Below are 56,082 nucleotides of genomic sequence, written 5' to 3'. Positions count from 1 at the left end.
CAGAAGCGATGAGCGTTGTCGCGTCTAGCGGATGATCGATGAAGGTGAAGCTGTGCATCAGGTCCGCGACGCGCTGCATCTGGGTGCCGTCGGGCACCGCGCGGTAGGTGACCAGCTCCGTCTCGGCGGCGACCTCCGGGGAGATCCGCGCGACGTCGGGCAGCAGCGGCTCCACCGTCCGGCGGTCCCTGGCCTCCAGCGTGGCGCGGGTGAGGCCGCGCTGGAACGCGGCGACCGTGCGCGGGTTGTCCTGCACGAAGCGCGCGGTGGCGCCGTACCCGGACAGCGGCAGTCCTTCGGCGGGCCCGACGGCCGTGTCGAACGCGGTGCGCGCGCTGCCTTCGCGGGTGGCGATGGTGATGAAGGGTTCCGTGACCAGCGCCGCGTCGAGGCGCCGCTGCGCGAGGGCCGCGGGCATGTTCGGGAACGAGATCGGCGCCAGCTCCACGCGGTCGGTGGGCACGCCCGCGTCGTGCAGCGCGGATTTGACCAGCAGGTCGGAGACGGTGCCGATGGCGCTGACGCCGACGACCCGGCCCACCAGGTCGGCGGGCCCGCGGACGGGTGAGTCGGGCGGGACCATCACGACGGCGGTGCCGGGCGCGGCGGCTCCGGCGTCGGCGACGATGCGCAGGTCGGCCGCGCCTCGGGACTGCGCGGTCAGCAGCGGCACGTAGCTGCTCAGGGCCACGTCGTACTCGCCGCTGATCAGCGAGGTGAGCGCGGCGCTGCCGTCGGTGGCCTTGGTGATCTCGACCTGGAGGCCTTCGTGCTGGAAGTAGCCGCGCCGCACGGCCAGCGCCAGCGGCGCGTACTCCGTGGTCGGCAGCGTGCCCACGGTGATCGTGGCCTGTTCGACGCGGTCGTTCCCGCCGTCGTCCCGCGCGCCGCCGAGCAGCCCGCAGCCGCTGGTGGTGAGCAGCGCGGCGGAGCCCGCCGCGGCGAGCAGGCCGCGCCGGGACAGCGGCCTGGCCGGTAACCGTCGAGGTGAAGCGGACATGGCCGGGGCCTCCTCGTCGGGCGGAGCACGGGGACCGACAGCAGTTCGCCGGCGACCCGCCCCGGTCGCCGGCGATCCGGCTTCAGCTGCCTAGTGGTGCGTGATCACGCGCCACCGGTCGAATTCTGCTCCAACGGAGGCGGTTGGACCAGCATCGTGGAGACATCGACCTTCTTGTCGATCTGCCCGAAGCGCTGCATCAGGTCCGCGACCCGCTGCAGCCGGGAGGCGTCCATCGAGGTCGGGATCTTGCCGAGCTCCACGATCGGCGCCAGCTCCGGGGTGATCTTGGCGAACTGCGGGAGCAGCGGAGTGACCTCGGCGCGGTTCTGCCCGGCCACCTGCGCCCGCTGCACGGCCCGCTGGAAGGCCTTCAGCGTCTCCGGGTTCTCCTCGGCGAACTTCGCCGTGGTCATGGCGCCGGCCACCGGGAAGTCCGCGGTGCCGCCGGAGAACGCGTCCATGATCGAGACGGCGCCGGCGTTCTTGGCGGCCTGGGTGATGAAGGGTTCGGTCATCACCGCGGCGTCGATCTGGCCGTTCTGCAGCGCGGGCAGCATGTCGGGGAAGCCGAAGCGCACGAACTGGTCGTCGGAGACGTTGATGCCCCGGTCCTGCAGCGCGGCCTTGGTGCCGATGTCGGTGATGGCGCCGGGCGCGCTGTAGGCGATCTTGGCGCCGGCCAGGTCCTCCGGCTTCTTGATCTTGGACCCGGGCAGCACCATGATGTTCATGGTGTTCGGCACCGAGATCATCATCTCGCTGATGATCTTGAGGTCGGCCGCGCCGGTGGCCTGCGCCTTGATCGGCGCGGTGTAGCTGCCGAGGCTCACGTCGTTCTGACCGGAGATCAGCGAGGTCAGCGCCGCCGGGCCGTCGGAGACCGGCTGCACCTTGACGGTGAGGCCCTCGTCGGCGAAGTAGCCCTTGGCCTGCGCCACCGCGATCGGAGCCTGGGACAGCGCGGGCAGCGAACCCACCACGACCGTGTCCTTCTCCAGCTTGCCACCACTGCTGTCGCCGCTCGCCCCGTCGGAGCCGCTGAGCAGACCGCAGCCGCTCAGCGTGAAGGTCGTGATGCCGATGGCGGCAATGGACAGCAGCGCGCGGGTCGCGCGGCGCCTTCCGCGAGATGCGGATCCGGTCGGTCTGCTCGGCATGCGGGGGTGCCTCCTCGGGCGAGCGTGCGTAAAGGGGGACGGAGGTGCCCGAGCGGGGTGGCGCGCCGGAAGCCCACGTCTGGCCTGCTAAACAGGCTGCAATAGGATTGGAATCGCACTTACCCGAGCGTGTCAAGGTGATCTAGTTCCCCGTGACCAACTGTAATTACATTGGGGCTCGGTGTAGCACGATGTCGGTCGGCGACGCTTTTTTCTCGCATTGAGGGAAATATGTGAATGTGCGGCCGCTGCTGAGGAGAATGCTGATGGAGGCTTCAGGTGGGCCGACCGTGCGCGACGTCACGCGCGGCCTTATGCGCGATCTCGGGTTGACGACCGTCTTCGGCAACCCCGGCACGACCGAGGTGCCGTTCCTGGACCAGTGGCCGGACGACTTCCGCTACGTGCTCGGGCTGCAGGAGTCCGTCGTGACCTCGATGGCCGACGGGTACGCCCAGCAGACGGGCAACGCGGTGCTGGTCAACCTGCACTCCGCCGGCGGGGTCGGGCACGCGCTCGGAGCGGTGTTCGGCGCCTACCGCAACCGCACTCCGATGATCGTGCTGGCCGGCCAGCAGGACCGCAGGTTGCTGCCGCACGACCCCTTCCTCGGCGCGACCGAAGCCGCGCAGTTCCCCAAGCCGTACGTGAAGTGGTCGCTGGAGCCCGCCCGCGCCGCCGACGTTCCGCTGGCGCTGATCAGGGCGTACCAACTGGCGATGCAAGGTCCGCGCGGCCCGGTCTTCCTGTCCGTGCCTGCCGACGACTGGGACCAGCCGGGTGAGCCCGTCACGGCCCCGCACCCCGTCGCCGCGCCCGCGGCGGACCCGGCGGTGATCACCGAGCTCGCCACCGCGCTGCGCGACTGCGAGCGCCCCGCCTTCGTCGTGGGGCCCGCCGTCATCGAGGCGGGCGCCGTCGCCGACCTGGTGGAGCTGGCCGAGCGCACCGGCGCCGCGGTGTGGATCTCGCCGATGGTCTCGCGCTCCTCGTTCCCGGAGACGCACCCGCAGTTCGCCGGGTTCCTGCAGCCCGCGGAACCGGCGGTGGCCGCCGCGCTGCGCGACCACGACCTGGTCGCGGTGTTCGGGGCGCCCGCGTTCACCTACCACGTCTACCGCGGCGAACCGGAGCACCGCAGGCCGCAGGGCTACGTGATCAGCGACGACCCGGAGATCCTGGCCCGCACCCAGCACCTGCGGGGCGTGCACGCGGGGCTCGCCCCGGCGCTGCGGCAGCTGCTGGGCGAGGTCGCGCCGTCCGATCGGCCCGCCGCCACGGCCTGGGAGCGCCCGGAACTGCCGGAGCTGACCAACCCGCCGCAGGCCGATCACGTGATCAGCCTGGTGCACGAGCTGCTGCCCGCGGACGCCGTGGTGGTCACCGAGGCGCCGACGCACAAGCAGACGATCCAGCGGCACCTGCCGTTCCACTCGCCCGACCAGGACTTCCACGCCGGGGCCAGCGGTTCGCTGGGCTACGGGATCTCCGCGCTGGTCGGGTCGGCGCTGGCCGCCCCGTCCCGTCCGGTGCTGGGCATCATCGGTGACGGCGCCAGCATGTACGGCATCCAGGCGCTGTGGACGGCCGCCAAGGAGCACGCGTCGCTGACGATGCTGGTGCTGGACAACGAGGAGTACGCGGCGGTGCGGGTGCTCGGCGAGGTCGGCTCCGACGGCAAGATGCCCGGTGTCGCGCTCGGCGGCATCGACTTCGTCGCGGTCGCGCGCGGGCTGGGCTGCTCGGCGCGCCGGGTGGAGGACCTGGCGGAGCTGGACCGTGAGCTGCGCGCGGCGCTGGCCGAACCGGGGCCGACGGTGCTGCACGTCCCGGTCGCGCCGAGCGGCCGGAAACTGTACTGATCGAATTCCCGAATTCGGGGGGAATCCCTCGCGAACAATCCGAGCTCCGGGTGCGGACGGCAATTCTGGGATTTTCCCCAGTCTTTTCATGATTCACCCGGAGCCCGTATTCGGAGAGTGATCACTACTTCCGAGTAAGTACTCGGATTCGGGGCCGTGAATGGCGTCCGGGACCAGAATTCACCGGACTCGGCGATCACGTTCCGAAGCGATGTGCCCGCCGCGCGCCGAGGGGCGGGCGGCGGGTGTCGCGTCGTCAGGTGGCCGGGATCACTCCGCGGTGGCGCCGCCGGAGACCGCCGCGCGCGGATCGGCGGTCGCCGCGGGCGAGTGCAGCAGCCGCGCCACGTGGCTGCGCAGCCGCACGAACTCCGCCGAGGCGCGGGTGCCGATCTGGTCCCGCTGCGAGCCCAGCGGCACGTCCAGCTCCGCCACCACCGTCGCGGGCGACTTGGACAGCACCAGCACCCGGTCGCCCAGGTAGATGCTCTCGTCGATGTCGTGGGTGACCAGCAGGATCGTGCTGCCGTACTCCCGGCGCACCGACAGCAGCAGGTCCTCCAGCTCGAACCGGGTCTGCGCGTCGACGGACGCGAACGGCTCGTCCATCAGCAGCAGCGCCGGCCGGGTGGCCAGCGCGCGGGCGATGGCGACGCGCTGCTGCATGCCGCCGGAGAGCTGCCACGGGTACTTCTTCGCCGCGTCCGAGAGCCCGACCCAGGCCAGCGCCTCCTCGGCGCGTTCCCGGCGGTTCACCGAGCGCGTGCGCAGCGGGAACTCCACGTTGCCGCGCACCGTCATCCAGGGGAACAGCGAGCGGCTGTAGTCCTGGAACACCACGGCGAGGTCCTCGGGCACGCCGTCGATCTCGGTGCCGCGCAGCGCGATGCTGCCCGAAGTCGGGCGCTGCAGTCCGCCGATGATGCGCAGCAGCGTCGACTTGCCGCAGCCGGACGGGCCGACGATGCAGGTGAGCTCGCCGGTGCGCACCGCGAAGCCCAGCTCCTCGATGGCGACGTGCCGCTGCTTCCCGGGGTAGGTGTGCCCGAGCCCGGTCACTTCCAGCATGGTGCTCACGGTCATCCTTTCGCTTGAGCGGGCTGGTCGGAGACTTGCTGCCAGCTCAGCGCGCGCCGCTGCACCGCGAGCAGGCCGGTGTTGAGCAGGTAGCCCAGCAGCGCCAGCAGCACGATCCCGGCCCACAGGTCGGGGAACTCGAACTGCTGCTGCGCGTAGATCAGCTGGAAGCCGAGGCCGGAGCTGGCGCCGACCATCTCGGACACCACCATCAGGATCAGCGCCTGCGAGAGGCTGACCCGCAGCCCAGCGAAGATCTTGGGTGCGGCGGCGGGCAGCACGATCCGCGTCCACCACTGCCAGCGCCCGATGCGGAACGCCGCGGCGGTGTGCTGCTTGACGGCGTCCACCGAGGCCGCGCCGTCGGCGGTGTTGAGCACGACGGTGAACACGGTGCCGAAGATGATCGTCGCCAGCTGCATCGGCGTGCCCAGGCTGAACAGCACGAGGAACAGCGGCACCAGCGCCGGGGTCGGCAGCGAGCGGCAGAAGTCCAGCAGCGGCCCGACGTACTCGGTGGCCGTGCGGGAGCGGCCGAGCGCGATGCCGACGACCACGCCGATCACGCCGGAGATCAGCCAGCCGCCGAACAGCCTGCCCAGGCTGGGCAGCACGTCGCGGAAGACGGCGTCGGTCAGCCACAGCTGCGAGGCGGGCCCGGTCAGCCAGATCTCCCAGGCGTGCGCCACGATCTCCGTCGGCGGCAGGAAGTAGACGTTGCCCGCGGCGCGGGTGGCGAGCTCCCAGAGCGCCACCGCGATCAGCAGCAGACCCCACTTGCCCAGGAAGTTCCGGAGTAGCGTCACAGTTCCTCCCGGCTCTCGGTCCAGCCGAACAGCCGGCGTTGCGCCTGCTGCAGCCCGGAGTTGATCAGGTATCCGATGGCGCCGACGATGACCGTGCCCGCGAGCACCAGGTCCATCTGCCCGCCGCCGCTGCTCGCTTCGAGGATGAAGGTGCCCACGCCGCGGGCCCCGCCCGCGATGAGCTCCACGACGACCACGACGACCAGCGCGATCGAGGCCGAGATGCGGATGCCGGTGGCGATGAACGGCGCCGCGTGCGGCAGCGCCACGGTGAACATGGTGCGCACCTTGCCGAAGCCGAAGGACCGCGCGATGTCGGTGTAGAGCGGGTCCATCTCGTCCAGCGCGTACATGGTGTTGAACAGGATCGGCCACAGCGCGGCGTAGGTGGCGAGCACGATCTTGGTCTCGGGGCCGGAGCCGAGCAGCAGCATGAACAGCGGCAGCAGCGCCACCGCGGGCAGCGGGCGCAGGAACTCGACGACGGTGAGGCCCGCGACCCGGGCGGGGCGGACGCTGCCCAGCAGCAGGCCCAGCGGGATCGCGATCAGCGCGGCGAGCCCGAGCGCGATGAGGAAGGTCAGGATGGTCGCGATGGTGTCCAGCGCGAACTCCGCGTCGGTGCCGAGCAGTTCGACGATGCGCGGTCCCACCGTGGAGGGCGGCGGGATGAAGCGGGCGTCGAGCACGCCGAGCGCGCAGCAGAGCTCCCAGAGCACCAGCAGGCCGGCCAGTCCGGCCAGGCCGCGAGCGAGTCGGGCCACCGGTCAGCTCCTTTCCGGCGGTGCGCAGGGATCGCGGCGGGGGCGGGTGTCGCTGCCGGAGGCGGTGCGCATCCTGACTGTCTCTCCTCGCTGAACGGCGTGGATGTCCCGGTGTCGCGGGCTCGGGCCGAGCGGGTCCGGGCGCCGGTCGGCAGGTGGGCGTACCACGTGCTGCGAACGGCCCACGGCGGCACTGTCGTCGCTGGTCGAACGGATGATGATCACCCAGGCGACGGTGTCGATGAGCTCGGCTCTAAGGTGCTCTCAGTGCTTGTAGTACGGCGGTCGTCGATCGACCGGGACTCGCGGAGCCGCAGAGCCGGTCGTGAGCCTAGGTGATAGCCCGAACGGGTGGTAGGTCGGGCGTTTCGGATATCCGGAACGCGCGACGGACACGGTGAGTGATGGGCTAGGTCAAGACTGCCGATGCTCCTCTTTGGAGTGAAGGCAGCGCCCGGGTACGTTACCTTCCGTGTCCTTACCCACTTCCCCGTCGACGGTCGTCGCAAGTACCCTGTGCTGCGCTGGAACGCTGGGCGTCCCGGTACCGTCACAACGGGTGCCGGTCCGCCTTCCGTGGCGAGATTCGGCCTGCTGAGCTGCAGGTTCGATCCTGAGCGCGGTGCAAGTGTAGATTTTTCGTGAGCGGTGCGAGCCTCCGCTGCTGTCGGAAGAGGAAGCCTGGAGTGGCCCGAGGAGACACAGGTCGCGAGCGCCTGAGCCGCACGGAGCAGGCGGACGCCGGTATCCACCACATGGGCGAGGCGCTCGGCACCGAAGGTCAGTTGCTCGGCACCGATAGTCAAAGTGCTTCGCTGGACCTGGGTTCCGCGCATCCGCGGTCCGGTCAGGACAGTGGTCCCGGCGACTGGCGACTGAGTAACTGGCGACTGCGCACCAAGCTGTTAGCGGTCCTGCTCATCCCACTGATCAGTGCGGTCGTCTTCGGCGGCCTGCACATCTACGACGGGTTCAGGGAAGCCCGTCTGCTCGAACGGACGCACCAGCAGGTGCACCTGGAGAAGGCCGCCGACGACCTGACGCACGCCTTGCAGCGCGAACGCGACCTCGCGGTCGCCCACGTCGCCGCCGGCCGGTCCGGTGACCGGGTCCCGATGGAGGAGGCCCGCGGCGCCGTCGACACCGAACTCGGCGAGTTCCAAGGCCTGATCGGGCAGAACGACTCCGACGTCGCCGCCCCGTACCGCATCGCGGCGGGCAACCTGGACGGTCGGCTCAAGAGCCTGCGCGACTCGGTCGACACGACCCAGTACCCGCCGGAAGGCGTGCTGCGCACCTACAGCCAGAGCATCAGCGCGCTGCTCGACCTCGGTCAGCAGAGCGTCAGCAACATCGGCGACTCCAACCTGCTGCGGCTGACGCTGGCGACCAACGCCGTCGCGGACGCGCAGGAAGCGGCCTCGGTCCGGGCCGCGCTGCTCAACGACGCGATCCGGGCGGGCCAGTTCCGCACCGACCAGAACCGCCAGCTGCTCGCCGCCGAGGCACAGCTGCAGACGGCGATCAGCGACTTCAACGCCGTTGCCACGGAACCGCAGCAGCAGCTGTACCGGGACACCGTCACCGGTGCCGACGTCGACCGCGCGAACAGCATGTCGCAGACCGCGCTGGCCTTCGACAGCGCCGAGCAGTCGCTCAGCGGCCTGAACCCGCAGGAGTGGGACGCGGTCGCGAACAACAGCGTGGACCTGATCGACAAGGTCGGCGGCACGCTGCACGAGCGCCTGGAGGAAGCGGCCAACGACGCGGCCTCCGGAGCCCAGCAGCGCACCATCGCGATCAGCGTCGCCACGCTGCTGGCCCTGGTCGTGGCGCTCGCCGTCGCCCTGGTCATCGCGCGGTCCCTGCTGGGTTCGCTGCGCACGCTGCGCCGCTCGGCGCTGGACGTGGCCGACCGCGGGCTGCCGGAGGCGGTGCGTTCGATCCTGACGGACTCCGGTCCGGGCTCGGGTTCGCTCACGCACATCGAGCCGATCCCGGTCTACAGCCGGGAGGAGATCGGCAAGGTCGCCCGCTCGTTCGACGCGGTGCACTCGCAGGCGCTGCGCCTGGCCTCCGAGCAGGCACTGCTGCGGAACAACGTCAACGACCTGTTCGTGAACCTGGCCCGCCGCAGTCAGACCCTGGTGCAGCGGCAGCTGTCCCTGATCGACCGGCTGGAGCAGGACGAGCAGGACCCGGACCAGCTCTCCAGCCTGTTCGAGCTGGACCACCTGGCGACCCGCATGCGCCGGAACAACGAGAACCTCCTGATTCTCGGTGGCACCGACCTGACGCGGCGGATGATGCAGCCGGTCCCGCTGACCGAGGTCGTCGGCGCGGCCGTGTCCGAGGTGGAGCAGTACACCCGCGTCTCGGTCGCCGACTCGCCGGAACTGGGCATCCAGGGCCGCGTGGTCAACGACTTCGTGCACCTGGTGGCGGAGCTGCTGGAGAACGCCACGGTGTTCTCCAACCCGGACACCGACGTCACCGTCCGCACCGCCTACCGCAGGCAGGAACTGGTGCTGGAGATCCGGGACCGCGGCGTGGGCATCGACGCCGCCGAGCTCGGCGAGATCAACGAGCGCCTCACCCGGCCCCCGGAGATCGACGTCGCGGTGTCCCGCCGGATGGGCCTGTACGTGGTCGGGCAGCTGGCCCGCCGCCACGACATCCGGGTGGACCTGCGCAACAACGGCGACCTCGAAGGCGGTGTGACCGCCAGCGTGCGGCTCTCCGGCGAGTTCGTCGTGCAGCTGACCCCGGACGGTCCGCGGCCGATGCCCGACGTGCAGCGGGTCTCCGCGGACGACCGGGACGCGACCGACACCGGCACCCACCTGGGTCTGGCCGCCGCGTTCGGCGGGGCCGCCTCCAACGGCCGCCCGGCGGACTCGGCGTCGCAGCTGCCGCCGGTGGAGCCGTCCGGCACCGACCCGGAGCCCTCCCGCACCACGCAGGTGCCGGTGAGCAGCAACGGGCACGGCGGCATCGAGAAGACGCACGTCTCCCCGGTGTGGATCACCGAGGAGGACGAGCCGGAGCCCGCGCTCGAACCGCAGGACGAGCCGCAGAGCCCTGAACCGGCGGCGGCGCGTCAACCGGAGGTCGAGCAGCAGGACGTCCAGTGGCAGGACGGGGCCGAGGACGAGCCGGCGGGCGACGAGCCCGGCGACTACTCGTTCCGCGTCGCGTCGGGCGATGCGTTCGGCGTGAGCGACGTGCCGCGTTGGCACACCGCCGAGCAGGCCGCCGTCCGGCCGGACGGCGAGCCGCCCACCGCCGTGAACCGCCCGGCCGCGGAGCAGAGCTCCGAGGTGTGGCCGGACGAGGAGTCCCGCGCCGACGCGGACTTCGACGGCCAGTGCGGAGCCCCCCCAGGATTGGACGCGCCGCAGTTGGGTGAGGACGTGACGACCACGCTGGGCCGTGTCCAGGGTGAACCGCAGGACTTGTTCCACAGCCCGTACGAGGCCGAGAAGACGCAGCAGATCACGCGTCCGCCGAACGGTTTCGACTGGGACGCCGGCCTGCCCGCGGAGGAGCCGCGCGATGCGGCGCCGTCGGCGGGGGCGGCTTCGAGCCCGCCGCCGCTGGGCTACGCGCACCAGGCCCGCCGCGAGGGCGACGACGCTCCGACGGAGCGGCTGCCGATCTACGAGGCGGTGCTCTCGCAGTGGTTCCGCGAGGGCAGCGACGAGCCGACGCCGGAAGCGACCGCGCCCAGCGCGGGGTCGCTCAGCCTGGACTCGTCCGGTTCGGGAACTCGGTCCGCCGAGTCCTCCACCGACGCCCAGGCGGACTCCGGCGCGACGGCGGACACCGGTGCGAGCACCGGCCGCCGGGCTCGTCGGGAGGCGATGGAGCAGCACGATCCCGAGCCGATCAGCGGCTCGGATGCGCTCGACGCGACCAGCGGGTTCAGCGCCGTCGGCGGGGAGAACCCCGCGGCCGGTGGTGCGGACACGTCGACGCCGGGCCGTTCGGACAGCGGCGGGCACATCCTTGCCACGCCGCCCGATCCGGGCTGGGGTTCGGCGGATGTGGGCTGGCAGGCCGCCGAAGCATTGGTGGCGCAAACCCGCCAAACCCAGGAGACCACCGCGGCGGGGCTGCCCAAGCGGGTTCCGAAGTCGAACCTGGTACCGGGCTCCGCAGCACCGCGAACGCAGTCTCCGATGCCGACGAAACCTGCCGCACCGCGTTCGGCCGATGCCGTTCGTGGACGGATGTCCAACTTCCAGAGCGGCGTCCGGCGTGGTAGGCACGCAAAGGCAGAACCAGTCTCGACCGAACCGCCCCGCTCGACCCCGAGCCGTCCCGAGGAGCAGGAGTGACCGGGTCCGTCCAGCAACCCATGAGCCAGAACAGCTTCAGTTGGCTGATCACCGATTTCGTGCGCCGGGTTCCCGGCGTCGCGCACTCCGTCGTGGTCTCCGCGGACGGCCTCCTGCTGGCAGGTTCGCAGGGCCTGCCGCGGGATCGCGCCGAGCAGCTGTCCGCGGTCGCCTCCGGGCTCGTCAGCCTCACGCAGGGCGCAGCGCGCTGCTTCGAGGCGGGCGACGTCACGCAGACCGTCGTGGAGATGGAGCAGGGCTACCTGTTCCTCATGTCCATCAGCGACGGGTCCTGCCTGGCGGTGTTGGCGGCTCCGAACGCCGACATCGGCCTGGTGGCCTACGAGATGACCCTGCTCGTGGAGCGGGTCGGCAAGCAGCTCACGCCCGAACTGCGCGCGCAGTTGCAGGGCATGGTCCGGCGATGATTCTCGCCGTGCCGTTCGAATCGGCGACGTGTGAGGGGGATTCGTCATGAACTCCGGTCCCGATCCGAACTGGGACGGCGACCTGTTCCGGATGTACAACCGCGGCGGCGGAGCCGACTCCTGGCAGGACGACTTCGTCGACGATCCGCGCGGCGGGCAACCGGAATCGTGGCCCGGTTCGTCGGGCGGTTCCGACTACAGCCGTGCGCTGTTCGGCGGACCCGGAGCCGACCTGTTCGGTTCCGGGATGTCGTCGTCCTCGATGCCGTCGGTGTCGTCGGGTTCCGTGCCGGGACCGTCGAACCCTGCTCCGCAGGACCAGGGTTCACCGCTGGACCTGCCCTACGGCCACAGCTCGCCCGGTGCGGGCGCGCACGGCCGGCAGTCGTCCGGTTGGGATTCTCGGGGCTGGGATTCGCAGGCCGGGAGCGGTTCCCGCGGGCAAGGGCGCCACGACAGCGGCCCGCCGTCGGGTTCGATGCCGTCCCTGTCGCAGTCCTTGCCGCCCGTGTCGCAGTCGCTGCCGTCGATCTCCGGATCGATGCCCGCGATCCCCGGTGGTCCGTCGGATCACGGGGAAATGCAGGACACGGGCTCGTTGGTGCGACCCTATGCCCGAACGAGGGGCCGCACGCGGACCGATTATGATCTTGCTATCGAGACGCTGGTCTCCACCAGCGAGCGTGGCCGGGGGCAAAGCAACCCGGCGACGCCGGAGCACCGCTCCATTTGCGGGCTCTGCGTGGAGGCCCGGTCGGTCGCCGAGGTCGCGGCCCACTTGCGGCTGCCTCTGGGTGTGGTGCGGGTGTTGATCGGTGACATGGCCGGACTCGGCTTGGTCCTCATCCACGAGAACGGAATGGTCGTGGGAGACGGACCGTCGATGGAATTCTTGGAGAGGGTGCTCAGTGGCCTCCGGAAGCTCTGATCCCCGGGCGATCATGCAAAATCAAAGCAGCGGCAAGACCTCGACCAAGATCGTCGTCGCCGGCGGTTTCGGGGTCGGCAAGACGACCTTCGTCGGCTCGGTCTCCGAGATCATGCCGCTGACCACCGAGGCGGTGATGACCGAGGCGAGCGTGGGTGTCGACGACCTCACCGCGACGCCCGGCAAGGTCACCACCACGGTCGCGATGGACTTCGGCCGGGTTTCGCTCGATTCCGACCTGATCCTGTACCTGTTCGGCACGCCCGGACAGCACCGGTTCTGGTTCATGTGGGACGACCTGGTGAAGGGCGCGATCGGCGCCATCGTGCTGGTCGACACCCGCCGCCTCGCGGACGCGTTCGCGTCGATCGACTTCTTCGACGACCGGCAGCTGCCGTACGTCGTCGCGGTGAACACGTTCGACGGCATGTTGCACCACAACATGGAGGACGTGCGGGAGGCGCTGACGATCGACAAGTCGGTCCCGATGATCTCCTGCGACGCCCGCAACCGGGAGTCCACCAAGACGGCGCTGATCACGCTGGTCGAGCACGCGATGCGCCAGCGCCTGTCGATGCCTGCTTCGTCGTCGAAGTCCCAGGCCAAGAGCTGACAGCCGGAACGCGGTCCACGGGGAGACCGCGTTCCTCGGCTCGGCGGTGCCCTGGCCTCCGCTCGGGGTGACCCTGCCCGGTTCCGCGGAACCCCGAGGCCGTAACGCTTGGCGTTATTACCGCATTGCGTCAACGCCGCTCGGCGGAAGTCGGCCACCTTCCACGCAGCCGAACACGTCGAGGACCTCCGAGTGCCGCCGGGCGATCGCTTGGAGAAGCCGACGGGAAACAAGGCCGGCAGTACAGCACTCGCCAACGGCGCCGCTGCTTCTGGTGGGACGACGGTGACGCGCGCCAGGGAGGCCCGCGATGAGCGACGAACGCGTCATGGACCCGGTGCACCCGGGCGAAATCCTCAACGAGGAGTACCTGCAGCCGCTGGGCATCAGTCAGTACCGGCTGGCCAAGGAGATCGGGGTTCCGGCACGGAGGATCAATGAGATCGTGCACGGCGCCCGGCGCATCAGCGCTGACACCGCGCTGCGCATGGCGCGCCACTTCGGTACCACGGAGCGCTTCTTCCTCAACTTGCAGGAACACTACGATCTTGAGGTCGAGAAGGATCGGATCGGAGACGAGCTCGACCGGATCGTTCCGCTCGCCCACGCCGTCTGAGCGCGCGAACCGGTGACCCGCGTACGTCGCGGGCGCGTGTCCGCCACCTCACGGCGCGCCGGGGATCAGTCCTCGACGACCGCTACGGATGTGATGCGGTGCAAGGGGAATCGGCCCGGTTCGCCGCTGCCCCTGTCGACGCCTTGGAGGACTCCGCCGCCGACGCTGACGGGTTGCACGACGACCTGGCTGGACACGCCGTTGGAGTTGACGAAGCCGAGCCACACGCTGCGCTGCTGGGCGGCGGCGTCGCGCAGCAACCGCAACGTCGCCTCGGCGCTGGGCCTGCCGCGCTCGGGGCTCATGGCGCTGCCCCTGCGCACCGAGCCCGCGCGGTCACCGGAGCGCAGCTGCGCGATGAGCTCCGCGAGCTGCTCCTCGCCGGGCGGGGTGGGCAGCGCCGCCTGCTGAGTCGTCCTGGCGCGACCGCGCACCCGGTGGCCGTCGGAACGCAGGTCCAGGATCTGGCCGTCGGGGCCTTCGGCGGCGGGGGCGAACCCGGCCGCTCGCAGGCCGTCCAGCACCTCCACCAGCGGTAGCGGGCTCACCAGCACGGTGGGCGCGATGCGGCGCAGTTCCAGCTCGCCGATGCCGGGACTGGCCAGCACTTCCGCCAGCAGCACCGAATCGTCGCAGCGCAGGAAGGCCGACGCGGTGCCCGCGCGGAGCCTGCCGTGCCTGCGCGCCACGTCGTCGATCAGGTACGTCAAGCCCTGCGGGATGGGGGTGCGGGACCGGTCGCGGAACAGCGCGTGCAGCTCGTCGGCGCTGCGGCCCGCGTCGAGCGCGCGGCGTACGCTGCTCTCGCCGACCCGGTAGACGGTGGCGCTGCCCGCGGACTCCACATCGGCCACGAGGTTCATGTCCGCGGCCAGGTCCGGTTCGAGCCTGCCGGGCGCGACGACCGTCAGGTCCGCCTGCACCAGCACGTGGTCCAGCGGTTCCGGCAGCGCCGAGGTCAGCACCTGCGCCGCCGTGCTCGCGTCGTCGAACAGCACCGCGCGCCCGGCGCTCGACAGCGCGCCCAGCGCGACGACGCCCAGCGCCGTCGCCTCCCGCAGCGTCCAGCGCACCAGGTCGTCGCGCAGCCGGCCACCGCGGCGCGGAGCGCGCCAGGCCAGCACGGCCGCCGCGTCGTCGGCGGCGCGCACCCCGTGCCCGCCGGGGAGTTCGTCGAGCAGGCCGAGGATCCGGTGCCGGTCGCGGGGCGCCAGCGGGCGGCGCAACTCCTCGGACAACGGGCCCAGCAAGCGGTCCTTCTCGTCGCGCGCCCCGATCAGGCCCGGCAGCCGGGGCAGCTCCACCCAGCTCTTCGCCAGCGGTGCCCACCGCTGCTCCGGTCCGGAAGCGAGCCAGGTGTCGGCGCCGTAGGTGAGCGTCCACCGCGGTTCGCCGCCGTCGGTGGCGGCGAGGAGGTTCGCGGCCACCGCCAGCTCCACCAGCAGCGACACCCGGGCTTCGTCGACGTCGAGCTCCTTCGCGGCGCGGCGGATGTCGCGCACCCCGATGCCGCCGGAGCGCAGCACGTCCGGCGGGTCCTCGCTCCACAGGTGCAGCATCGACTCCAGGTGCCGCAGCAGTTCCAGCACTTCGCCCGCGGCGGTGGAATCCACCGTGGCCTGGTCGTGGGCGACGAGGTCGAGCAGCGGTTCCTCCGGCTCCACCGGTCCCATCGGGTCGGCGCCGCGGACCGCGAACGCGAGCTGGCGGGGCAGCTCCACGGTCTCGGTGTCGCGGCGCAGCAGCAGGCCCTTCGCGAGCAGCCGCTGCACCGGCGTCGCCGCCTCGTCGGCGGTGATCCCGCGCCCGGCGTCCTTGGTGCGCCCGATCGGCCGCGAGCCGGCGAGCTTGCTGACGAGGTCCCGCTCCTGCTCGTCGAGTTCGGCGAGCGCGGCGTCCGCGGCGTCGGGGGTGAGGTCGTCGGCGGGTCGGCCCAGCCCGGCGGGGAACGCGGGCAGCGCCTCCCGCGCGGTGGGCACCACGGCGAGCTCGGCGTCCTCGCCCCAGACCAGCGCGCGGCGCCGCAGCTCCTCCACGGCCCGCCGGGTCCGCTGCGGGGTCACGCCCGAGCCGAGCATCTCGGCGACCGCGTCCAGCGGGACCGGCGCCGAATCCGCGTCCAGCAGCACCAGGGCTTCCAAGGTGGACAGCGCGAACGAGTCCAGGTCCTCGCAGGCGCGCGCCACCGACGAGCGCACCCCCGCGCGGGTGGCCAGCACGGACGTGTCCGCCGGCGGGGGCGTGGCCAGGTCGGGCCGCATGCGCAGCAAGGCCGTGAGGTCCTCGTCGCCGCGTGCCCGCAGGGAGTCCGCGAGTGAAGCCATCCCCGCCACGATACCGAGTCCCCCCTGCGCAGCCCTCGGATCGTGAGTGATCAGGCACGGCGAGCGCCGGGTGCCGCGAGCGGGCGCTCCGACGGCGGGTGATTCGCGTCGTATCGGGCAGGGCGGGGTTCGATCGCGCCGCCGGATCGGGCAAACTGGGGGTCGTACGCCCACGACGACTTTCCGGAGGATCACCGTGGCCGGTGGCAACGCGAAGAAGGACCGCATCGACCCGACGTGGCCGCACGTGGGCGACGGGGAGCACCCGGTCAGCGAGCTGGTCGCCGACAAGCAGGGCGCGCTGTCGCCGTTCGGTGACGTCACGTTCCCCTTCGACGAGGGCACGTTCCCGTACGAGCACCCCGTCACCAAGATCAACAAGTGACTTCGGGCGGCTTCGGCCGCTCGCGCACCGGCCCCGGATCCCGCGCGGATCCGGGGCTTTCGTGCGTTCGGGGAGCTCCCTGTCAAGACCGACCCGTCGGTAACCGTGCCGGACGTCGATCACACTTGAGAAAGTTCTAGGCTTTTTCTCCGCCGGGTGAAGTTCAATGGCTTTGGTGGGCGCTGGATCTTGCCCCAGCCCCGAGTGGTGTGCTTCGGGCCCGGCGTTCAAGTTGAAACTTCGCGCGCGACAGGGGTGTGGCCATGCCGGTTCCAGGTCCGGGTTACTCGATCACGGTCCGAGTGGAGGCGCCGCCGTCGGCCAGCGCGGCGGGCGACCTCGCCAGCGCCATCGGCCGGGCGGGCGGTGTCATCACCGCGTTCGACGTCGTCGAATCGCACGCCGACCGCATCGTCGTGGACATCACCTGCAACGCGCTGTCGGCCGACCACGCCAGCGACATCACCGACCGGCTCGGCGAACTGCCCGGCGTCAAGGTCCGCAAGATCTCCGACCGGACCTTCCTCGTCCACCTCGGCGGGAAGATCGAGGTGAGCTCGCGGGTCGCGCTCGCCAACCGCGACGACCTCTCCCGCGCCTACACGCCCGGCGTGGCGCGGGTGTGCACGGCCATCGCGGAGAACCCCGAGGACGCCCGGCGGCTGACGATCAAGCGGAACTCGGTCGCCGTGGTCACCGACGGCTCCGCCGTGCTCGGCCTCGGCAACATCGGCCCGGAGGCCGCGCTGCCCGTGATGGAGGGCAAGGCGGCGCTGTTCAAGAAGTTCGCCGGCGTCAACGCCTGGCCGGTGTGCCTCGACACCCAGGACACCGAGGAGATCATCCGCGCGGTCGAGCTCATCGCGCCGGTCTACGGCGGCATCAACCTGGAGGACATCGCCGCGCCGCGTTGCTTCGAGATCGAGGCGCGGCTGCGGGACAAGCTGAACATCCCCGTGTTCCACGACGACCAGCACGGCACCGCCATCGTGGTGCTGGGCGCGCTGCGCAACGCGCTGCGGGTCGTCGGCAAGAACATCGAGGACTGCCGCATCGTGGTCTGCGGCGTCGGTGCCGCGGGCTCGGCGATCATCCGGCTGCTCCAGCACAAGAAGCCCGCCGACATCATCGCCGTGGACATCGACGGCATCGTCCACAGCGGGCGCGGCGACGAGGACGAGAACCTCCGCTCCATCGCGGCGGGCACCAACGTCGACGGGCGCACCGGCACCCTGTCCGACGCGGTCAACGGAGCCGACGTGTTCATCGGGGTGTCGGCGCCGAACCTGCTCAGCGGCGACGACGTGGCCACCATGCACGACGACGCGATCGTGTTCGCGCTGGCCAACCCGGACCCGGAGATCGACCCGCTGGAGGCGCAGCAGCACGCCAAGGTCGTCGCCACCGGCCGCAGCGACTACCCGAACCAGATCAACAACGTGCTCGCGTTCCCCGGCTTCTTCCGCGGCCTGCTCGACGCGCACGCCCACGAGATCACCGACGACATGATGATCGCGGCGTCGAACGCGATCGCCGACGTCGTCGACGGCGAGGAGCGGGTCAACCCGTCGTTCATCGTGCCGAGCGTCTTCGACACCACGGTCGCCCCGGCCGTCGCCGAAGCCGTCCGCAAGGCCGCCATCGCGGGCCGCACCGAGCAGCCCTCGCACGGCGGTTCCTCGATGCCCTGGTCAATGGCAGAAGACCTCGACTACTGAGCCCGGAGTGCCCGCCCGGTCGGTTTGGGCGTGTGGTCGGGTGGCGGAACCTCAGCTGCTTCCTCGCTGCGGGATCTTTTTCCCTAGTGGCTCCGCCACGAGGAAAAAAGCTGTCCTCGCGAGGAAGCAGCTGAGAACCCGCGGGTGGTCCGGTTGCGTGCTGGGTCGCTGCTCAGCGGCTTCGCCGCTGACAGGACGAGGACCAACGGTGCCGCTCACCTGGGAAGGCAAGATCAAGGGCGGGCCGTAAGGTTCTGCGGTATGGCGCAGGACGAGCTCACGCACGTGGACGAGTCGGGGGCGGCTCGCATGGTCGACGTCTCCGCGAAGGAGGCGACCGCCCGGACCGCCGTGGCCACCGGGGTCGTGCGCACCACCGCGGAAGTCCTCGCGCTGGTGCGGCGGGACGGGTTGCCCAAGGGCGATGCGCTGGCGACCGCGCGGATCGCGGGGATCATGGCGGCGAAGCGGACGCCGGACCTGGTCCCGTTGTGCCATCCGATCGCGCTGTCCGGCGTGAAGGTGCAGCTGGACCTCGGTGACGCGGAGGTCCGGATCACGGCCACGGTGCGCACCACCGACCGGACCGGTGTCGAGATGGAGGCGTTGACCGCCGTCACCGGCGCCGGCCTCGCGCTGCACGACATGATCAAAGCGGTCGATCCGGCCGCGGTGCTCGACGCCGTCCGCGTCGAGCGCAAGGAAGGCGGCAAAACGGGCACCTGGGTTCGCGAGGACTGATCGTCCCGCTGCCGGTGGCGGCTCGTAGTCTGGAGTTCGGCGCGGCGACGTGACGTCCCCGTCGTGCCTGCCCGCGATCGCAAGGAGTTCCGCCAATGCCAGCCCGCTCCGCTCGTGTCGTGGCCGCGTCGAACCGCGCCGCGGCAGGCGTGTACACCGACCGCACCGGCCCCGTCATCGTGGAGTGGTTGCGCGAGCGCGGTTTCGAGGTCGGCGATCCGGTGGTCGTGCCGGACGGGGAGCCCGTGGGCCGGGCGCTGCGGGACGCCGTGGCCGCCGAGATCACGGTGGTGATCACGACCGGCGGTACGGGGATCAACCCGACCGACCGCACGCCCGAGGTCACAGCCGAGGTGCTGGACCACCAGATCCCCGGTTTGGCCGACGCGGTGCGCGCGGCGGGGCTGCCGCAGGTGCCGACGGCCGTGCTGTCCCGCGGCGTGGCCGGTGTGAGCGGGCGGACGCTGATCGTCAACCTGCCGGGTTCGCGCGGCGGGGTCGCCGACGGGCTCGGCGTGCTCGACGGCGTGCTCGACCACGCGGTGGACCAGCTCCACGGCGGTGATCACGTGCCCGGCGGCGAGGTCGATCCGGCCGCCGAGGCCACCTCGGAGCCGGTCCGCGAGCACGCGGCGGTGCTGCTCGCCGAGGTCGCCGACCGCCCGCTGCTGGTCGAGGACGTGGCGCGCCTGGTGGAGGACCGGGCCGCGGGCGCGGTCGTCACCTTCGGCGGTGTGGTGCGCGATCACGACGGGGGCCGGGGCGTCACCGAGCTGGAGTACGTCGGGCATCCCAGCGCCGAAGAGGTGATCCGCGAGGTCGCCGCCGAGCTGGCCGGTCGCCACGAGGGGGTCCGGGCGTTGGCAGTGGCCCACCGGGTGGGCCTGCTGGCCATCGGCGACGTGGCGCTGGCCTGCGCGGTAGCCGCCGAACACCGCAAGGAAGCGTTCGCGGTCTGCGCCGAACTGGTCGACGAGGTGAAGCGCCGCCTCCCCATCTGGAAGCGCCAGGTCTTCACCGACACCACCGAGGAATGGGTCAACTGCCCCTGAGACGGTCTCTGCGCCCCGCGCGACGACCTCCAGCCCAAGGACCCTCGCGTCCCGGTCGATCTCGCTGACGCCCGTCCTTGAGCGTTCCAGGCACATCCAGATCTCAGCGAAGCAACGATCCCAGATCACTCAGCCTGCCCTCCGGCCCAAAGCGGGCGAAGTCCCACCCGCCCTACGGCCAAAGGCAGGCCAAGCGGCGCAGCCGTGCAGTGGGCGGCGAAGCGCACCTGCCTCGCGGCCGAAGGCCGTACCTAGCGGCGAAGCCGTGCAGTGGGCGGCGAAGCCCCGCCTGTCTTGCGGCCGAAGGCCGTGCGTTGCGGCGAAAGCCGTGCAGTGGGCGGGCGAAGCCACGCTTGCCTGGCGGCCGAAGGCCGTGCCTCGCGGCGCAGCCGTGCCTTGGACGAGCGAAGCGAAGTCTGCCTTGCGGCGAAGCCGTGCCTGTATGTGCGAAGCACATAGCCCACGTCGAGAAGCCGACCACCGGCGGGTTCTCAGGTGTCTTCTCGCGAGGACAGCTTTTTCCCTCGTGGCGGAGCCACTTGGGAAAAAGATCCCGCAGCGAGAAGACACCTGAGGTTCCGCAGAGCGACCACCAAAGCAAAAAGAGCCGTGAAACCCCCAAAAAGTGAAACGGGACCCTGCCGCTGGGGGTGGCGGCAGGGTCCCGGGTCTGGGAGTCGGGCCGGCCCGCACGGGGGAACGGGCCGGACGTCCGACTCCACGCCAGGTCAGGGACCTGGCCGGGTGATCACTTGATGTCGAGCTGCTGGCCCGGGAAGATCATGTTCGGGTCGTCCAGCACGTGGCTGTTGCGCTCGAAGATGTCCTGGTAGTTCACGCCGTACTGGCTGGCGATCTTGCCCAGGGTGTCACCGGTCTGCACCGTGTAGTCGGCACCGCCGGACTTCACGGTCGACTTCTTGGTGGACTTCTTGGAGCTGGTCTCGCTCTTCTTCGAGGAGGAGCTCTTCTCCGAGGAGCTGCTGGACTTGCTGCTGGTGCTGCCGCTGGTCCAGCTGGTCTTCGAGGTGCAGCCGGGCCAGGCGCCGGAGCCCTGCGAGGCGAGGACCTTCTCGGCGACCGCGATCTGCTCTTCGCGGCTGGCGTCCTTGGCGTTCGACGCGTACTGCGTGCCGCCGTAGGCGGCCCAGGTGGACGGGGTGAACTGGAGTCCGCCGGAGAAGCCGTTGCCGGTGTTGGCGCTCCAGTTCCCGCTGCTCTCGCACTGCGCGAGCTTGTCCCAGTCGGCGGCGTTGGCGGGTGCTGCGATCGCGATCGGGGCGGCGACCACGGCACCGGCGATGGCCAGCCGGGCGGCGTTGCGGGCGATGCCGGCGGTGGAAGGTTTGCGGTGCTTGCCTTCGTAGCGAGTCATTTCCCTCTCCTGCCGCGCTTGCGAGGTGAGCTGTCGGGTTCGGACTGAGAGGCAGCCCGGCCGGCTCGGGAGCCGGCTTCACCCCTAGGGCGTTCGGGGCGCCCAGTGGTGGTTCCCCCGCCCCTGTCCGGTTGGTTTCTTTCGGGGGTGGGAAGCCCGCCGGACAGGGTTCGGCGCTGCGGGCTTCCGTGGTCCTTGCTGATCGGTTCGGGGCCGACCGGAGAGCGACACTACGTAACCGATCGCCGAAGCGGAAATCTGAGCATATGTGACGGTCGTCACAGTAACGATGACTCGGGGGTGTCCGATCTCGATCGTTCTTGCTGATCAGAGCGTCGTTATCAAGTCGTTTCCGGGCTGAGATCGATCACCGTCAGTGAGGCGTGGCTCACCTCTTCGGCGCCCTGGAAACCTGCTCGTTGAGTGCTCGTAACTCCCGGGGTGCTCTGAATCGAGTCCGGATCAGGCGTGGATCGAGCAGATTTCGCGATCACTGACTGATCAAGCGGCGTGACTCTGAGTCAATGTCGACCTCGGTCGAGTGATCGACTCGGCGAGATCGCGGACGGAGTCGCGGGACCGGTTCGAAGATCAAGAGACGGTCGCCGGGGGCGCCGTCGGGCAGCGGTGCGGAGTCACTCGAACGCACACCGGAAAGTCACCCGGGGGAGTGTGTCAGACACGCCGGGGAGTGTTGTATTCGCGCACGCGCGCCTGCGCGGGCGGATCAATAAGGAAAGAACTCGATCGCCGCAGTCGTTCAGCCACCCGCGAACGGCGGCAGCACGTCCAGCTCATCGCCGTCATCGACCGAGGTCGAGCGGTCGCGCACCGCGACCCCGTTGAGCAGGAAGCTGCAGGCGGGCACGACGCTCGCCAGCCGCTCGTCGTGCGCGCCGAGCACCGCGTCGATCACGTCGGAGGCCCGCACCGGGCCCGGCGAGCCCGCGGAGACGCGCAGGGTCTCCTCGGCCACGCCGGCCGCGGCCCTGGCGCCGGCGAAGTAGCGCACCCGCACCGCCAGCGCGGTCGGGGTGTCGTCGAACTGCACCGTCATGGCTGGTCAGCCTCCGATCGCGCTCATCGGGCGGGACGGCTGGGCGAACCCGTCGTCGTCCATTCCGTGTCCGGCCTTCTTGGCCCACATCGTTTCCTGCCACAGCCGCGCCAGTTCGTCGTCCCCGGCGCCGTCGCGCAGCGGGCCGCGCAGATCGGTCTCGGTGGTGGAGAACAGGCAGGACCGCAGCTGCCCGTCGGCGGTGAGCCGGGTGCGGTCGCAGGCCGCGCAGAACGGCCGCGTCACCGACCCGATCACGCCGACCGTGCCCGGTCCGCCGTCCACCAGCCAGCGCTCGGCGGGGGCGGAACCGCGTTCGGCGACGTGCGGGGTGAGGGTGAACTCCTCGCCCAGCCGTTCCAGGATCTCGTCCGCGGTGATCATCTGGTCGCGGTCCCAGCCGTGCTGCGGGTCCAGCGGCATCTGCTCGATGAACCGCAGCTGGTAGCCCTCGGTCAGGCAGAACCGCAGCAGGTCGCCCGCTTCGTCGTCGTTCACGCCGCGCAGCAGCACCGCGTTCACCTTGACCGGTTCCAGTCCCGTCGCCTTCGCCGCGGCGAGCCCGTCGAGCACGTCGTCGAAGCGGTCGCGGCGGGTCAGCTGGTGGAAGGTGTCGGCGCGCAGGGTGTCCAGCGAGACGTTGACCCGGTCCAGCCCTGCCTCGACCAGCGCGTCGGCGTGGCGGTGCAGGTTGATCCCGTTGGTGGTCAAGGAGGTCTTCGGGTTCCCGGTCAGCGCGCTGGTGGCGCCGATGACGTCCACCAGGTCCTGGCGCAGCAGCGGTTCACCGCCGGTGAACCGCACGTTGGTGACCCCGAGGGTCTCCACGGCGATCCGGATGAGCCGGTTCATCTCCTCGGTGTCGAGCATCTCCTGGCGCTTCAGCCACGGCAGCCCCTCGGCGGGCATGCAGTAGGTGCAGCGCAGGTTGCACTTGTCGATCAAGGAAACGCGGAGGTCGGTGGCCACGCGGCCGAACCGGTCGATCAAAGCCGGGGTGTCCGGACGGGTCGACGTGTCGGTCGCGGGGCGCACGGCCGGGATGCCCAGGTCCACTGCGGTCACCGTTCGAGCCTAACCCTGCCCGGAGGGGTATTTCGATCGTCGTGCCCGGCTTTCTCCTGCCAGTACGGCGGATTCCTCACCTGCGGAAATCCACACCGGACGGTGCCCGGGGTGCAACTGCGTGTTCGATGACACTGTCTCAGCCGCAGCTGCGGCAGTAATCTGCACGACTGTGCCGCACTACCGGATTTCCGAAGCCGCCGGGCTGCTGGGCGTCAGCGACGACACCGTGCGCCGCTGGGCCGACGGCGGTCAACTGCCCACCGCGCGCGACGGCTCCGGCCGCCTCGTCGTGGACGGCGCCGACCTCGCCGAGTTCGCCCGCGACCAGGCGCGTGCCGTGCCCGACCCCTCCGGGGTGGGCAGGTCGGCCCGCAACCGCTGGGTCGGGCTGGTCACCGAGGTCGTCTCGGACCGGGTGATGTCCCAGGTCGAGTTGCAGTGCGGCCCGCACCGGGTGGTGTCGCTGATGAGCACCGAGGCCGTGCGGGAACTGGGGCTCGAACCGGGAGTGCTGGCGGTGGCGGTGGTCAAATCGACCGCCGTCGTGGTGGAGACACCGGGAGGCTGACGTGGTCAAACCCAGAGTTGTCGCGGTATTCGCCGGGTTCGTGCTGTTACTGGCCGGGTGTTCGACGGGCGGCACCGAGCAGGCGCAGGGCGAGCGGACGGTCACGGTGCTCGCCGCGGCCTCGCTCACCGAGTCCTTCGACGAGCTGGCCGGGCGGTTCGAGGCCGAGAACCCGGGGGTGAAGGTGCAGCTGGACTACGCGGGTTCGTCCACGCTGGTCGAGCAGCTCACCCAGGGGCGCCGCGCCGACGTGTTCGCGTCGGCGGACACCAAGAACATGGACAAGGCGACCGGGGCGGGCGTGACCGGCGCCGAGCCGCAGGTGTTCGCGACGAACAAGCTGACGATCGCGGTGCCGAAGGGCAACCCGGACCACATCGCCTCGCTGGCCGACCTCAACGCGCCGGGCAGGCTCGTCGTGCAGTGCGCGCCGCAGGTCCCGTGCGGTTCGGCGGCGCGGACCGTGGAGCAGGCGGCCGGGCTGCGGATCAACGCGGCCAGCGAGGAGAACGACGTCAAGTCGGTGCTGCGCAAGGTCACCGCGGGCGAGGCCGACGCCGGGCTGGTCTACGTCACGGACGCGAAGGCCGCCGCCGACCAGGTGCAGGGCGTGGACTTCCCGGAGGCGCAGCGCGCGATCAACGACTACCCGATCGTCTCGCTCAAGGACGCCCCGGAACCCGAGCTCGGAGCGAAGTTCCTGGACTACGTGCGCGGCCCGGTCGGTGCGGAAGTGCTGACGGCGCACGGTTTCGGCACCGAATGAGCCGGAGCCGGACGCGGCGGGCGCCCTCGGCGGGGTTCCCCGCCGTGCTGTGGGTGCCCGCCGCCTTCGCGCTGGCGCTGATCGTGCTGCCGGTGCTCGGCCTGCTCACCCGCGTAGACCCGGCGCGGCTGCCCGCGCTGCTGACGAGCTCGGCGGCAGTGGACGCGCTGGACCTGTCGGTGCGCACCTCACTGGTGGCGACGGTGCTGTCGCTGGTGTTCGGCGGCCCGCTGGCGGTGGTGCTGGCGCGGGCGCGGCTGCGCGGGGTGCGGGTGCTGCGGGCGGTGGTGCTGCTGCCGCTGGTGCTGCCGCCGGTCGTGGGCGGACTGGCCCTGCTGTACCTGCTCGGACGGACGGGTCCGCTGGGCGGCTTGCTCGACGACGCCGGGCTGCGGCTGCCTTACACGACGGCGGCGGTGGTGCTGGCGCAGACGTTCGTGGCGATGCCGTTCCTGGTGGTGGGGCTGGAGGGGGCGCTGCGCTCGGCCGACGCCCGCTACGAGCAGGTGGCGGCGACGCTGGGCGCGGGCCCGTGGCTGACGTTCCGGCGGGTCACGGTGCCGATGCTGCTGCCCGCGCTGGGGTCGAGCGTGGTGCTCACGTTCGCCCGCGCGCTGGGCGAGTTCGGCGCGACGATCACGTTCGCGGGCAGCCTGCAGGGCACCTCCCGCACGTTGCCGCTGGCCATCTACACCACCGCGCAGTCCGATGTGGATGCGGCGGTGGCGATGTCGTTGCTGCTGGTGGCGCTGGCCCTGCTGGTGATCGGCTTGGCGGGGACGAAGGCAGTGGAGGGACGCGCGTGACCGGTCTGCACGCCCGCATCGAGTTCGCCCGCCCCGAGTTCACCCTCGACGCGGAGCTGGCGGTGGCGCCGGGGGAGGTGCTGGCGGTGCTCGGCCCCAACGGCGCGGGCAAGTCGACGTTGCTCTCGGTGCTGTCGGGCCTGCTGGTGCCGGACCGCGGCCGGGTGGGCCTGGACGAGCACGTCTGGTGCGACACCGACCGCGCGGAGCACGTGCCGACGCACCGGCGCGGTGTCGGGCTGCTGGCGCAGAGCGCCTTGCTGTTCCCGCGCATGTCGGTGCTGGAGAACGTGGCGTTCGGCCCCCGCGCCGCCGGTGCGGGCAAGGCCGCTGCTCGGGAGACCGCTCGGCGCTGGCTGGACGAGGTGGACGCCGCCGAGTTCGCCGACCGCCGACCGGCGCAGCTGTCCGGTGGTCAGGCGCAGCGCGTCGCGCTCGCCCGCGCGCTGGCCGCCGCGCCGAGCCTGCTGCTGCTGGACGAGCCGCTGGCCGCGCTGGACGTGGACGCCGCGCCCGCCGTGCGCGGCCTGCTGCACCGGGTCCTGCGGGAGCAGCGGCAGCCGACGGTTCTGGTCACCCACGACGTGCTCGACGCCGTGGTGCTGGCCGACCGGGTCGCGGTGCTGGTGGACGGGCGGATCATCGAGCAGGGCCCGACGCGGCGGGTGCTGACCCGCCCGGCGGCGGCGTTCACGGCCCGCATCGCCGGGCTCAACCTGCTCACCGGTGCCGCCGCCGACGGCGGGCTCGTCTTCGGCGACATCCCCGTCACCGGCCGCACCGCGGAGGACCTGGAGCCGGGGGAGCAGGCGGCGGCGGTGTTCTCGCCGTCGGCGGTGGCCGTGCACCGGGAACGCCCGCACGCCAGCCCGCGCAACGCGGTGCCGGTGCGGATCGACGCGCTGGAGCCGCGCGGTGACGTGGTGCGGTTGCGCGCCGAGACGCGCACGCCGGATCCGGTGGTGCTGGCCGCCGACGTGACCCCGGCGGCCGTCGCCGACCTGGGGATGTCCGCAGGTGATGACGTGTTTTTCGTGGTTAAGGCCGCCGAAGTAGCCATCCACCCGGTGTCCGGAGGATCATCTGGGGCGTGACTGAGGAAGCGCCCTGGACGTACTTGATGGACATGGACGGCGTGCTGGTGCACGAGGAGCACATGGTGCCCGGAGCCGATCGGTTCCTGGCCGAGCTCCGCGAGCACGGCCTGCCGTTCATGGTGTTCACGAACAACTCGATCTTCACCCCGCGAGATCTGCGGGCCCGCCTGCACCGCACCGGCCTGGACATCCCGGAGTCGGCGATCTGGACCTCCGCGCTGGCGACGGCCCAGTTCCTGGAGAAGCAGCGTCCGGGTGGCAGTGCGCACGTCGTCGGCGAGTCCGGTCTGACGACCGCGCTGCACAACATCGGCTACGTGCTCACCGACCGCGACCCGGACTACGTGATCCTGGGCGAGACCCGCACCTACAGCTTCGAGGCGATCACGAAGGCGATCCGGCTCGTGGAGAACGGTGCGCGGTTCATCGCCACGAACCCGGACGAGAAGGGTCCGAGCAGGGAGGGCACGTTGCCCGCGACCGGTGCGGTGGCCGCGCTGATCGAGCGGGTCACGGGCCGGGCACCGTACTACGTGGGCAAGCCGAACCCGCTGATGATGCGGTCGGCGCTGCGGGCGCTGGGGTCGCATTCGGAGAACACGCTGATGATCGGCGACCGGATGGACACCGACGTGCGCTCCGGCCTGGAGTCGGGCCTGCAGACGATCCTGGTGCTGACCGGGATCTCCGACGAGAACACCGCGGAGCTCTTCCCGTACCGGCCCACGAAGGTGATCAACTCGGTGGGCGACCTGGTCGGCCACACCGCCGACCCCTTCGGCGCCTGAGCCCGGACGTGAACGGCCCGTCCGGTCGGACGGGCCGTTCACCTGGTCAGCCCCGGGTGGGCAGCCGGTCGTCGGAGTCGATGATCTGCTTGCCCATCGGGAACAGCGACACCGGGATCAGCTTGAAGTTGGCGATGCCCAGCGGGATCCCGATGATCGTGACGCACTGCGCGATGCCGGTGACGATGTGCCCGAGCGCGAGCCACCAGCCTGCCAGCAGCAGCCACAGCACGTTCCCGATCGAGGAGAACGCGCCCGCGCCGGGTTCGTCGACGAGGCGCCGCCCGAACGGCCACAGCGCGAAGTTCGCCATCCGGAACGAGGCGATGGCGAACGGGATCCCGATGATCGTGATGCCGAGGACGAGGCCCGCCACGACGTAGCCCAGGGCCAGCCACAGCCCGCCGAAGATCAACCAGATCACGTTCAACAGCAATTGCATGCGTCCGAGCTTGCCATGATCATCCGGTCGGGGGCTCAGGTACTCCCCTGAGGTTTCCCGTCTTTGATCTTGCCTTTCCAGGTGAGTGGCGTTGTTGGTCGTTGTCTTGTCAGCGGCGGAGCCGCTGAGCAGTGACCGGCTTGAGCAGGCCGACCACCGCTGAGGTTCCGCTGAGTGGCCGGCAACTCAAGCCGAGATCAAAGACAGGCGGTGAGGTTTCCCTCAGACCTTGAGGTCGCCTTCGAGGACGGTGACGGCCCGGCCGCGCAGTGCGATGCGGTCGCCGTGCGGGGTGGCGCGGACGAAGCCGCCGCGCGCCGAGGTCTGCTCGCCGACGAGTTCCGCGCCCGCCCGCCCCAGCTCGGCCGCCCAGTACGGGGCCAGCTTGCAGTGCGCGGAGCCGGTGACCGGGTCCTCCGGGATGCCGGAGGCGGGGGCGAAGAACCGGCTGACGAAGTCGATCCCGTCCCGGTCGCCTTCGGCGGTGACGATCACGCCCCGGAGCGGCCAGGCGCCGATGCGCTCCAGATCCGGTTCCAGTGCGCGCACTTCGGCGGCCGAGCCGACCCGCACGAGCAGGTCGTCGGAGGTCGACAGCACCGCTCGCACGGTCGCGCCGGGCAGCGCCTCGGCCAGGTCGGCGGGGCCGTCCGCCGGGCTCGGCGCGCTCGCCGGGAAGTCCATCCCGATCCAGCCGTCACCGGCGTCGGTGCAGATCAGCTCGCCGCTGCGGGTGCTGAACCGCTGGTCGCCGCCGAGCACGTGCGCGGTCGCGAGCGTGGCGTGCCCGCACAGGTCGACCTCGGTGGTGGGGGTGAACCAGCGCAGCGGTTTCGGTTCGGTGCCGTCGAGCACCACGAACGCCGTCTCGGCGTGCTTCATCTCGGCTGCCACGGACCGCATCCACGTCTCGGAGGCGGGTGCGTCGAGCAGCACCACTCCGGCCGGGTTGCCGCTGAACGGGGTTTCGGTGAAGGAGTCCACGACGTAGATGCGCACTCCGGCAGCCTACGGCTCAGGGCAGCGCGAGCAGGCTCACGGCGACGGCGGCGACGCCCAGGCCGAGCAGCCTGCCGCGGTGGATCCGCTCGGCGAGCACGCCGCGGGCGAGCAGCACCGTGCCGACGGGGTAGAGCGCGACGATCACGGCGACGACGGCGAGGTCGCCGCTGCGCGCGGCGAGCAGGAACAGCAGGTTCGCCACCGAGTCCAGCGCTCCGGCGGCCGCCGACATCGCGTGCGCCGGCCGTTCGGGGCCGAGGCCCCGGCGAAGCACCGCCGCCGCGGTCAGGGTGATCGCCGAGGACACGGCGCGGCCCACGATCAGCGGTGCCACGCCGCTGTCGGCGGGCGTCCGGTGCAGGAAGATCAGTTGCAGCGCGATGGCGGCTCCGGCTCCGCACGCGAGCACCAGCGCGGTCCGCGACGGACGCGTCCCGCCGCGGTGACCGGCGCTGACGAGCACGACCGCCACCAGCGCCAGCGGCAGGCCGACGAGCCCGGCGGTGGACAGGTGCTCGCCTTGCAGCAGCAGGCCCGCCGCCACCGGGAGGGCGGCGGAGACCAGCGCGGTCACCGGGGAGAGCACGTTCATCGGCCCGATGGCGAGGGTGCGGTAGAGCAGCACGAACGCGGTGGCCGAGGCGATGCCGGAGGCGGCTCCCCAGGTCAGGGCGGCGGTGCTGAACGAGGCGCCGAGCAGCGGCCACAGCAGCAGTTCGACGACGAGGCTGGCCGGGGCCGCGATGATCACGGTGCGCAGCACGTGGGCCTTGCGCGCGCCGAGCCCGCCGAAGAAGTCGGCGCACCCGTAGGCGAGCGAGCTGCCCAGGGCCAGCAGCAGAGCGAGCACGGTCCTTCTCCTATCCTGCAGCGGAACGACCGAACGGTACATTTAAACGACCGCTCGGTTCAACCGACCGACCGCTCGGCGCAGTCGAGCGGACCGGCGGTGAGGAGGGTGAGCAGATGTCCGACCCGGCCGTGGCCCTGAAGGCGGTCGCGCAGAACGTCCGGGCCGCCCGGCTGCGCGCGGGCCTGTCCCTCGACGAGCTCGGCCGCCGCGCCCAGGTCAGCAAGGGCGCCCTGGTCGCGCTGGAGAAGGCCCAGGGCAATCCGAACCTGGCCACGCTGGTCCGGTTGGCCGACGCGCTCGGCATCTCGGTGTCCGCGCTGATGCAGGGCGCGCCCGAAGCCCGCGTGCGGGTCGTGGGCGCCGACGAGGTCGCTCCGCTGTGGACGGGGGACGGCGGTGGCGAGGCCCGGCTCGTGCTGACGACCTCGGCCCCGACGCCCGTCGAGATCTGGCGCTGGCGGCTGGAACCCGGCGAGGAGTACCCGAGCCACCCGCACCAGGCCGGGGTGGTGGAGACGATCAGCGTCACCTCGGGCCGGATGGTCCTGGTCGTCGACGGCACCGAGCACGCCGTCGAGACCGGGCGGACCGCCACCTTCGACGGCGACGTCCCGCACGCCTACCGGGGCGCGGGCGAGCGGACCTGCGAGCTGATCATGACCGTGCAGCTGCCGCCGGGCCCCGCGGCCTGACGGGGAAGGTGGGGGACGTGCGCAAGATCGACCGGTGGATCGTGGACCACCCGATGGTCGCCGCGGTGTCCGTGTCGATCGCGGCCGCGGTGCTGAACCTCGCCATATCCGTGCTGCTGCACCCCGACGGGCTCCGGTTCGGCGTCGGCAACCTGTGGCTCGCGCCGCCGCTGGGGGTCCTGGCGTACTTCCTCCTCTTCCGGCCGATCAGCGACAAGCACCGCGGCGGCTAGCCGACGGGACGAGCCGCCGGGGCCCCTCGATTTTTTGCGGTTCGGGCGCAATCATGAGTGCTCCGCGTCATACCCAGCGTCGGGGAGGGCACTGTGGACACCGTTCGACCAGCAGAACCCAGTTACGACTCGGGGATCTCCGAGGTGCCGCTGCTCGGCGACACCATCGGGGGCAACCTGGACCGCGTCGCCGCCCGCGTGCCGGATTCCGACGCGCTGGTGGAGCACGCGCGAGGGCGCCGCTGGACCTACCGCGAGTTCGTCGCGGACGTGGACGCGCTGGCCCTCGGCCTGCTGGAGGCGGGCATCGGCAAGGGTGACCGGGTGGGCGTGTGGGCGCCGAACCGGGCGGAGTGGACGCTCACCCAGTACGCGACGGCGAAGATCGGCGCCGTCCTGGTCAACATCAACCCGTCGTACCGGCTGCACGAGCTGGAGTTCGTGCTCAACCAGGCCGGGGTGCGGATGCTGGTGTCGGCGCAGCGGTTCAAGACCTCCGAGTACACCGAGATGATCGAGCAGGTGCGCCCGAACTGCCCCGGCCTGGAGCAGGTCGTGCTGTTCGACGACGCCACCTGGGACGCGCTGTTCGACCGCGGCCGGGCGGGGGATGCGGCGCGGCTGGCCGCGGCGCAGGCCGAGCTCGGCGCCGACGATCCGATCAACATCCAGTACACCTCGGGCACCACCGGGTTCCCGAAGGGCGCGGCGCTGTCGCACCACAACATCCTCAACAACGGCTTCTTCGTCGGGGAGCTCTGCGGCTACTCCGAAGTGGACCGGGTCGCCATCGTGCCGCCCTTCTACCACTGCTTCGGCATGGTCATGGGCAACCTCGCCTGCACCAGCCACGGCGCGGCGATGATCATCCCGTCGGAGGGCTTCGACGCGCGCACGGCCCTGGAGGCGGTCTCGGCCGAGCGCTGCACCTCGCTGTACGGGGTGCCGACGATGTTCATCGCCGAGCTCGACCACCCGGACTTCGACACCTTCGACCTGAGTTCGCTGCGCACCGGCATCATGGCGGGCTCGCCGTGCCCGGCGGAGGTGATGAAGCAGGTCATCGACCGGATGGGCATGACCGAGGTGTCCATCTGCTACGGCATGACCGAGACCTCGCCGGTGTCCACGCAGACCCGCGCCGACGACTCGCTGGACCGCCGCGTGTCCACCGTCGGCCGGGTCGGGCCGCACCTGGAGGTCAAGGTCGTCGACCCCGTCACCGGGCTCACCGTGCCGCGCGGCGAATCGGGGGAGCTGTGCACCCGCGGGTACTCGGTGATGCTGGGCTACTGGGAGCAGCCCGACAAGACCGCCGAAGTGATCGACGAGGCGCGCTGGATGCACACCGGCGACCTCGCGGTGATGGACTCCGCCGGGTACGTCAGCATCACCGGGCGGATCAAGGACATGGTGATCCGCGGCGGCGAGAACGTGTACCCGCGGGAGATCGAGGAGTTCCTCTACACCCATCCGGACATCGTGGACGCGCAGGTCATCGGCGTTCCCGACGCGCGCTACGGCGAGGAGCTGATGGTGTGGGCGCGGCTGCGGGCCGGGGCGCCGGAGCTCACGGCGGAAGCGCTGCGCGAGTTCTGCACCGGCAAGCTCGCGCACTACAAGATCCCCCGCTACGTGCACGTCGTCGACGACTTCCCGATGACCGTCACCGGCAAGATCCGCAAGGTCGAGATGCGCCAGCAGGCGAAGGACCTGCTCGGCTTGGAGGACTGAGCCTCACCGGTCGGTGCCCGCGAGGTGGTCGCGCAGGCGGGCGTGGCGGAACTGGTGGACCGCGCCCGCCCTGCGCAGCACGCCCCGGTCGTAGGCGTCGTCGAGGAACCGCTTCGGCCGCCACGGCAGCCGCCCCGTCAGCGGCAGCCACAGACGCGCGAACAGCAGCCAGCCGCCCCACGCGGACAGCGCCACCCGCGTCGCCGCGAGCATGATCCCGGCGATGGCTCCGAAGGTCAGCCCGTATCCGAGGTGGCCGGTCACCGCGCCCGCGACCACGGCGGTGAGCCCGGTCGCGAGCACGAGCACAGCCGCACGCCCGAGGGCGACCGCGCGGTCGGCGCGCAGCAGTTGCCACGGGTCCGTCGCGTCGTCGGCCTGATCCTCGCCGAGCGCGGACACCGACCCGTTCGCCAAGGCGCCCGCGAGCGTTCCGGCCAGCGCCACGACCGACTCCGCGGCGATGCCGGGAGCGAACGCCGCCACGGTCACGGCCACCACGCCCGCCGCGAACACCGACTCCAGTACGGCCACCAGCACGACGACCAGCACGCTGAGCAGCGGATGCGTCCGCAGCGGGGTCGTTCGCCGAGCCCGATCGTCGCGGATCATCCGCATCGTGCCCGCCAGCCCGAACGTGGCCGCGAACGCGGTGGCGGCCACGAGCCCGTTCCTGAAGCCGCCGGCGAACGCCACCGCACCTCCGAACAGCATCGCGATCACGAAGACGAGCGCGAACCACAGCACCAGCCTGCGGCCCCGTGGCCGCCGCTTGGAGCTCGGTCGCCGCAGGTGCAGCCGGACCCGTTCCGGTTCGTGCTCGCCCGAGTACCAGGTCCGCAGCTCCGCGCTGAGGCCGGTGAGGAGTCCGACCCCGAACCACACCGCCGTGAGCTCGGCCCAGAGCCCGAGCAGTAGTCCCGGCGCCCCGAAGCAGAGCGCGAACGAGGCGGCGGTGACCAGCACCCGGGTGCGGCGGCGCAGCGCCGCCGGTACCCGCCACCAGGCGAGGTCGTGGGAGCCTCGCACGACCAGGTCGGCGGCGAGGCGGCGGAGCCAGCGGTGGGCCTGGTCCGGGCGCCACCGCCCGGGGCGACGGACGGGGTCGTACCGGGTGTCCAGGTAGACGCTCAGCAGGTGTTCTTCGAGTCGTTCCGGGGTGCGGAAGCGGTCGGGGTCGAGCAGTTCGGCGGGGTCGCGGTCCGCGTCGTCGTGGCCGGTCCGGGCCAGTGCCACCAAGAGCGGGGTGGTGAGGGCCGCGGCCAGGTTCCGGCTCTCGGGTGCGTCCGGTTCGGAGCGCACGTGCTCGAACACCGCCGCCCACTCGGCGGCACGGGCCTTCCCGCTGCCGCGGCGCAGGTGGTGCGCGGCTTCGCTCGGGCGGAGGTCGTCGAGTTCGATCACTGCGGCGCCGCGCACCGCTCGGTCCGCGCCCACCGCGTCGGCGTACTCGTCCCGCCTGCTGGTCACGACGACCGGCGACGCCAACCTGCTGATCTCGCGGACGGCTTCACGTCGGGAGCGCACGGGGATCTCGTCGAAGCCGTCGAGGACGGGCAGCACCCACTCGTCCTCGACGAGCGCGGCGGCCTTCCCGCCCACCAGGAAGGGGTGGTCGCGTTCGAGCAGGTCGACGAGCCGAGCCCGCAGGCCGGTGGTGGTGGGGTTCCAGTCGCCGAGACCGAACAGCACCGGCACCCGCCCGGCGCGACCGCGCTCCGCCAGCAGATCGAGGATGAGCCGGTGGACCAGCGCGGTCTTGCCCGCACCGGCACGGCCCAGGACCACCAGCCGTTCCGAGTGCACGTCGCGGTAGGTCCGCCGGATCTCGGTGAAGGAACCGGTCAACGACCGGGGCCGCGCCTCGTCGCGCTGAACGTTGTCCCAGTGGTCGACCAGGGCCTCCGGCGCCGGGTGCCAGCGCACCGGCAGCGCCCCCGGATCGTCCAGTCCCCACCGCTCACCTTCTTCGCGGCTGAGCGCGGCCACCCTGCGTGCGAGCTCCCGCGCCGACGCTTCCGGCGATCCGCTGGGGGCCGGCGGTTCCGGGTGCACGATGAGATCACCGTGCACATCGCCGCCGACCTGCACGAGGTCACCGCCGACGGTGCCGCGGTTGGTGTTGCGGTCCCGGCCGTGCTCCGTCACCTCGCCAGTGTGCCGCGAAGATCGCGGTGGCGGGGCGGGATCGGACCATCCACGAGCGGTCGCCGAGCACTCCCGGCGACCGCCAACGGCCACCCCTCTTCCACAGCTCGTTCAGGTGTGGAGAACTCGCGCAATTTAGCGCGAAATTGAACGAGCCGACCCGCCACTAGATCGGCCTAGTACCTGCTCAACAAGGTTGTGAGGGCTGTGGACAAGTCCGGAGTCCCCGCAATTTCGCGAGAAATTGCGGGGACTCCGGGGCGGGTGTCAAGCCTTGGCGAGTTCGGCTTCGTCCTCGGCGCCGAACTGGTCCTCCAGCTGCTCGGGGGAGGCGTCCACGTCGATCTGGGCCAGCGGAGTGCCGCGGGCCGAGGAGATCGCGCCGAGGCGGCGGCTCGCCCGGTCGGTGGCGTAGGTGAGCAGTTCGTCGGTGTCGAGCTCGAACGGCCGCACCTCGGGCGCGTCCGCCGGGACCCACTGGATGAGCTCCATCGCGTGCGGCAGCAGCTCCTGCATCATCTCGTCGACGTGGTCCCAGTTCTTCTCGTCGGCGGCCACGTGGCGCCGGCAGGTGAACGTGCCCCACGCCATGTGCCTGCGCTCGTCGTCACCGATGTGCCCGATGAGCTTCTGCATGCCGGGGAACAGGCCCCGGCCGCGGCAGATCTTGTTCCACGCGAAGTACCCGGTCAGCGCCAGGGAGCCCTCGACGACGTGGTTGTAGGTGACCGACGCCCGGATCTGGTTGCGCGGCCCCGGATCGGTGTCCAGCGCGTGCAGCACGGTCGGCAGCACGTCGTAGAAGATCGTGCGGTAGCCGGGGTTGTCGTCGACGTACTCGTTGAGGTTCTCGTTGAGGCCGACCGCGTCCATCCACAGCCGGAAGGCCTGAGTGTGCTTGGCCTCCTCGTACATGAACTGGGTCAGGTACATCTCGTCGCCGAACCGGCCCTCGGCGGCCATCGCGGACAGGAACGGGCGGAGGTCCTGGGTGACCGCTTCCTCCCCGGCGATGAACTCGGCGCAGAGCCCGGCGACGCTGCGCCGTTCGTCGTAGGTGAGTCCCGCCATGTCCTGCGCGTCCTGGGTGAAGTCGAGGTCGGCGGGGTTCCAGAACTTGGCGTTGCCCTTGGTGAACAGCCGCAGCGGCAGGGAATCCCAGTTGAGGCCGCCGGGGCGCAGGGAGTGGAAGTCGTCGCGGTGCTTGCTGCTGTGCGTGGTGGTCGTCATTGGCCTGCTCCAGCTCGCCCGAGATGTGTGAGTCACGTTACACACCGATTTTCGGTACCCAAGAGTTCCGCGTCAAGGGCGACCGGACTCCCGCGTTCCCCCGTTAGCCTGCACCCGTGACTGCTGCGACCGTCGGATTCGACCTCGACCTGACCCTCATCGACCCCCGGCCAGGCATGATCGCCGTGTTCGACCGGCTGCGCGACGAATTCGGAGTGCCCGTCGACGGCGAGCACTTCGCCGCCAACCTCGGCCCGCCGCTGCCCGACGTGCTGCGCACCTACGGGTTCGACGAACAACTGGTGCACCGCCTCGTCGCCCGGTTCCGGGAGCTGTACCCCGACGTCGTCATCCCGGTGACCCGGCCGATGCCCGGCGCCGACGAAGCCCTGGCGGCCGTGCGCGCCCACGGCGGCCGCGCGCTCGTCGTCACCGGCAAGTTCGAGCGCAACGCGGAACTGCACCTGAAAGCCCTCGACTGGCAGGTCGACCGGCTCGCGGGCGACGTGTTCGCCGCCGCCAAGGGCGACGTGCTGATCGACGAAGGCGCCTCGATCTACGTCGGCGACCACCTCGGCGACATCGTCGGCGCGAAGACCGCCGGAGCCGTCGCGGTGGGCGTCGCCACCGGGCCCTACCGGGCCGACGAGCTCGTCGAAGCGGGCGCCGACGTGGTGTTCGCCGACCTCACCGAATTCCCGGCCTGGCTCGCCGCGCGCGCAGGCTGATCAGCGGCGGCGGGTGCGGGCCACGGCCCCCACGACGCCCACGATCAACCCGAGCGGGGCCAGCAGCGTCGCCAGGTTCAACCACAGCGGCAAGTCCGCGATGCCCGTCGCGTAGAGCCCGAACACCACGACCACCGCGAGCACGCCCGCGGCGAACAGGCCCACCGCGAGCGGCAGCACGATCGAACGGGACGGCGCGGCGCTCATGCCGATCAGCCTAAGCGCTGCACCCGCCCGCTCGGCCCGGGTGTGGGCGGGACCTCGCCCGGCCGGACGCGGCCGACCGGGTGTCGCTCCGCCGCCGCTGCGCGGGAACGCGGGAGAAACGCCTGCGCACGGCGCTGCCGGTCGATGCGCGGGCGGCCCTGGGTGAAAGGGGCGGTGATGTCTTGTTCCGGGCGGGTATCCTGGAGTCGACGCGTCCTGGGAACGCTCGGCAGTGTGGTGTTCCGGGGCGTTTTTGTTGTGCTAGGGCCGGATCGCGTCCTCGGCACGACGCACGATGACGACCAGAGGGACCCGCTCGCTTCCGGCTCGCCCGCTTCGGGCCCCGAGGTGGAACGCGCGGGCAGGGCATCGACAGGGAACGGTGAGGACAGTGCCGACCGGCAGGGTCAAGTGGTACGACGCGGACAAGGGCTTCGGCTTCGTGACCCAGGACGGTGGGGAGGACGTGTACGTGCGGTCCTCCGCGCTGCCGTCCGACGTCGAATCGCTCAAGACCGGTCAACGCGTCGACTTCGACATGGCGCAGGGCCGCCGCGGACCGCAGGCGCTGCGGATCCAGCTGCTGGACCCGCCCCCGTCGGTCGTCGAAGCCCGGCGCCGCCCCGCGGACGAACTCCACGGGATGGTCGACGACATGATCAAACTGCTGGAGCTGAAGGTGCTGCCCGACCTGCGCCACGGCAAGTACCCCGACCGCAAGGTGTCCAAGCGCATCGGCGAAGTCGTCCGCGCGGTCGCCCGCGAGCTCGATCCGGGGGCTTGATCCGGGAGCGAAGGGTCGCCCGACGTGCGGCGTCGGGTCGTAGAGCCTTCCCCCGTTAGAGCCTTCCCGGGTTGGGCGTGTGGTTTCGGTGGTGCGTGGAATGCCGGGTTTACTGATTGCTTCCACGGCTCGTGTTGCTTGGGTGTCCGGGTAGCGGAACCTCAGCTTCCTTCTCGCTGCGGGATCTTTTTCCCAAGTGGCTCCGCCACGAGGGAAAAAGCTGTCCTCGCGAGAAGGAAGCTGAGAACCCGCCGGTGGGGGCTTTTCGACGTGGGCTATTCGCTGCGCGAATACAGGCACGGCCTTCGGCCGCAAGGCAGACTTCGTTTCGCTCGTCCAAGGCACGGCTTCGCCGCCCAAGGCATGGCTTCGCCGTACGGCACGGCGTTTGGGCGCGAGGGGGGTTGCTTCGCAGTCGAAGGCATGGCTTCGCCACTGCGTACGGCGCTAATCCAGCCACACGCCCAAAACCCGACGTCACACGCCAAGCCGAGCGGGACTCCACAAACCCAGCCACACGCCCAAACCCGGGAAGGCTCGAAAACCCGACGCCACACGCCAAGCCGAACCCCGGCTCCAAAGCTCGGCTGCTCAGCGGGGGTCGAGGACCCAGGTTCCGGAGATGCCGAAGTCGACTCCGCCTTCGGCGCCCGCGGTGAGGACGGCCGAGTACTGCTGGACCTCGACGTGCTCCAGGCGGGTGCCGTCCTCGGGGACGCGCAGGGTGTAGGAGTGGCGCGTGTCCGGGGTGAACACCGGGGTGCGGCCGTCGATCTCCTCGCCGTTGGTGCCGCGGTAGATGTAGGCGACCTGCCACGGCGTGGCGGCCACGTCACCGGGCACCGAGATCTGCAGCGGTGCCTTCTCGGGCACGCGCAGTTCGCCCACCGGGTCGGCGGGCGGCGGGGAGCACTGCTCGCCCGTCGCGTCGCAGAACCGGGCGGGAGCGACCTCGATCGCGTCGCCATGCGAGTAGAAGGTGACCTGCGGGTCGGCCGGCGCCGAGCATCCGGCCAGCGCGGCGATGCCCAGCGGAGCCGCGAGCAGCAGCGACTTCAGTCCACGATGCACGCCGTGAGCCTACGGCCCGGCCGGAACCCGTTCGGTGCCCGGTCGGGGGGTGCGGCCGCGGCGCGGTCGCGGAACGAGACTGCCGCCGCGCCCCACGATGATCGTTTGGGTGAGCACGAGCGCGAGGATCGCGGCGGTCGTGGTGAACCCGATCCACCACACCGGCGGCAGCAGCACGCCGAGCGCTCCGCCGAACACCCAGCTCAGCTGCAAGATCGTCTCGGAGCGGCCGAAGGCGGAGGCCCGCGCCCGCTCGGTCACGTCGCGCTGCACCACCGCGTCCAGGCACACCTTGGCCAGCGCGCTCGCCGTCGCCCCGACGAGCCCGACCGCGACGGCCACCGGCACGCCCGCCAGCACCGCCGCGCACACGGTGATCGCGAGCGCGGCGCCCAGGCAGCTCACGATCAGCCGGTCCGGGGCGCTGAACCGCATCCGGGCACCGGCGGCGTTGCCCGCGAAGCTGCCCAGCCCGGCTGCGCCGCCTACCGCGCCGAGCAGCACCAGCTGCAGGAACGGGTCCTGCCGGGTGCTCTCTTTGATCACGAACGCGGCGAACAGGGTGAGGAATCCCGTGAGCACCCGGATGCCGCCGTTGCCCCACAGCGCGACGACCACGTGCGGGCTCAGCGGGGTGCGCTTGCGCTTGCCCGCCACGTCCCGCTCTCCCGCCGAGCTCTCCACCCGGGGCGTGACGCGCAGGCACAGCCAGGAGCCGAACGCGGCGAGCGCCGCCATGAACCACAGCGCCCCCGGCGAACCCAGCAGCCACGCGAATCCGGAGGCCGCCGCGCCGAAGACGCCTCCGGCGGCCAGTCCGAACGTGGTGAGCCGCGAGTTCGCCGTGGTCAGGTTGATCGCCCGCGGCAGCACCCGGGGCGTCATCGCCGCCTTGAGCACGCCGAACGATTTGGACAGCACCATGCAGCCCAGCGCCGCCGGGTACAGCAGCCAGCCGTCGAAGTTCAGCGCCATCACCGCCGCCAGCAGCACGCGCACGCCGAAGGACACCGCGAGCGCGGTGCGCCTGCCCTGGCGCAGCCGGTCCAGCGCCGGGCCGATCACCGGGGCGATCACGGCGAACGGGGCCACGGTGATCAGCAGGTACAGCGCGACCTTGTCCTTGCTCTCGCCGGTGGCGGCGGAGAAGAACAGCGTGTTGGCGAGCGCCACGGCCATCGCCGCGTCGACCGCGTAGTTCAGCATCACGGCGTAGGTGAAGCGGGCGAGTCCGGATTCGGCGGCGCCGTCGGCGTGCGCGGCGGAGAAGAACAGCCGCATCGCCCGCCGCGTCAGCTGGCGCCCGCGCCAGGCGGCGACCCGCGTGATGGTGAGCTTGCGCGGCGGATCGGTGGCGTCCCACCGGCCGCGTCCGGAGCGGGTGTCCTCGCCCGGCGCGGTGTCCTCGGAGGTCCGGTCGCGGGGTTCGTCGCGCACCGCGTGCTCGGTGGTGGCGGTGTGCTGGGCGCTCGCGGCGCGTTCGGTACCGCCGCGCTCCTCGTCGGCCGGGTGCTCGGGCTCGCCGGGGCCTGCCGGGGTTTCGGCGTCGGCGGGGCGGCGGGACGCGGCCTCGTGATCGTCGGCTCGCTGGTCGCGCCGCCGCCGGTCGCCGAAGTCCTGCGGGATCCGGGAGCGCCTGCCGCGACGTCCGGCTCCCCAGCCGGGCCGTCCGGCCGGTTCCTCGTCGGCGTGCCCGTTGCGTCGGAGCCCCATGCGCTCATCCTGCCCTAGGCGAAACCTCGATCGCGCCCGTTGCTCGGCTGCTCAGCCCACCGGTGGAGGACGCCGCGTCCGACACGCCGATCGGAGTTGTCCACAGCGAACCCCGACCTGTGGACAACCTCCGTGATCACGTGAGTTCTCCACAACTGAGGCGTCGTCACGTCCTCACCGGAACGAGGCTGTGGAGAACTCCGCCGATTGGTGTGGACCGATCACTCGGGTACGAAGCGCACCCGGTACACGTGCGGCCACAGCTTGCCGGTGAGCAGGTACTCGTCGGTGCCGGGCACGGCGGCGATGCCGTTGAGCACGTCCGTCCCGGACCGCTCGGTCCACGGCAGCAGCCCCGAGGCGTCGACGACCATGTTGACCTGGCCGGACGCCGGGTCGATGCGCACCAGCCGCTCGCTTCCCCACACGTTCGCCCACACCTGCCCGCCGGCGCATTCGAGCTCGTTGAGCTCCGGCACCGGCCGCCCTTCGAGCGTGACCTCGACCGAGCCGGTCGGGGCGAACGTCGCCGGGTCGCGGAACGTGAGCCGCGAGCCGCCATCGCTCATGACCAGCCGTGTCCCGTCGTGGCAGAGCCCCCAGCCCTCGCCGTCGTAGTCCACTCGGCGCAGTTCCCGCAGGGTCTCCCGATCACGTTCCAGCGCAACCCCTTCCTGCCAGGTGATCTGCCAGATACGGTCTCCGACGACGGTGATGCCCTCGCCGAAGAGCTCCGTGGGGAGGCGTTCCTCCTCCAGCACGCGGCCGGTGTCCGGGTCCAGCGCCCGCAGCACCGAACGCCCGTGCTGACCGGTGCCCTCGTAGAGCGTCCCGCCGGACAGTTCCAGGCCCTGGGTGAACGAGGAGCGGTCGTGCGGGAGCACGCGGGTCACCATCGCTCGAAGGTGTGGCACGCTGCGCGCGTGCCCAATGCTCTGATCGGTGTGCTCGCGGTGGTCCTGGCCTTCGTCCTGGCCTGGTACGTCCGTCGAGCACGCAGCCAACCCCAGGCCGCCCAACAGGCTCACGATGATCACACCTGTGGACAGACGGTTGCCCAGCACAGTTCTCCTGGGGAGATCTCCGGTTCGCACCCCGAAAGCCTGACACGGGCGGCGACCGCACCGACCCCGTACGGCACAATCGAGCACGTGACGCCTATGCCTGCTCCGACCACCGACCCGGACGCTCCGCTCGGAGTTCCTGGGGAGCCGAGCGGCGAGTCCACGGGGACCCAGCCTGAACCGGCCCGGCTCGACCCGACGTTGGCCGCGGCCGTCGACACGGCGCGCGCCGCAGCGGAGAGCGAGGCCGGTCCCGCGACCGATCCGAGCGGTTCACCGATGTTGACGGTGGACTCCGACGACGCCCCCGTCGGGGCGCACGCCGGTGTGGAGCCGGAGGGTCCGGACGCGGCCACGCACTACTTCGAGTCGAACTACCCGGGTTACGTCGGCTGGCGCTGGGCGGTGACGGTCGCCATCGCCGGTCCGGGCGAGCCCGTCACGGTCAGCGAGGTGGTGCTGCTGCCCGGCCAGGACGCGCTGACGGCTCCCGCGTGGGTGCCGTGGAACGAGCGGGTGCGGCCGGGTGATCTGGGCGCGGGCGACCTGCTGCCGAGTTCCCCGGACGACACGCGGCTCGCCGAGGGCTTCCTGTCCGGTGCGGACGAGTCCGTCGAGGCGCTGGCGCACGAGGTCGGCTTGGGCCGCAAGCGGGTGCTGAGCTTCGAGGGCCGGTTGGCCGCGGCGGAGCGCTGGCACGACGGCGAGTTCGGTCCGGGCAGCGACATCGCGAAGCTGGCCCCCGGCGCGTGCGGCACGTGCGGTTTCTTCCTGCCGCTGGCGGGGTCGATGCAGGCCGCGTTCGGCGTGTGCGGCAACGAGGTCGCCCCGGCCGACGGCCGCGTGGTGCACGTGGAGTTCGGCTGCGGCGCGCACTCGGAGGCCGAGGTGGACACCTCGTCGACGGTGCCGATCGCCGAGGTCGTCTACGACGACACCACGCTGGACTTCGAGTCGCGCGGGTGACCGGTCACGACGTCTTCGGCACGGCCGAGCTCCGGCGGGCCGTGCTGCAGTCCTGGGAGTCCTCGCCGACGAGGTTCCGGGAGGACGCGAACGCCGAGGAGGACTTGCGCCTCGGCGGCTACCGCGACCGGCTGCTGGTGGAGCTCGCGCAGAACGCGGCGGACGCCGCCGGTGCGGACGGCGTGCTGCGGGTCGCGTTCACCGACGGCGAGCTGCGGCTCGCGAACACCGGTGCGCCGCTGACGGCGGAGGGCGTGGAGGCGTTGGCCTCGCTGCGCGCGTCGGCGAAGCGCGACGGCGCCACGGTCGGCCGGTTCGGCGTGGGTTTCGCCGCGGTGCTGGCGGTCACGGACCGCCCGCGCGTGGTGTCGACCTCGGGTGCCGTGGAGTTCTCGGCGGAGCGCACTCGCGCGGAGGCCGCGGAGCTGCCCGGCCCGGCGAAGGAGATCGAGTCCCGCGAGGGCGGCGTCCCGGTGCTGCGCTTGGCGTGGCCCACCGAGGAGACCCCGCCGGAGGGCTTCAGCACCGAGGTCCGGCTCCCCGTTCTGTCCGATGTGGACGGTGACGCGCTGCTGGCGGGTTTCGCCGAGCACGCCTCGGACCTGCTGCTGGCGCTGCCCGCGCTGCGCGAGATCCGGGTGGGCGCGCAGACGTGGCGCCGCGAGGACCAGGGCGCGTCGCGGTCGGTCGTGCACGGTCCGCACCGCAGCGATCGCTGGCTGCTGCACCGGGTTTCCGGCCGGTTGGGCGAGTTCGCCCTGGAGGGCATGGGGGCCGAGGCGCGCGGCGGCGCCGAGTGGTGGGCGTGCTGGGCGGTGCCGCTGGACCCCGATGACGTGCCGATCCCGCTGGCCGAGGACATCCTGCACGCCCCGACTCCCACCGAGGAGCGGTTGTCGCTGCCCGCGCGCCTGCTGGCGGGCCTGCCCGTGGAGGCGGACCGCCGCCGTGTCGCGAGTTCCCCCGCGGTGGACTCGGTGCTGACGTTCGCCGCCGAGAGCTACCCGGACCTGGTCGCGAAGGTCGCCGCGGAGCACCGCACCGCGCTGGTCCCGCTGCCCGGCTTCCCGCTGTCCGATGTGGACGGCAAGCTGCGGCAGGGCGTGCTGGACCGGCTGCGCGTGACGGAGTGGCTGCCCGGCGGTGCGGGCGGTTCCGTCGCCCCGCACGGCGCGGCGGTGCTCGACTACTACTCGCCGGAACTGGTGTCGTTGCTGGCCGACGTGGTGCCCGGCCTGCTGGCCGCGGACCTGTCGGACGCCCGGCAGCGGCGCGCGCTGAGCACGCTGGAGGTGCGGCGGCTCGGTTCGGCGGACCTGGTACAGGCGGTGTCCGGGCTGGAGCGCCCGGCGTCGTGGTGGCACCGGTTGTACGACGCGCTGGCGCCGATCCAGCGCACCGATCTGCGCGCCCGCGAGGAGTTCGCGGCGCTGCCGGTGCCGCTGGCCGACGGCCGCACCATCACCGGTGTCCGCGATGTGCTGCTCACCGACGGCGACGGCGATTCCGGCCCCGCCGCGGTGCTGTCCACACTGGACATCTCAGGGCTGCGCATCGCACATCCCGACGCGGCGCACCCGCTGCTGGAGCAGCTGGGCGCGCACCGCGCGGGCCCGGCGGAACTGCTCGACGCCCCGCCGTTGGCGGAGGCGGTCCGCGGCAGCGTCGCCGACGCCCAGGCCGGGGCGGACGTGCTGCCGCTGACCGAATCGGTGCTCGGCCTGGTGCGCGATTCCCACGCGCACGACTGGCTGAACGCACTGGCGCTGCCTGACCAGGACGGCGAGATGCGCCGCGCGGACGAGCTGCTGCTGCCCGACGCCGCGCTGCTGTCCGTGCTCGACCCGGACGAGATCGGCCCGGACGCGTCGCTCGGCGTGCTCGACGCGGCGTTCGCCGCCCGCTGGCCGCGCGGCCTGCTGCGGTCGATCGGGGTGCTCGACGGTTTCGCCCTGCACGTCGAGGACGACCCCATCGACCCCGACGACCGGTTCGCCGACAGCGAGCAGTGGTGGCGCGAGCAGGAGCTCGCGGCTGATGGAGCGTGGCCGCCCGCCCGGTTCACCTCGGTGCGCGATCTCGACCTGGTCGCCGACGAGGCGTGGCCGGAGGCGATCCGCCTGCTCAGCGCCTCCACCGACATAGCCCAGGCGCTCGACGACCCGCACGGCCACCCGGCGTGGTGGCTGTCGCGCTTCGCGCTGCTCGCCGGGCATCCGCCGCGTTCCTGGCGGCTCGCGGGCGCCGAGGAGATCGCCGGGATCTACGACCCGGTGCCCGACGTCGGCCTGAGCGAACCGCAGCTGCGGCTCGCGGGCGTGCGCGGCGCGCTGCGCATCGACGACCCCGACGACGCGGCGGACCTGGTCGCGAGGCTCGGAGATCCCGACCGCGCCGTCCGCGCCGGCACGGCCCTGCGCGCCCACCGGGAACTCGCGAACGCGGTCGCCGACGGCGTGATCGCCCCCGGGTTCACCGGCCCGCCCGAGTCGGTGCGGTCCATCTCCGGGGCCGTGGTCAGCGCCGAACGGGCCGTGGTGCTCGACGAACCGTGGATGCTCGGCGTGCTCGAAGCACCCCTGGTCGTCGCGGGCGGCGGCCCCGACCAGTTCGACGCCGAAGCGCTAGCGGAATTGCTCGACCTCCCGCTGGCCTCCGAGGAGAGCACCATGCGGGTGCTGGGGGAGGGCCGCGCCCAGAAGTGGGCCGAGGTCGGCCGCGTCCCCGGAGCCTGCGAGCTGCTGGGGATCGCCGTCCCGCGCGGCGAAGTCACCCTGCACGACGGACTCCGCGTGAGCACCCGCGCCGGTGAGCAGCGCGTGCACTGGTGGGTCGACGAGGCGGGCGCGGTGCACGCCGAACGCACCCCCGACGGCCTCGCCCGCGCCCTCGCCTGGGCGGCCGGAACCTGGGACACCCGCTTCGCGCTGGCCGCGCTGCTGGCGGATCCGGAAGCGGTCACGCTCCTGCGCTGACGAAGTGAACGGACCGTTCGCCCAACGGGATTGGACGAACGGTCCGTTCATGCAAGAAGCGCGTCAGCCTCGCAGTGACCGGGTGAACCGGTGCCACGCCTGGCGCTCGAACACCAACATCCCGCCGTCCCGATCTTTGGTGTCCCGCACGCCGACGACCTCGGGAGAACCGCCGACCTCGACGCAGTTCTGGGCTCCGTTGCTGAAGGTGGACTTCCGCCAGCCGACCTCCACACAGTTGCCCTGCGGGCCGCTGTAGGTGGATGCGCGGAACCCCACCTCGACGCAGTTACCTTGTCCTGCGCTTCTGCTCGACACTCGCCACTGACTGAACATCCCGACCAAGATCTCCTACCCGCTCGCGCAAGGCGCGCACCGAATCGCTCGGATCCATGGCGTGCGCTCGCAGGTGTTCGGTCACCACGCAGAACTTGCGAACCTGCACGGGTTCCTCAACCCATTGAGCGCCAGCCTGGGTTTCCAGGTACACCACGTCTGGATGCCACTCTTCCGGGTAACTGAGGAGAACGAAAGGGCCGAGCGCAGGGTGGCCTGCCGCCGCGAAGGGCATCACTTGCACGGTGATGTTCGGCTGTTCGGCGAGAGCAACGAGGTGAATGAGCTGCTCGTGCAAAACAGCCTGGCCGCCCACCGGTCGTCGCAGCGCCGCCTCGCTGATGATCGCCCACAAGGTGAGAGCGTCCGACCCACGCAGCCGCTGCTGTCGCTGCAGACGAAGTTCAACTTGCCGATCGATCTCCTCAACGTCGGCATCGAGCACGGTCGCTTTAGTGGTGGCACGGGCATAGTCCGCGGTTTGCAACAGGCCCGGGATGAACTCGGACTCGTAGGTCATCAGTGACGATGCCTCGGCTTCCATGCCTACATAGGTGTCGAACCACGTAGGCATGACATCGCCGTACGACTGCCACCAGCCCTGCTTCTTCGAGTCACGGGCGAGGGTGACCAAAAGATCTCGCTCCGTTTTCGTGACGTCGTAGAAGGCTGCAAGGGCATGTGCATCGGCCACGCTGACCTTCTGTTCGCGCGCCTCAATGCGGCTGACCTTCGATTGCTTCCAATCCAGCCCAGCCGCCGCTGCCGTCTGTGTGTACCCGGCTTGTTCGCGAAGTTGGTAGAGCCTTTTCGCCAGCACTCGGCCGCGCACAGTTGGGCTGATCATCATGCTCGCCAGTTTCGTCAGGTCCTGCGTGTCACTCCAGGGGGTCCACTCGAACGATACCTAGTCAATCGCATAGATGCGATGTGAGCATTTATGCGAGTCGATGTTGAGTTCTGGGAAGGAGCGAGCATGTTGGCGAACGGGGCGAAGGTGGGGCTGTGGCAGCCGGTGGGCGGTGGTCGGCACGCCTTCGACCTGGCCGCGCGCAGCTCCGAGCCGGGTGAGCTCGTGAAGGCGCTGTGCGGCGTCGTGGTGAGCACCGACGAACTGCAGCGCATCGCCGACGAGCTCGCGTGGATCCAGGAAGCGACCTTCATGGACTGCTGGCGCGTGCTCGCGAACCGTCCGCGCTGATCGCGGACCGATGACCCGGACCGGTCGTGGTGACCCCCGACCCCACACCGGTTCGTCGGGTGGCCGGGCGGGTCCACCTCCCCTCCCGCTCGGTCACCCTCCCAACCCGAGGAGAACCCCGAATGCCGGCAGAGAGCGAAGAGCCCGAAGGCTGCTGGGCCGCCTTCGGCTACCAGAACCACGTGATCCCGGTCGGCGCGGTGCAAGCCGTGGGCTTGTGCGGAGTCATGGCCGACCCGGCCGACGTCGGCCCCCGCGACGGCCGCCCGACCTGCTCGGTCTGCTCCGTCGAAGCCCGCAGTGGTGATCACCGCATCGTCCCGTTCCCGAGCAACGAGTGATTGTTAATAGCCGACGGCCGCGATGCGGACTTGCCCACGAAATCGGGCATTCGCCCTCGGCACGACCTCACCGCGTGCTGTGCTGATCGACGATCACGACCTCGGAGAATCGGACCCCACGAGATGACACCGCCCTACCCGCCGAACGGCCAGCAGCCGTGGAACGGTCAACAACCTTGGCAGGGACAACAGCCGCCGGTCGGACAGAGCGGGCCGCCCAGCCAATACTTCCCTGGTGGCTGGCAGCAGCCGGTACCGCAGTGGCAGCAGCCACCTCCGCGCAAGCGCCGCACAGGTCTGATCGTCTTCGGCGTCGTGATCGTGGTGTTGTGCCTCATCGGTGTGTCGATCGGCATCTACGCGCTGCGGTCGGGCGCGGCCGAAGCCGACGAAGGTCGGCCGGAATGGGACCCGTCCACACAGATCAACGCCTCCACCATCAACGAGATCGACCCGGACGCGCTCTTCTGGGAGATGTTCGAGCGGCAGTCCCAGGAACCTGTTGTCCGAACCGTAGAGGAGACCTACCAAGACAAAGCTGCTTACGTCGCAGGCGTGGTCGAGTACGGGGACGACACGATCGTCGACTATCGATCCAAGCAGTACATCAAGACTTCGCTCGACGCGGACGAAGGAACGATCCAAGCGCGATGCGTCGGTGACACCTCGTACAGCTGGGCCAGCTACCGGAACGGCTGGCATGATCCCGACAGCGGAGGGTGTCGGCTGCGGCGCCATGCCACCTACGCGGGCGACGGAATCATCCCTGGCGGACTCACGCCGCCGCAGAGCGACGCCATGATCACACACCTGACAACCAGGTACTCCGGCTTCTTCCAGGCGGGCAAACCGGAGCTGGTCGATATCGGCGGCAAGAGGTTCGTCCGGCTTCCGGTTCGTGCAGAACCAGTGAATACCGGAGGGTTGTACTGGGGCTTTCAGGTAGTGACCTGGTCGTTCCAGAAGACCGGGCTGACAGCGGAGGAACTTCCCTACATGCAAGGGAATGGGCCTGGCGAAGGGGCGAACATGGCCTACTACCTCGACCCCGAGACATTGCTGCCCGCTTATCACTTCCGCGAGCAGACCGAAGTTCTCGGTGAGGACGGCAAACCGAACGCGAAGCAGAACCCCCTGCCGGTGCAGCGCGTCGAGTTCGTGCGGCCCGCCGAGTTCCCCGCAGACCCGCTGTCCGACACGAGACCTCCCACCCTCACCTGGGACCGATCGGTGCGATGACCCGAGCGAAGGGGCCGCGCACCTTGATCGGTGCGCGGCCCCTCAACGCCGTCGAGCGTTCGCCCTAGCTCACTCCCCGAAGACCGGGGGAGCGGTGCGCGGCATGTCGTTGAGCCAGACGTCGTCCTGCTCCTCGAGCCAGCTCGGGTGCTCGTGCTCGTCGTCCTCGCCGCCCTGGCCACCGCGACCGGCACCCATGCCGCCGCCCATGCCCATGCCGCCACGACCACCGGCCCCGGCGCCCTTCGCGCCGGCACCACCGGCACCGGCCATGCCGCCACCCGGCGTGCCGATGCCCGAACGGCCACCCGCACCAGGCTGGTTCGCGGCACCGGCCCCGGCACCAGCACGACCGCCAGCGCCCATGCCGCCCGCACCGGCGCTACCACCCGCGCCCGCACCGGCTCCACCGGCGCCCATGCCGCCCGGCATCATCCCGAGCCCGGCACCACCGGCCCCGGCACCCGCACCGGCGCCACCACCGGCACTGGGGAGCGACGCCGGAGCCGGCATCGTCGAGGGGCTGGTCCCAGGAGCCCACGACGAACCGCTGCCAGAAGGCGTGTCCGGGAAGCTCGAACCACCAGGCCCGAACCCTGAACCACCACCGACGCCACCGATCCCACCGCCGCTACCGCCAGCACCAGGACTACCGCCTGATCCGACGCCCATCGGCGAGTTGATCGCCCCACTGCGATCGAAGGAGCTCTGCCCCTGGTCGCCGCTCTGCCCCGGCGGCGGGTCGAACCGCGGCGGGTTCTGGATCTCGGGACGGATCGTGTTGTCGTAGGTCGAGTACGTCTGCTTCGCGGCCTCGGCCGCCTCGGTGGCCTCGCGTTCCTGCTGCTGCAGGTCCGTTTCACCGCCGACGAGCCAGGCGCCGCCCTTTTCAATGAGGCTGTCCGTCGCGTCGACCTTCTTCGGTTCCGGCATCGAGTTCCGGACCGTGAGGAACCCGTCGACCTGCCGCTCGATCGAACCACCGGCGGATTGCGACGTCGATTGAGCGTTCGTGAGGAAGCTCGTCATTGGTTTGGTCGAGTTCCCGAACTGCTCAGCGGCTTGGCCCTGCCAAGCGACGTTCGCGTCTCGGTTCGCCGTTTCGAGTAGTTCCAGTGCGGCTCCGAAGCGCTCGCTGATCGCCCCCTTCAGGTCGTCGGCGGCACGGGTCATCTCTTCGGGCCCGGCGCCCTCGGTGATCTGCTTGTACTTCTCCGGGTGGTTGAACCCCACCTTTTGCATGATCTCGTCGATGTTGCCGGAATCGGACGGCGCTACCAGCGCAACGCCGACCATGATCGGTATCGCAGGGGGGACCATGTTGCATCATCCTGTTCGGCCTTGCGCCTGACCTCGGATCAGGCGGCTGGAATGTTCTGGACCACTTCGGCGGCGATCTTCTTCGCGTATCCGCACCCGTCGTTCATTTCGGGGGCGCCGCCTGAGTTCATTGCGTAATAGACATCGACAGACTGGGTGTCGGAGACTCCGACGATCACTGAGCACAGCGAATCGGAGAAGTTCACCAGCGCTGCCGGATACCCGGCGACCTCAGTGGGTTCGAAATTGTCGAAGTTGTCCTTGCGTTCGTGCGTGGCCGTCATGCCACCTTGATTTGAGTTGATCTCGATGCGTGCTGTGAGCATGTCGCCTTCCATGCTGCACGCAGGCTCCTTGTACAAGCTGTCAGCCTGCTCTGGAGCCCCATCGACTTGAAGGGCGGTGCGTTGCTCCGGAGTGAGCAACTGGCAGGCGTCCGCAACGCCCTTGAGGTTCTTCGGATTCTCGACTGCCAGTGCAGGATCGATGTTTTCCGTGCTAGGCGCGGCCTGCGGAGGCTGCTGCTCCCCTTCGCCGCCGACTGCGCACGAGGAGATCGCGGTGAGCATGAGGAGGGATGCGGTGAGCACGCTGGTACGTCGTAGCACAGAAAATTCCTTACGCCTGAGTCGGAGTGGCTGCGTCGTCGGCGGACTGGTAGTCCTTTTGGGCCGCTTTCAGCTGATTGATCTGGTCTTGAATGTGCTTGCGGGCAGCGGTGACAACTTGCGTGATACCGCCCTCGGAATTCCCCATGAGCTTCTTGATGGACTCGGCGGCGCCCTTGCTCACCTCGTCATCACCAGGAGGCTTGAGGACGCCTGAGTTCCTGACTTTGTTGAGGATCTCGTCGAGCTCGCCGCGAGCATCCTCGTACTTCGCGATCATCCCCGGAATGGCGTCCGTGTCGACGGAGAACGACGCCCCGGAGCTGACGCCCCCGTTGTTCACCGTCGTGTTGATGGTGGCCATGTTGTCTTACCCCCTAGTGTCACGTTGATCCGTGATCAGGCCTCAGCTTGCCAGATCACGCCTGTGCAGTGCACCGATACGACGTCACAACGCCGCATCTCGTTCCCCGCGCGCGGGCGCGATCACGCGTTCGGCCCAGCGCTCGGGAGGTCACCACGTGGAGCGGCGTTGCGCGGCGGTGGTGAGGTCGCCGAGGACGCGGCGGAAGGTGCCGATGTCGGCTCCGGCGACCATGCGCTGGTTGCCGGAGTTGTAGATGGACACCCGGCCGCCTTCGACGTCGACGACCTGCACGGTGTGGTCGCCGCGGAACTCCTTGCGCTGCGCGTTCCACACGGTGACGCCGATCTGGCCCGCGCCGAGCTTCGTGCCGTCGAGCAGTTCGGTGGCCTTGCGGAAGCCCGTCACGTCGATGCCGCGGGTGCGCAGGCCCTGCTCGATGGCGCGCGGGTCGGTCTGGCCCTTCTTCTGCACGTCGGCCATGACGGCGCGCATCTCGGTGAGGTCCACGTTGACGGGCTTCATCTTCAGCGGCGGGTGCTCGGGCAGCACCGAGGCCAGCGCGGGCACGGTGTCCTCCGCGCGGACGCGTTCGAGGACGTAGCGGTCGCCGTGCATGACGGTGCGGACCGCGACCTGGCCGGACTGCGACATCGCCGCGCGCAGCTCGGTGCCCTTCTTCGCGGAGAACCGCAGGTCGTATTCGACGGCGGTGGTCGGGTAGATCCCGATGAGGTCCCACACCTCGTCGCTGACCTGGTTCGCGCGGTTCACCAGCCCCCGCTGGCGGCACCGCGCGTCGGCCGCGTCGAGCTCGGCGTTGATGTCCTGCACCGGCGTGCCGTAGTGGCTGAACTGGACGACCGGCGGTAAGCGCTTCAGGCCCGCCCAGCCGGCGAGGACGGCGAACTCAAGGCGATCGACATCGAGTTTGAACGCCACTTCTTGCTCCCCCAGTCGTAGGTACTTCGCGAGCAGCAGACTAGCGAATGGACCACTTCCGGAGAGCACCTTTCCGGTATCGCACTATCCGTCCAGACCGGACAAACCCTTCCACGCCCCGCGGGAGCCGCGGCGCGACGCGTTGCGCTGCCAGCGGAACACTCCGTACCCGGTCAAGCCCAGGACGAACCCGGCTACGCAGGTCCAGAACTCGAAGCCGCCGGGGGCGGTGACGGCGAACAGCACGAGGCCCGCGAGCCAGATCCCCGTCCCGGCCAGCACGACCGGCGTGGGCTGGGCCAGCCTGCGTGGCAGCGCGGGCACGGTGCGTGGCGCCTCGGCGGTCGTCGTCGCTGGTGAGGCGGGGGTGCGTGCGCTGTCTTCGGTCACGTCGGGCAGGCTACCCCGGTAGTCGTCAGCAGGGTGAGGTAGTGATGGCGGACAGGAATCCGGACGATTCGCCCACCGGGCCGGACAGCGGCTCCGAGCAGTCGCGGGAACGTTCCGGTAAACCCGACGCGCAGCCGGTTGCGGGATCGGATCGCGGTCCCGAAGATCCACGCATGGCGAGTGGGAACGAATCGGGAGCTCGGGGCGGAACCGGGGTGCTGGACCGTTACTTCAAGATCACCGAGCGTGGTTCGACGCTGAGCCGGGAACTGCGCGGCGGGCTCGTCACCTTCGTCACCGTCGCCTACATCATCGTGCTCAACCCGCTGATCCTCGGCAGCTACTCCGCGGACTCGCCGACGGCGAAGCGCGACGTGCTCGGCGACATCCTCACGGTGCCGCAGGTCGCGGCGAGCACCGCGCTCGTCGCGGGCGTCATGACGCTGCTGTTCGGGCTCGTCGCGAACTACCCGTTCGCCATCGCCGCGGGCCTGGGCATCAACACGCTGCTCGCCGTCACCATCGCCCAGCAGGTGAGCTGGCCGGAGGCGATGGGCCTGGTCGTCGTCGACGGCATCATCATCCTGATCCTCGTCGCCACCGGGTTCCGCACCGCCGTGTTCAACGCCGTGCCGCCCGAGCTGAAAGCGGCCATCGCGGTCGGCATCGGCCTGTTCATCAGCTTCGTCGGCCTGGTCGACGCCGGGTTCGTGCGCCGGTTGCCGGACGCCGCGAACACCACCGTGCCCGTGGGGCTGGGCATCGACGGTTCCATCGCGTCCTGGCCCACCGCCGTGTTCGCGTTCGGCCTGGTGCTCACCTCGATCCTGGTGGCGCGCAAGGTCCGCGGCGGCATCCTGATCGCCATCGTGATCAACACTCTGGTGGCGATCGCCGTGGAGGCCCTGGTGCACGCGGGTCCCTCGGAGGGCACCGATCCGCAGGGCTGGAACCTCGGCTACCCGGCACCGCCGGAGCAGATCTTCGGCTTCCCCGACCTGTCGCTCGTCGGCGACATCTCCTTCGGCGCGTGGACGCGGCTGCCCGCGCTGGCCGCGGCGATGCTGGTGTTCACGCTGGTGCTGGCGAACTTCTTCGACGCCATGGGCACCATGACCGGCCTCGGCAAGGAAGCCGGGCTCGCCGACCGCAAGGGCAACCTGCCCGGCATCGGCAAGGCGCTGGCCGTCGAGGGCGTCGGCGCCGTCGCGGGCGGTGCGGGTTCGGCGAGCTCCAACACGGTGTTCGTGGAATCGGCCTCCGGCATCGCCGAAGGCGCCCGCACCGGGCTGGCGAACGTGGTCACCGGGCTGCTGTTCCTGGCCGCCATGTTCCTCACCCCGCTCTACAGCGTGATCCCCGTCGAAGCCGCCGCGCCCGCGCTGGTCGTGGTGGGCGCGATGATGCTGGCCCAGATCCGCGACATCGACCTGTCCGACTTCACCATCGCGCTGCCCGCGTTCCTGACGATCGTGGTCATGCCGTTCACGTACTCCATCGCCAACGGCATCGGCGTCGGCTTCATCAGCTACGTGCTGATCCAGTCGGCCACCGGCAAGGTGCGGACCGTGCACCCGCTGATGTGGGTCGTCTCGGCCGCGTTCGTGCTGTACTTCGCCGCCGACCCGGTCTCCGCGCTGTTCGCGGGCTGAAAGCCGTTGTTGAGCTTGCTTCGCGGAGGTGTCCGGGTAGCGGAACCTCAGCGGCCTTCTCGCTGCGGGACCGTTTTGAAGTAGCCGCCTACTGGGCAAACGGGCTGTCCTCGCGAGAAGGCCGCTGAGAACCCGCCGGTGGTCCTGCTGCGAGCGCGGCCACCGCTCAGCGGCTCCGCCGCTGACAAGATCGACCGGGGCGGAAGTCGTCAACGGCTGACGATCGGGTACGAATTCGCCACCTCGGGTGATCGTCGGACGTCGAGTCCCCTAAGCTCCGCGCATCGCGCCCGACCATGGGTCGATCGTCCGATTTGTCGTCAAATAGTTTGGTAGACTAACGACGTGTCCGAGATCGCTGAACGTGAGCGCACGCTGGCCACTCGGCTGCGGATGGCCTCCGTCCGACTCAACCGCAGGTTGCGGGCGCAGAGCACCGACTCCGTCGTCACGCTCTCCCAGTTGTCCGCGCTGTCCTGCCTGCACAAGGCCGGAGCCATGACGCCGGGCGTGCTCGCCGCGAAGGAAGGCGTGCAGCCGCCCTCGATGACCAGGGTCATCGCCGCCCTCGAAAACCTCGGCCTGGTGGTGCGCACCCCGCATCCCACCGACGGGCGGCAGGCCGTCGTCGACCTCACCGACGCGGGCCGCGCCCGCATCGATGAGGAGATCTCCGCTCGGGAGCGCTGGCTCGACATCCAGCTCGCCGAGCTGACCAAGGAAGAGCGCGCGACGCTGAGTCGCGCCGCCGAGATCATGGAACGGATCTCGGAGCGCTAGAGGGGAGCTGAGCACGTCGGCGGTGTCAGGTGAATCGCTGCACCCGTCAGGGCACGGCCCGGACGGTGCGAACCGCACATCCACCACCGGCGAGCTCGCCGCTCCGCCAGGCCGGGAGGGCTCCGGCGGCGGCATGTTCGGCTCGCTGCGGGTGCGCAACTACCGCTACTACGCCTCCGGTCAGGTCGTCTCGCTCACCGGCACGTGGATGCAGCGGGCCGCGCAGGACTGGCTGGTGCTGGAACTCTCCGGCGGCAGCGCCGGCGCGCTCGGCGTGGCGGTCGCGCTGCAATTCCTGCCGACGCTGCTGCTGACGCTGTGGGCGGGCACCGCGGCCGACCGGTTCGACAAGCGGCGCCTGCTGATCGCGACGCAGATCGCGCTGGGCGCGTGCGGACTGCTGCTCGGCCTGCTCGACGTGTCCGGGGTCGTGCGGCTCTGGCACGTGTACGCGCTGTGCGCCGTGCTCGGCGCGTTCGCGGCGATCGACGCCCCGGTCCGCCAGTCGTTCGTGGTGGAGATGGTGGGGCCGTCGCAGCTCACCAATGCCGTCGCGCTGAACTCGATGACCTTCAACCTGGCGCGCATCGTGGGCCCCGCCATCGCGGGCGTGCTCATCACCGCCGTCGGCACCGGCTGGGTGTTCCTCGCCAACGGCATCAGCTCCGCCGCCGTGGTGGGCGGGCTGCTGCTGATGAACGCGGCGCAGCTGCACCGCCCGGACCGGGTGCCGAAGGAGCGCGGCCAGGTGCTCGCCGGGCTGCGCTACGTGCGGCGGCGGCCCGACCTGGTCGCGGTGATGGTGCTGGTGTTCTGCGTGGGCACCTTCGGCATGAACTTCGAGAGCACCTTCGCGGTCATCGCCCGCAACGTGTTCGGCCGCGACGCCGACGGCTACGGACTGCTGATCACGATGCTCGCGGTCGGCACGCTGTCCGGCGCCACCCTCGCCGCGCGCCGCAGCGGCAAGGAGGGCTCGCGGCTGCGGCTGATGGTGTTCGGCGCCGCCGCGTTCGGGCTGCTGGAGGCGGTGGGCGCGCTGATGCCGGGCTACTGGTCGTTCGCGGTGATGCTGATCCCGGTCGGGGTGGCGGTGATGACCTTCACGACCAGCGCGAACTCGACCGTGCAGCTGAGCGTCGACCCGTCGATGCGCGGGCGCGTGATGGGCCTCTACATGCTGCTGTTCCTCGGCGGGAAACCGCTGGGCGGGCTGGCCTCGGGCTGGCTCGCGGAGGTGCTGGGGCCGCGGTCGCCGGTGCTGCTCGGCGGGCTCGCCTCGTTGCTGGCCGCGGTGGGCTGCGGACTGCTGCTGTGGCGGGGGCGGAGATCGGGGGTTGCAGAGCCTGGGAGGTTAGGCTAACCTAATACATGTCCGCTTCGTGGTGGGAGCGGCAGTCAGTTCGGGAACAGAGCGAACCCCGCTTCCTCCGGGAGGCGGGGTTCGTTCGCGTTCGGACCCGCGTCGCCGGAGCACTACGCGCGGTGCTCCGGCACCACCCCGGACAGCACTTCGGGGCCTTCCCGAGAGGAAGGCCCCGAAGTGTCGAGCGTCCGCGGTGCGCCGGTGCCCGGCGCGGCGGGATCAAGCGGTGGGCAGGCGCAGGCCGTTGTAGCCGGCACGCGCGTCGGCGAAGCGCTTGCCGACCTCGTCCCAGTTCACGACGTTCCACAGCTGCTTGACGTAGTCCGCCTTGACGTTCTTGTACTGCAGGTAGTACGCGTGCT

General features: G+C 70.7%; 54 protein-coding genes, 1 pseudogene and 1 riboswitch (1 of these 56 only partly in view). Of the genes and pseudogenes, 29 read left to right on the top strand and 26 right to left on the bottom strand.

Annotated features, from left to right (window positions below; genetic code table 11):
- Positions 1–1,000 carry the 5' portion of an ABC transporter substrate-binding protein gene (locus ACWD38_RS11750; RefSeq protein WP_450124034.1) on the bottom strand. Its footprint begins 8 nt before the window's first position, so the window shows 1,000 of its 1,008 coding nt (coding positions 1–1,000); it begins with the start codon at positions 998–1,000; the stop codon falls past the left edge of the window.
- Positions 1,001–1,104: 104 nt separating this feature from the next.
- Complete coding sequence (locus tag ACWD38_RS11745; RefSeq protein WP_184483318.1) at positions 1,105–2,160, bottom strand: ABC transporter substrate-binding protein; 1,056 nt, start codon at positions 2,158–2,160, stop codon at positions 1,105–1,107.
- Between the two features lie 266 nt (positions 2,161–2,426).
- Between ACWD38_RS11745 and mdlC the strand changes: the two genes are divergently transcribed.
- A complete protein-coding gene (mdlC, locus tag ACWD38_RS11740; RefSeq protein ID WP_184483317.1) occupies positions 2,427–4,022 on the top strand; it encodes a benzoylformate decarboxylase in 1,596 nt (531 codons plus the stop codon).
- 270 nt (positions 4,023–4,292) lie between these two features.
- Here the strand turns inward: mdlC and ACWD38_RS11735 are convergent, their stop codons facing one another.
- Genes ACWD38_RS11735 through ACWD38_RS11725 form a run of 3 tightly spaced genes read right to left on the bottom strand, consistent with a single transcriptional unit; the run spans position 4,293 to position 6,669 of the window.
- Positions 4,293–5,099 (bottom strand): ATP-binding cassette domain-containing protein, encoded by an 807-nt coding sequence (locus ACWD38_RS11735; RefSeq protein WP_184483315.1) that lies wholly within the window; start codon positions 5,097–5,099, stop codon positions 4,293–4,295.
- Positions 5,100–5,101: 2 nt separating this feature from the next.
- Positions 5,102–5,905: an ABC transporter permease gene (locus ACWD38_RS11730; RefSeq protein ID WP_450124033.1), complete on the bottom strand. Its 804-nt coding sequence runs from the start codon at positions 5,903–5,905 to the stop codon at positions 5,102–5,104.
- Positions 5,902–6,669 carry an ABC transporter permease subunit gene (locus ACWD38_RS11725; RefSeq protein WP_184483311.1) on the bottom strand — a complete coding sequence of 256 codons (768 nt, stop codon included), beginning with the start codon at positions 6,667–6,669 and terminating at the stop codon, positions 5,902–5,904. Before ACWD38_RS11725 ends, ACWD38_RS11730 begins: the two co-directional genes overlap by 4 nt.
- A 686-nt stretch (positions 6,670–7,355) precedes the next feature.
- On the opposite strand from ACWD38_RS11725, the gene ACWD38_RS11720 reads away from it, so the two are divergent.
- The 5 genes from ACWD38_RS11720 (at position 7,356) to ACWD38_RS11700 (ending at position 13,594) form a co-directional block, all read left to right on the top strand.
- A complete protein-coding gene (locus tag ACWD38_RS11720) occupies positions 7,356–11,009 on the top strand; it encodes a nitrate- and nitrite sensing domain-containing protein (RefSeq protein WP_450124032.1) in 3,654 nt (1,217 codons plus the stop codon).
- A gap of 20 nt (positions 11,010–11,029) precedes the next feature.
- Positions 11,030–11,437: a roadblock/LC7 domain-containing protein gene (locus tag ACWD38_RS11715; RefSeq protein ID WP_184485825.1), complete on the top strand. Its 408-nt coding sequence runs from the start codon at positions 11,030–11,032 to the stop codon at positions 11,435–11,437.
- 46 nt (positions 11,438–11,483) lie between these two features.
- The gene (locus ACWD38_RS11710) at positions 11,484–12,365 is read left to right on the top strand and encodes a DUF742 domain-containing protein (protein WP_184483307.1); all 882 of its coding nucleotides are present in this window, start codon (positions 11,484–11,486) and stop codon (positions 12,363–12,365) included.
- 13 nt (positions 12,366–12,378) lie between these two features.
- Complete coding sequence (locus ACWD38_RS11705) at positions 12,379–12,978, top strand: GTP-binding protein (RefSeq protein ID WP_184483305.1); 600 nt, start codon at positions 12,379–12,381, stop codon at positions 12,976–12,978.
- Positions 12,979–13,288: 310 nt separating this feature from the next.
- On the top strand, positions 13,289–13,594 hold the full coding sequence (locus tag ACWD38_RS11700) for a HigA family addiction module antitoxin (RefSeq protein WP_450124031.1): 306 nt from the start codon (positions 13,289–13,291) through the stop codon (positions 13,592–13,594).
- A 65-nt stretch (positions 13,595–13,659) separates the two neighbouring features.
- Here the strand turns inward: ACWD38_RS11700 and ACWD38_RS11695 are convergent, their stop codons facing one another.
- Positions 13,660–15,918 carry a helicase-associated domain-containing protein gene (locus ACWD38_RS11695; RefSeq protein ID WP_184483284.1) on the bottom strand — a complete coding sequence of 753 codons (2,259 nt, stop codon included), beginning with the start codon at positions 15,916–15,918 and terminating at the stop codon, positions 13,660–13,662.
- Between the two features lie 196 nt (positions 15,919–16,114).
- Between ACWD38_RS11695 and ACWD38_RS11690 the strand changes: the two genes are divergently transcribed.
- From ACWD38_RS11690 to ACWD38_RS11675, 4 genes are all read left to right on the top strand, one after another.
- On the top strand, positions 16,115–16,303 hold the full coding sequence (locus ACWD38_RS11690; protein ID WP_184483282.1) for a hypothetical protein: 189 nt from the start codon (positions 16,115–16,117) through the stop codon (positions 16,301–16,303).
- A gap of 263 nt (positions 16,304–16,566) precedes the next feature.
- Positions 16,567–18,021 (top strand): NAD-dependent malic enzyme, encoded by a 1,455-nt coding sequence (locus tag ACWD38_RS11685; protein ID WP_184483281.1) that lies wholly within the window; start codon positions 16,567–16,569, stop codon positions 18,019–18,021.
- A 261-nt stretch (positions 18,022–18,282) separates the two neighbouring features.
- The gene (gene moaC, locus ACWD38_RS11680; protein WP_184483279.1) at positions 18,283–18,762 is read left to right on the top strand and encodes a cyclic pyranopterin monophosphate synthase MoaC; all 480 of its coding nucleotides are present in this window, start codon (positions 18,283–18,285) and stop codon (positions 18,760–18,762) included.
- A 95-nt stretch (positions 18,763–18,857) separates the two neighbouring features.
- Positions 18,858–19,814 (top strand): molybdenum cofactor biosynthesis protein MoaE, encoded by a 957-nt coding sequence (locus ACWD38_RS11675; RefSeq protein ID WP_184483277.1) that lies wholly within the window; start codon positions 18,858–18,860, stop codon positions 19,812–19,814.
- Positions 19,815–20,562: 748 nt separating this feature from the next.
- Here ACWD38_RS11675 and ACWD38_RS11670 read toward each other — a convergent pair.
- From ACWD38_RS11670 to moaA, 3 genes are all read right to left on the bottom strand, one after another.
- The gene (locus ACWD38_RS11670; RefSeq protein WP_450124030.1) at positions 20,563–21,189 is read right to left on the bottom strand and encodes a transglycosylase family protein; all 627 of its coding nucleotides are present in this window, start codon (positions 21,187–21,189) and stop codon (positions 20,563–20,565) included.
- A 19-nt stretch (positions 21,190–21,208) separates the two neighbouring features.
- A riboswitch (cyclic di-AMP (ydaO/yuaA leader) is annotated at positions 21,209–21,322 on the bottom strand.
- A 627-nt stretch (positions 21,323–21,949) separates the two neighbouring features.
- Positions 21,950–22,246, bottom strand: a complete 297-nt coding sequence (locus ACWD38_RS11665) for a MoaD/ThiS family protein (protein WP_184483273.1) — start codon at positions 22,244–22,246, stop codon at positions 21,950–21,952.
- A gap of 6 nt (positions 22,247–22,252) precedes the next feature.
- Positions 22,253–23,311: a GTP 3',8-cyclase MoaA gene (moaA, locus tag ACWD38_RS11660; RefSeq protein WP_343071599.1), complete on the bottom strand. Its 1,059-nt coding sequence runs from the start codon at positions 23,309–23,311 to the stop codon at positions 22,253–22,255.
- 172 nt (positions 23,312–23,483) lie between these two features.
- Here moaA and ACWD38_RS11655 point away from each other — a divergent pair, with 172 nt between their 5' ends.
- The 6 genes and pseudogenes from ACWD38_RS11655 (at position 23,484) to ACWD38_RS11630 (ending at position 27,339) form a co-directional block, all read left to right on the top strand.
- A complete protein-coding gene (locus ACWD38_RS11655) occupies positions 23,484–23,882 on the top strand; it encodes a TOBE domain-containing protein (protein WP_184483271.1) in 399 nt (132 codons plus the stop codon).
- A 1-nt stretch (position 23,883) separates the two neighbouring features.
- Positions 23,884–24,648 carry a molybdate ABC transporter substrate-binding protein gene (modA, locus tag ACWD38_RS11650; RefSeq protein ID WP_450124029.1) on the top strand — a complete coding sequence of 255 codons (765 nt, stop codon included), beginning with the start codon at positions 23,884–23,886 and terminating at the stop codon, positions 24,646–24,648.
- Positions 24,645–25,454 carry an ABC transporter permease gene (locus ACWD38_RS11645; protein ID WP_450124028.1) on the top strand — a complete coding sequence of 270 codons (810 nt, stop codon included), beginning with the start codon at positions 24,645–24,647 and terminating at the stop codon, positions 25,452–25,454. Before modA ends, ACWD38_RS11645 begins: the two co-directional genes overlap by 4 nt.
- 56 nt (positions 25,455–25,510) lie before the next feature.
- Positions 25,511–25,933, top strand: a pseudogene (locus ACWD38_RS11640) (ATP-binding cassette domain-containing protein); the annotation flags it as partial.
- Between the two features lie 21 nt (positions 25,934–25,954).
- Positions 25,955–26,548, top strand: coding sequence for a TOBE domain-containing protein (locus ACWD38_RS11635; RefSeq protein WP_450124047.1), 594 nt, complete (start codon positions 25,955–25,957; stop codon positions 26,546–26,548).
- 26 nt (positions 26,549–26,574) lie between these two features.
- Entirely contained in the window at positions 26,575–27,339 is a 765-nt protein-coding gene (locus ACWD38_RS11630) for an HAD-IIA family hydrolase (protein ID WP_184485820.1), read from the top strand.
- A 46-nt stretch (positions 27,340–27,385) separates the two neighbouring features.
- Here ACWD38_RS11630 and ACWD38_RS11625 read toward each other — a convergent pair whose 3' ends face one another.
- From ACWD38_RS11625 to ACWD38_RS11615, 3 genes are all read right to left on the bottom strand, one after another.
- On the bottom strand, positions 27,386–27,781 hold the full coding sequence (locus ACWD38_RS11625) for a YccF domain-containing protein (protein WP_184483263.1): 396 nt from the start codon (positions 27,779–27,781) through the stop codon (positions 27,386–27,388).
- A 222-nt stretch (positions 27,782–28,003) separates the two neighbouring features.
- Entirely contained in the window at positions 28,004–28,780 is a 777-nt protein-coding gene (locus ACWD38_RS11620) for a PhzF family phenazine biosynthesis isomerase (RefSeq protein WP_184483261.1), read from the bottom strand.
- A 16-nt stretch (positions 28,781–28,796) separates the two neighbouring features.
- Entirely contained in the window at positions 28,797–29,633 is an 837-nt protein-coding gene (locus ACWD38_RS11615) for an EamA family transporter (RefSeq protein WP_450124027.1), read from the bottom strand.
- A gap of 116 nt (positions 29,634–29,749) precedes the next feature.
- On the opposite strand from ACWD38_RS11615, the gene ACWD38_RS11610 reads away from it, so the two are divergent.
- The 3 genes from ACWD38_RS11610 (at position 29,750) to ACWD38_RS11600 (ending at position 32,295) form a co-directional block, all read left to right on the top strand.
- Positions 29,750–30,328, top strand: coding sequence for a helix-turn-helix domain-containing protein (locus tag ACWD38_RS11610; protein ID WP_450124026.1), 579 nt, complete (start codon positions 29,750–29,752; stop codon positions 30,326–30,328).
- 17 nt (positions 30,329–30,345) lie between these two features.
- A complete protein-coding gene (locus ACWD38_RS11605) occupies positions 30,346–30,561 on the top strand; it encodes a hypothetical protein (RefSeq protein WP_184483259.1) in 216 nt (71 codons plus the stop codon).
- Between the two features lie 93 nt (positions 30,562–30,654).
- The gene (locus tag ACWD38_RS11600) at positions 30,655–32,295 is read left to right on the top strand and encodes an AMP-binding protein (protein WP_450124025.1); all 1,641 of its coding nucleotides are present in this window, start codon (positions 30,655–30,657) and stop codon (positions 32,293–32,295) included.
- A gap of 3 nt (positions 32,296–32,298) precedes the next feature.
- Here the strand turns inward: ACWD38_RS11600 and ACWD38_RS11595 are convergent, their stop codons facing one another.
- Positions 32,299–34,443, bottom strand: coding sequence for an NACHT domain-containing protein (locus tag ACWD38_RS11595; RefSeq protein ID WP_184483255.1), 2,145 nt, complete (start codon positions 34,441–34,443; stop codon positions 32,299–32,301).
- A 267-nt stretch (positions 34,444–34,710) separates the two neighbouring features.
- Positions 34,711–35,673 (bottom strand): R2-like ligand-binding oxidase, encoded by a 963-nt coding sequence (locus tag ACWD38_RS11590; RefSeq protein ID WP_184483253.1) that lies wholly within the window; start codon positions 35,671–35,673, stop codon positions 34,711–34,713.
- A 116-nt stretch (positions 35,674–35,789) separates the two neighbouring features.
- Between ACWD38_RS11590 and ACWD38_RS11585 the strand changes: the two genes are divergently transcribed.
- Complete coding sequence (locus ACWD38_RS11585) at positions 35,790–36,401, top strand: HAD family hydrolase (protein ID WP_343071598.1); 612 nt, start codon at positions 35,790–35,792, stop codon at positions 36,399–36,401.
- On the opposite strand, the gene ACWD38_RS11580 is transcribed toward ACWD38_RS11585, so the two are convergent.
- Positions 36,402–36,608, bottom strand: coding sequence for a hypothetical protein (locus tag ACWD38_RS11580; RefSeq protein WP_184483251.1), 207 nt, complete (start codon positions 36,606–36,608; stop codon positions 36,402–36,404).
- A 391-nt stretch (positions 36,609–36,999) separates the two neighbouring features.
- Between ACWD38_RS11580 and ACWD38_RS11575 the strand changes: the two genes are divergently transcribed.
- Positions 37,000–37,392 carry a cold-shock protein gene (locus tag ACWD38_RS11575; protein WP_184483249.1) on the top strand — a complete coding sequence of 131 codons (393 nt, stop codon included), beginning with the start codon at positions 37,000–37,002 and terminating at the stop codon, positions 37,390–37,392.
- 591 nt (positions 37,393–37,983) lie between these two features.
- Here ACWD38_RS11575 and ACWD38_RS11570 read toward each other — a convergent pair.
- From ACWD38_RS11570 to ACWD38_RS11560, 3 genes are all read right to left on the bottom strand, one after another.
- Positions 37,984–38,463 carry a DUF2771 family protein gene (locus tag ACWD38_RS11570; RefSeq protein ID WP_184483247.1) on the bottom strand — a complete coding sequence of 160 codons (480 nt, stop codon included), beginning with the start codon at positions 38,461–38,463 and terminating at the stop codon, positions 37,984–37,986.
- A gap of 9 nt (positions 38,464–38,472) precedes the next feature.
- Positions 38,473–40,176 (bottom strand): MFS transporter, encoded by a 1,704-nt coding sequence (locus ACWD38_RS11565; protein ID WP_450124024.1) that lies wholly within the window; start codon positions 40,174–40,176, stop codon positions 38,473–38,475.
- A 221-nt stretch (positions 40,177–40,397) separates the two neighbouring features.
- Entirely contained in the window at positions 40,398–41,237 is an 840-nt protein-coding gene (locus ACWD38_RS11560; RefSeq protein WP_450124046.1) for a glutaminyl-peptide cyclotransferase, read from the bottom strand.
- A gap of 99 nt (positions 41,238–41,336) precedes the next feature.
- Here ACWD38_RS11560 and ACWD38_RS11555 point away from each other — a divergent pair, with 99 nt between their 5' ends.
- Both ACWD38_RS11555 and ACWD38_RS11550 read left to right on the top strand, forming a co-directional pair.
- Positions 41,337–42,206: a DUF3027 domain-containing protein gene (locus ACWD38_RS11555; protein WP_184483244.1), complete on the top strand. Its 870-nt coding sequence runs from the start codon at positions 41,337–41,339 to the stop codon at positions 42,204–42,206.
- On the top strand, positions 42,203–45,181 hold the full coding sequence (locus tag ACWD38_RS11550) for a sacsin N-terminal ATP-binding-like domain-containing protein (protein WP_184483241.1): 2,979 nt from the start codon (positions 42,203–42,205) through the stop codon (positions 45,179–45,181). The genes ACWD38_RS11555 and ACWD38_RS11550 overlap by 4 nt, the downstream gene beginning before the upstream one ends.
- A 63-nt stretch (positions 45,182–45,244) precedes the next feature.
- On the opposite strand, the gene ACWD38_RS11545 is transcribed toward ACWD38_RS11550, so the two are convergent.
- Together ACWD38_RS11545 and ACWD38_RS11540 are read right to left on the bottom strand one after the other, a co-directional pair.
- On the bottom strand, positions 45,245–45,460 hold the full coding sequence (locus ACWD38_RS11545) for a DUF397 domain-containing protein (RefSeq protein WP_343071597.1): 216 nt from the start codon (positions 45,458–45,460) through the stop codon (positions 45,245–45,247).
- Between the two features lie 10 nt (positions 45,461–45,470).
- Positions 45,471–46,367, bottom strand: coding sequence for a helix-turn-helix domain-containing protein (locus ACWD38_RS11540; protein ID WP_184483237.1), 897 nt, complete (start codon positions 46,365–46,367; stop codon positions 45,471–45,473).
- A gap of 126 nt (positions 46,368–46,493) precedes the next feature.
- On the opposite strand from ACWD38_RS11540, the gene ACWD38_RS11535 reads away from it, so the two are divergent.
- The 3 genes from ACWD38_RS11535 to ACWD38_RS11525 all read left to right on the top strand — a co-directional run bounded on the left by ACWD38_RS11535 (position 46,494) and on the right by ACWD38_RS11525 (position 48,298).
- A complete protein-coding gene (locus ACWD38_RS11535; RefSeq protein WP_450124023.1) occupies positions 46,494–46,718 on the top strand; it encodes a zinc finger protein in 225 nt (74 codons plus the stop codon).
- A gap of 122 nt (positions 46,719–46,840) precedes the next feature.
- Positions 46,841–47,059 (top strand): hypothetical protein, encoded by a 219-nt coding sequence (locus tag ACWD38_RS11530; RefSeq protein WP_184483233.1) that lies wholly within the window; start codon positions 46,841–46,843, stop codon positions 47,057–47,059.
- Positions 47,060–47,182: 123 nt separating this feature from the next.
- Positions 47,183–48,298 carry a hypothetical protein gene (locus ACWD38_RS11525; protein ID WP_184483231.1) on the top strand — a complete coding sequence of 372 codons (1,116 nt, stop codon included), beginning with the start codon at positions 47,183–47,185 and terminating at the stop codon, positions 48,296–48,298.
- A 69-nt stretch (positions 48,299–48,367) separates the two neighbouring features.
- Here ACWD38_RS11525 and ACWD38_RS11520 read toward each other — a convergent pair whose 3' ends face one another.
- The 5 genes from ACWD38_RS11520 to ACWD38_RS11500 form a co-directional block, all read right to left on the bottom strand.
- Positions 48,368–49,594, bottom strand: a complete 1,227-nt coding sequence (locus ACWD38_RS11520; RefSeq protein WP_184483229.1) for a PPE domain-containing protein — start codon at positions 49,592–49,594, stop codon at positions 48,368–48,370.
- A gap of 62 nt (positions 49,595–49,656) precedes the next feature.
- Entirely contained in the window at positions 49,657–50,208 is a 552-nt protein-coding gene (locus tag ACWD38_RS11515) for a DUF3558 family protein (RefSeq protein WP_184483227.1), read from the bottom strand.
- A 28-nt stretch (positions 50,209–50,236) separates the two neighbouring features.
- Positions 50,237–50,590, bottom strand: a complete 354-nt coding sequence (locus tag ACWD38_RS11510) for a hypothetical protein (RefSeq protein WP_184483225.1) — start codon at positions 50,588–50,590, stop codon at positions 50,237–50,239.
- Positions 50,591–50,740: 150 nt separating this feature from the next.
- Positions 50,741–51,532 (bottom strand): ESX secretion-associated protein EspG, encoded by a 792-nt coding sequence (locus ACWD38_RS11505; protein WP_184483223.1) that lies wholly within the window; start codon positions 51,530–51,532, stop codon positions 50,741–50,743.
- An 84-nt stretch (positions 51,533–51,616) separates the two neighbouring features.
- On the bottom strand, positions 51,617–51,922 hold the full coding sequence (locus ACWD38_RS11500) for a DUF2530 domain-containing protein (protein WP_343071596.1): 306 nt from the start codon (positions 51,920–51,922) through the stop codon (positions 51,617–51,619).
- Between the two features lie 173 nt (positions 51,923–52,095).
- Here ACWD38_RS11500 and ACWD38_RS11495 point away from each other — a divergent pair, with 173 nt between their 5' ends.
- From ACWD38_RS11495 to ACWD38_RS11485, 3 genes are all read left to right on the top strand, one after another.
- On the top strand, positions 52,096–53,574 hold the full coding sequence (locus tag ACWD38_RS11495) for an NCS2 family permease (protein ID WP_450124022.1): 1,479 nt from the start codon (positions 52,096–52,098) through the stop codon (positions 53,572–53,574).
- Between the two features lie 393 nt (positions 53,575–53,967).
- Positions 53,968–54,354 carry a MarR family winged helix-turn-helix transcriptional regulator gene (locus ACWD38_RS11490; protein ID WP_184485810.1) on the top strand — a complete coding sequence of 129 codons (387 nt, stop codon included), beginning with the start codon at positions 53,968–53,970 and terminating at the stop codon, positions 54,352–54,354.
- Between the two features lie 22 nt (positions 54,355–54,376).
- Complete coding sequence (locus tag ACWD38_RS11485) at positions 54,377–55,717, top strand: MFS transporter (RefSeq protein ID WP_343071595.1); 1,341 nt, start codon at positions 54,377–54,379, stop codon at positions 55,715–55,717.
- A 222-nt stretch (positions 55,718–55,939) separates the two neighbouring features.
- Here ACWD38_RS11485 and ACWD38_RS11480 read toward each other — a convergent pair.
- Positions 55,940–56,082: Fe-Mn family superoxide dismutase (locus ACWD38_RS11480; protein WP_450124045.1), on the bottom strand; the 143-nt coding region annotated here is incomplete at its 5' end.

This window comes from Saccharopolyspora sp. NPDC002578 (assembly GCF_053592695.1).
This window is presented reverse-complemented; position numbering and strand designations above follow the sequence as displayed.

Excerpts from the sequence above, each read along its gene's own strand:
- ACWD38_RS11530 (WP_184483233.1), top strand. The coding sequence starts at position 46,841 with ATGCCGGCAGAGAGCGAAGAGCCCGAAGGCTGCTGGGCCGCCTTCGGC.
- ACWD38_RS11540 (WP_184483237.1), bottom strand. The coding sequence starts at position 46,367 with ATGATGATCAGCCCAACTGTGCGCGGCCGAGTGCTGGCGAAAAGGCTC.
- ACWD38_RS11535 (WP_450124023.1), top strand. The coding sequence starts at position 46,494 with ATGTTGGCGAACGGGGCGAAGGTGGGGCTGTGGCAGCCGGTGGGCGGT.
- ACWD38_RS11565 (WP_450124024.1), bottom strand. The coding sequence starts at position 40,176 with ATGGGGCTCCGACGCAACGGGCACGCCGACGAGGAACCGGCCGGACGG.
- ACWD38_RS11590 (WP_184483253.1), bottom strand. The coding sequence starts at position 35,673 with ATGACGACCACCACGCACAGCAGCAAGCACCGCGACGACTTCCACTCC.
- mdlC (WP_184483317.1), top strand. The coding sequence starts at position 2,427 with ATGGAGGCTTCAGGTGGGCCGACCGTGCGCGACGTCACGCGCGGCCTT.
- ACWD38_RS11715 (WP_184485825.1), top strand. The coding sequence starts at position 11,030 with ATGAGCCAGAACAGCTTCAGTTGGCTGATCACCGATTTCGTGCGCCGG.
- ACWD38_RS11745 (WP_184483318.1), bottom strand. The coding sequence starts at position 2,160 with ATGCCGAGCAGACCGACCGGATCCGCATCTCGCGGAAGGCGCCGCGCG.
- moaC (WP_184483279.1), top strand. The coding sequence starts at position 18,283 with ATGGCGCAGGACGAGCTCACGCACGTGGACGAGTCGGGGGCGGCTCGC.
- ACWD38_RS11625 (WP_184483263.1), bottom strand. The coding sequence starts at position 27,781 with ATGCAATTGCTGTTGAACGTGATCTGGTTGATCTTCGGCGGGCTGTGG.
- ACWD38_RS11495 (WP_450124022.1), top strand. The coding sequence starts at position 52,096 with ATGGCGAGTGGGAACGAATCGGGAGCTCGGGGCGGAACCGGGGTGCTG.
- ACWD38_RS11695 (WP_184483284.1), bottom strand. The coding sequence starts at position 15,918 with ATGGCTTCACTCGCGGACTCCCTGCGGGCACGCGGCGACGAGGACCTC.
- ACWD38_RS11700 (WP_450124031.1), top strand. The coding sequence starts at position 13,289 with ATGAGCGACGAACGCGTCATGGACCCGGTGCACCCGGGCGAAATCCTC.
- ACWD38_RS11555 (WP_184483244.1), top strand. The coding sequence starts at position 41,337 with ATGCCTGCTCCGACCACCGACCCGGACGCTCCGCTCGGAGTTCCTGGG.
- ACWD38_RS11685 (WP_184483281.1), top strand. The coding sequence starts at position 16,567 with ATGCCGGTTCCAGGTCCGGGTTACTCGATCACGGTCCGAGTGGAGGCG.
- ACWD38_RS11520 (WP_184483229.1), bottom strand. The coding sequence starts at position 49,594 with ATGGTCGGCGTTGCGCTGGTAGCGCCGTCCGATTCCGGCAACATCGAC.
- ACWD38_RS11510 (WP_184483225.1), bottom strand. The coding sequence starts at position 50,590 with ATGGCCACCATCAACACGACGGTGAACAACGGGGGCGTCAGCTCCGGG.
- ACWD38_RS11525 (WP_184483231.1), top strand. The coding sequence starts at position 47,183 with ATGACACCGCCCTACCCGCCGAACGGCCAGCAGCCGTGGAACGGTCAA.
- ACWD38_RS11670 (WP_450124030.1), bottom strand. The coding sequence starts at position 21,189 with ATGACTCGCTACGAAGGCAAGCACCGCAAACCTTCCACCGCCGGCATC.
- ACWD38_RS11610 (WP_450124026.1), top strand. The coding sequence starts at position 29,750 with ATGTCCGACCCGGCCGTGGCCCTGAAGGCGGTCGCGCAGAACGTCCGG.
- ACWD38_RS11630 (WP_184485820.1), top strand. The coding sequence starts at position 26,575 with ATGGACATGGACGGCGTGCTGGTGCACGAGGAGCACATGGTGCCCGGA.
- ACWD38_RS11490 (WP_184485810.1), top strand. The coding sequence starts at position 53,968 with ATGGCCTCCGTCCGACTCAACCGCAGGTTGCGGGCGCAGAGCACCGAC.
- ACWD38_RS11675 (WP_184483277.1), top strand. The coding sequence starts at position 18,858 with ATGCCAGCCCGCTCCGCTCGTGTCGTGGCCGCGTCGAACCGCGCCGCG.
- ACWD38_RS11645 (WP_450124028.1), top strand. The coding sequence starts at position 24,645 with ATGAGCCGGAGCCGGACGCGGCGGGCGCCCTCGGCGGGGTTCCCCGCC.
- ACWD38_RS11710 (WP_184483307.1), top strand. The coding sequence starts at position 11,484 with ATGAACTCCGGTCCCGATCCGAACTGGGACGGCGACCTGTTCCGGATG.
- ACWD38_RS11665 (WP_184483273.1), bottom strand. The coding sequence starts at position 22,246 with ATGACGGTGCAGTTCGACGACACCCCGACCGCGCTGGCGGTGCGGGTG.
- ACWD38_RS11580 (WP_184483251.1), bottom strand. The coding sequence starts at position 36,608 with ATGAGCGCCGCGCCGTCCCGTTCGATCGTGCTGCCGCTCGCGGTGGGC.
- ACWD38_RS11705 (WP_184483305.1), top strand. The coding sequence starts at position 12,379 with ATGCAAAATCAAAGCAGCGGCAAGACCTCGACCAAGATCGTCGTCGCC.